Here is a 57,671-nt window from a genome sequence, read left to right as displayed (position 1 = left end):
CCTCGTGCCCAAGGTCGACCCGATGCAGCTCATCGTGAATTACACGCCCACGGCCTCCGCGCACATCACGAAGAGCGAGGTCTGCGCGACGTGCCACACCGTGCTCGTGCCCATCATGAAAGGTGACCAGCGCGTGGGCGATTTCCTGGAGCAGGCACCCTACCTCGAGTGGAAAAACTCCACGTTCGCGGCGGGGGTTCCTTGCGCGACCTGCCATTTGCCCACGCAGGACGGGGCGAAGGTCGACATCTCCTCGCCCATTGCCAAATTCCCCGAGGGACTCGGCGCGCGCACGCCGTACGGCCAGCATCGGTTCAGCGGAGGCAATGCCTACATGCTGCGGATCCTGGCGGACAACGTCGAATGGACGGGCGCGGGCGTGGCGCCGGAGGAGCTCGAGCAATCGGCGGCGCGGGCCGAGGCGCACGTCGCCGAGGGAGCGGTCGTCAAGATTCTCTCGGCGTCGATGCAGGGCAGCGCGCTCGCCGTCGAGGTGCAGGTGGAGAACCACGCGGGGCACAAGTTTCCCACCGGATATCCGAGCCGGCGCGCGTGGATTCATCTGCGCGCCGAGGGCGCGGGCGGCGAGGTGCTCTTCGAATCGGGCGCGTTCGACGCCACAGGCGCGCTCGTGGATCGCAAAGGGGCGCGACTCGATCGCTCGGATTCGGTCCTGCCGCACCACGACGTCGTCACCAAGGAATCCGACGTGCAGGTCTACGAGGCCATCGCCAAGGACGCGACCGGAGCCCCCACGCATCGGCCGCTCGCCTCCGTGGGGTTTGTCAAGGACAATCGACTCCTGCCCCTGGGCTGGTCGAGCGCGGATCCGTGGATCGACTGGATCGGGCCCGTGGGCGTCGCGGGCGACGGCACCTTCCAGCCCGGCTTCGACCGCGTCACGTACGCAATCGAGGGCGGCGCCGCGGTCCGGCGCGTGACGGTGGAGCTCTTGTATCAATCGGTGCGTCCCACCGAGCTCGACACGCTCGCGCGGGTGCCGCACCCCGCGGCCGTGCGCTTCTCCGGCATGGCGAGCGCGCGGCCGTCGATTCCCCTGGTCGCAGCGCAGGCGCTGATCGAACTTTGAAAGGGAGGAACCAGATGGGCAGCCAGTACGATACGCTCGCGGCGGTCACGAACCTGACGGCCGAGATGCCGCTCCGGAAGTTTTACGAGGAGCACACGTTTTTCCAGGCGCTCGGCGACATCACGGGCCGCTCGGTGCTCGACGTCGCCTGTGGCACGGGGCTCTACAGCCGTCGGTTCAAGCAGCGCGGCGCGGCCCGCGTCGTGGGCATCGACAACTCCGAGGGCATGGTCGATTATGCCCGCCACCTCGAAGGATCGCAGCCGCTCGGCATCGAATACCACGTGCAGGGCGCGGAAAACGCCCGCGGCCTCGGCACCTTCGACGTCGTCGCCGCGACCTACCTCCTGCATTACGCGCCGTCGCAGGACGTCTTGCGCGACATGTGCACGAGCCTCCACGCGTCGCTCGCGCCGGGCGGCCGCCTCGTGTCCATCTGCATGAGCCCCGACATCGAGCTGCGGGACACGTCGTATTATCGGAAATATGGCTTCGAAGCGGCGTCGCGCGGCGAGGAGGGCGACGTCGCGACGGTGAAGAGCCTGGTGCCGGAGGCTCCGTTCACGCTCTCGGCCTATCACTGGAAACGCGCCACCTACGAGGCCGTCCTGCGCGAGGCCGGCTTCCGCAATATCGTCTGGCACCCGCCCGAGGTCGCCCCGGAGGGCGTCGCCGCGCTCGGGGCCGATTACTGGAGCGAATACCTCCGCCGCCCCCACGCCGAAATTTTCTCCTGCACGAAGTGAGTCAACGCGCGCGACCGGCGCCGCGGTGCGGCTGGCGCCGATTCTTGTCGACGATGCCCGCGATGAGGAGCGCGAACGCCAGCAGCCGGACGAGAAAGATCCAGTGACGGCTCTCGTAGCTGGCCGGGACGAACGCGAGGACGCTGCGCTCGACCGAGAGGAGGGCGAAGACCAGCGCGAGCAGCGCGAACAGCCGCTCGCGGCTCTTCCGCCAGAATCGAAAGAAAAACAGGGAGATGGCCAGGGCCATTCCCACGAACACGCCCGAGAGCAGCTGGATCACGTGACCTCCGTGATCATTCCGTAAAGAAGGAGCCCTGCAGCAATGACCGCGGTCACCACGCGCGGAATGGAGAGATCGGCGAGCGGACCGATCAAGAGGTCCGTGAGGAGCAGCAGGTTGTTCAGGGCCATCGCGGAAAAACTGAGGCCCGTCCACAGGATGAGGCGCAGGCGCGTGTACCTGTAATTCTTGAGGAGAAGCGCCGCGCAGACCAGGCTGGCCAGCAGGCACAGCGAATAAACGGTCTCAGCCATCCCGATCCTTTCTGAACCGAAATCCCTCGGCATATACCTGCAGATTGGAGATCGGGTTCGAAAAGATGCTCTCGAGCACCTTGTACCGAAGCTCCGCGTAAGCCGAGGCCAGACGAGCGACGTCGTCGTCGAGCGACGGCGAAGCCGGGGCATACCGGTACACGCGTTGCTTGGAGGCGAGGCGCGAGGTGAGGAGGCCGCTCGCCTCGAGATCGGCCAGGCGGCGGCTCGCCGATTGCTCGCTCGTGCGCAGGGCTTCGCATACCGCGCGGGGGCTCCACTCATCGTCCGGGGCGCCGCGCAGGAGAAACAGGATCTCCAGTTGCTCCACGGAAGTGATGTGGTCGGCGATGAACCGCGCGACCTCGTCGGGTAATCGGCGCTCCTCGGCCAATGTCTCTCCCCGTGCGGCGTACCACCGGCGCGAACACGGCGCAACCGGGCGACGACAGCATTGCGAGGCGGGCGGGGCCGTGCATTCTCGAATTTCAAGGGACGTGCCGGCCTCATGCAGGATGATGCAAGCGTGCCGCCCCGAACAAAGCTAAGTCTGCTCCTCGACCACGCTGGGTGAGGACCGCTCATCCAGGAAGTGGCCGTTCAGCGGACCGCGGACGTCCCTGGGGAACGAGGAATGAGCGCAAAAGAAGTGGTCGTCTCCAAGCAGAGCCGGACCGTGCGTGCGAATGGCACGCACAAGACCCCGAACGGAATCGATGGCCATCTCCATGGGAAGAGCACGGCGAAGAACGGCGCGAGGAACCTCGGCAGGAGCGCCCGGAGCCGCGGAGCCGCCTCGGCCATTGCGGAGTGGGAGCGCCTCTCGGACGACAACCGCGCCGAGGTCGAGCACCTCCAGGAGGTGCTGAAGGCCGTCAAGCAAGGCGATTTCACCGTCCGCTTCGAATACCAGAAGGACGGGATTCTGAGCCGCACGGGCGAGCTCCTGAACGACATCATCGGCCTGAACGAGCACATGACGAGCGAGCTCGTTCGCGTGGGCAAGGTCGTCGGTCAGGAAGGCAAGATGCACGAGCGCGCCTCCGTCGGTCCCGCGAAGGGGTCGTGGGCGAGCTGCATGGCGTCCGTCAATCAGCTCATCTCCGACCTCGTGGCCCCGACGAACGAGGTCGCGCGCGTCATCACCGCCGTCGCCCGCGGCGACCTCTCGCAGAAGATGGTCCTCGAAATCGACGGTCGCCCGGTGCGCGGCGAATTCCTTCGTATCGGCACCACCGTCAACTCGATGGTCGATCAGCTGAACTCGTTCGCCGCCGAGGTCACCCGCGTCGCGAAGGAAGTCGGCAACGAAGGCAAGCTCGGCGGCCAGGCGGACGTCAAGGGCGTCTCGGGCACGTGGAAGGACCTGACCGACAACGTCAATGGCCTCGCGGCGAACCTGACCGCGCAGGTCCGTAACATCGCGAAGGTGACGACCGCCGTCGCCAAGGGCGACCTCTCGCAGAAGATCACGGTCGACGCGCGCGGCGAGATCCTGGAGCTGAAGAACACGATCAACGTCATGGTCGATCAGCTCTCGTCGTTCGCGGCGGAAGTCACGCGCGTCGCGAAGGAAGTCGGCACCGAAGGAAAGCTCGGCGGGCAGGCGGACGTCAAAGGCGTCTCCGGCACGTGGAAGGATCTGACCGACAACGTCAATGGCCTCGCCGCCAATTTGACGGCCCAGGTCCGCAGCATCGCGAAGGTGACGACCGCGGTCGCCAATGGCGACCTTTCGCAGAAGATCACGGTCGACGCGCGGGGCGAGATCTACGAGCTCAAGAACACCATCAACACGATGGTCGACACGCTCCGCTCGTTTGCCGCGGAAGTCACGCGCGTCGCGAAGGAGGTCGGCAACGAAGGCAAGCTCGGCGGCCAGGCCGAGGTGCAAGGCGTCTCCGGCACCTGGAAAGACCTGACGGACAACGTCAATGGTCTCGCCGCCAATTTGACGGCCCAGGTGCGTAACATCGCGAAGGTGACGACCGCGGTCGCCAAGGGTGACCTCTCGCAGAAGATCACGGTTGACGCGCGCGGCGAGATCCTCGAGCTGAAGAACACGATCAACGTCATGGTCGACCAGCTCTCGTCGTTCGCGGCGGAAGTCACGCGCGTCGCGAAGGAGGTCGGCAACGAAGGCAAGCTCGGCGGCCAGGCCGAGGTGCGCGGCGTCTCCGGCACGTGGAAAGACCTGACGGACAACGTCAATGGCCTCGCCGCCAATTTGACGGTGCAGCTCCGTGACGTGTCGAAGGTCGCCACGGCCATTGCCAATGGCGATTTGACGCAGAAGATCACCGTCGACGTCAAGGGCGAGATCCTCCAGATCAAGGACGTCATCAACAAGATGGTCGATCAGCTGAACTCCTTCGCCGCGGAGGTGACGCGCGTCGCGAAGGAGGTCGGCACCGAGGGCAAACTCGGCGGTCAGGCCAATGTGAAGGGCGTGTCGGGCACGTGGAAGGACCTCACCGACAACGTCAACGTCCTCGCGGCGAACCTCACCACGCAGGTTCGCAACATCGCGAATGTCACGACCGCGGTCGCCAAGGGCGATCTTTCGCAGAAGATCACGGTCGATGCGCGCGGCGAGATCCTGGAGCTGAAGAACACGATCAACGTCATGGTCGATCAGCTCAATTCGTTCGCCGCGGAAGTGACGCGCGTCGCGAAGGAGGTCGGCACCGAGGGCAAACTCGGCGGCCAGGCCGAAGTGAAGGGCATTTCCGGCACGTGGAAAGACCTCACCGACAACGTCAACGTCCTCGCGGCGAACCTCACCGTGCAGGTGCGCAACATCGCGAACGTGACGACCGCCGTCGCGCGTGGTGATCTCTCGCAGAAGATCACGGTCGACGCGCGCGGCGAGATCCTGGAGCTGAAGAACACGATCAACGTCATGGTCGGTCAGCTCCGCTCGTTTGCCGCGGAAGTGACGCGCGTCGCGAAGGAGGTCGGCACCGAAGGAAAGCTCGGCGGCCAGGCCGACGTCAAAGGCGTCTCCGGCACGTGGAAAGATCTCACCGACAACGTCAACGTCCTCGCGGCGAATCTCACCACGCAGGTCCGTAACATCGCGAAGGTCACGACGGCCGTCGCGAAAGGCGACCTCTCGCAGAAGATCACGGTCGACGCGCGCGGCGAGATCCTGGAGCTCAAGAGCACCATCAATACGATGGTCGACACGCTGAATTCGTTCGCCGCGGAGGTGACTCGCGTCGCGAAGGAGGTCGGCACCGAAGGAAAGCTCGGCGGACAGGCCGACGTCAAAGGTGTTTATGGCACCTGGAAGGACCTGACCGACAACGTCAATGCCATGGCGTCGAACCTCACGGTCCAGCTCCGCGACGTGTCCAAGGTCGCGACGGCCATCGCCAATGGCGATTTGACGCAGAAGATCACGGTCGACGTCAAAGGCGAGATCCTCCAGATCAAGGACGTCATCAACAAGATGGTCGACCAGCTCAATTCGTTCGCCGCGGAGGTGACCCGCGTCGCGAAGGAGGTCGGCACCGAAGGAAAGCTCGGCGGACAGGCCGACGTGAAAGGCGTCTCCGGCGTCTGGAAGGACCTGACCGACAACGTCAACGTCATGGCCGCGAATCTGACGAAGCAGGTGCGCGGAATCGTGAAGGTCGTGACCGCGGTCGCGAACGGCGATCTGAGCCAGAAGTTCGTGCTCGAAGCAAAAGGCGAGGTCGCCGCGCTCGCCGAGACGATCAACAACATGACCGACACGCTGCGCACGTTCGCCGATCAGGTGACCACGGTGGCGCGCGAGGTCGGCATCGAGGGCAAACTCGGCGCGGAGGCCAAGGTCCCCGGCGTTTCCGGCGTCTGGAAGGACCTGACCGACAACGTCAACATCATGGCCTCGAACCTGACGAAGCAGGTGCGCGGAATCGTGAAGGTCGTGACCGCGGTCGCGAACGGCGATTTGAGCCAGAAGTTCGTCCTCGAAGCAAAGGGCGAGGTCGCCGCGCTCGCCGAGACGATCAACAACATGACCGACACGCTGCGCATCTTCGCCGATCAGGTGACCACGGTGGCGCGCGAGGTCGGTATCGAAGGCAAGCTCGGCGGCCAGGCGAAGGTGCCAGGTGCGGCCGGCACGTGGCGCGATCTGACCGATAACGTCAATCAGCTCGCCGGCAATCTGACGGCGCAGGTCCGCGCGATCGGCGAGGTGTCCACCGCCGTCGCGCAGGGCGATCTGACCCGGTACATCACGGTCGAGGCGCAAGGCGAGGTTGCCGCGCTGAAAGACAACATCAATCAGATGATCGGCAACCTCAAGGACACGACGCACAAGAATCAGGAACAGGACTGGCTGAAGACGAACCTCGCCAAGTTCTCCAGCATGATGCAGGGCCAGCGCAGCATCGTCTCGGTCGCCCGGCTCATCATGTCCGAGCTCACCCCGCTCGTGGACGCCCAGCACGGCGCGTTTTACATGATGGAGAGCGACCAGAGCGGCGATTCCGTCCTGCACCTCATCGCGAGCTATGGCTTCGGCGGCCGCAAGAACCTGTCGAATTCGTATCGATTGGGGGAGAGCCTGATCGGGCAATGCGCGTTCGAGAAGAAGCGCATCATGCTCCACGACGTGCCCGACGGGTTCATTTACATTGCGACGGGCATGGGGGAGGCGCCGCCGCGGAGCGTCGTCGTCTTGCCGGTGCTCTTCGAGGGCGAGACGAAGGCGGTCATCGAGCTCGCCTCGTTCAGGCCGTTCATCGCGAACCACCTCGCGTTCCTCGACCAGTTGATGGATAGCATCGGCGTCATCCTCAACATGATCTCCTCCAGCATGCGGACGGAGGAGCTCTTGCAGCAGCTCAAGAAGTCGAACGCGGAGCTCGAAGCGCAGGCGGCGGAGCTCAACGAAAAGGCGAAGCTCCTCGAAATCAAGAACAACGAGGTGGAGCTCGCGAGCCTGAGCCTGGAGGAGAAGGCGGAGCAGCTCCAGCTCATCTCGAAGTACAAGTCCGAGTTCCTCGCGAACATGTCGCACGAGCTCCGGACGCCGCTGAACAGCCTGCTGATCCTGTCGAAGATGTTGGCGGACAACCAGCACGGCAATCTCACGGCCGAACAGGTCCGCTTCGCGCAGACAGTGTACACGTCGGGCAACGATCTCCTGGCGCTGATCAACGAGATCCTCGACCTCTCGAAGGTCGAGGCGGGCAAGATGCCGATCGATCCGAGGACGTTCCACCTCGCGGACGTCCGCGATTACCTGGAGCAGACGTTCCGACATGTCGCCGATCAGAAGTCGCTGTCGTTCGAGGTACGCATGGATGCCCGGCTGCCGGAGACGCTTTACACCGACGTCAATCGGCTCCAGCAGATCTTGAAGAACCTCCTCTCGAACGCGTTCAAGTTCACGAGCGAGGGCGGCGTATCCATGACGATCGCCGTGGCGCCGGGGGATCGGGGCGAGACGATGATCAGCTTCGCCGCGCAGGACACGGGGATCGGCATTCCGCCGGAGAAGCAAAAGCTCATCTTCGAGGCGTTCCAGCAGGCGGACGGGACCACGAGCCGCAAATACGGCGGCACGGGCCTCGGGCTCACGATCAGCCGTGAGATCGCCCGTCTGCTCGGCGGCACGATCGACGTCGTCAGCGCGCCGAACCGGGGCAGCACCTTCACGCTGTACCTGCCGGCGACGTACGTCGGACCGGAGGCGCCGGACCGCGACGAATCGAGCGCCGCGCCGCCGTCCGCGGACAAACACGTCCCCCGGCCCCCGCCGGATGCCGATTTCAGCGGGATGAAGGTGCTGCTCGTCGACGACGACAACCGCAACCTGTTCGCCCTGCGGACGGTGCTCGAGGCGCGGAAGATCGAGGTGCTCCACGCGGAGAACGGGCGCATCGCGCTCGAATTGCTCCAGGTGCACCCCGACGTCGACCTCGTGCTCATGGACACGATGATGCCGGAGATGGACGGGCTCACCGCGACCCGCGCCATCCGCGACATCATCCAGTTCCAATCGCTCCCCATCATCTCGCTCACCGCGAAGGCGATGAAGGGTGATCGGGAGAAGGCGCTTGCGGCCGGAGCCTCCGATTACGTGACCAAGCCGGTCGATCCGGAGCGGCTGCTCGCCGTGATTCACGACTGGCGCTTCAAGAAGCACGTCGGTCCGAGCCAACTCGATTGAAACCGATGTCCCCCCAGGAAGTCATGAACGCGGAACAACGCACGCCGCTGGCGAGTGTCCTGCTCGTCGACGATACACCGGCAAACCTCCTCGCCCTCTCCGCGGTGCTGAAGCCGCTCGGCGCGCGGCTCGTGGAGGCGAGATCGGGGGTCGAGGCACTCGAATGCGTGCGTCGCGAGCCGTTCGCCGTCGTGCTGCTCGACGTCCAGATGCCGGACATGGACGGCTTCGAGGTCGCGCGCCGGATGCGCGCGACCGAGCACGGCCGCGAGGTTCCCATCCTGTTTTTGACGGCCATCCATCGCGATGAGGCCTACGCACGGCGCGGTTATGCGGTCGGCGCGGCGGACTACATCACGAAGCCGTTCAACGTCGAGGTGCTCCGCGCCCGCGTGAAAGCCTTCGTGGATCTCTTCCAGCAAAGAGAAGAGATCCGCAAAGCGCAGGTCGAATTGCGGACGCGGGAGCGCGACGAGGCCGTGCGCAGGCTCGTGGCCTTCGAGCGCATCGCGACGGCGGCGCTCGACACGGACGACCTCGGCGTGCTCCTGCGCGAGCTGCTCGATATTTTCCTCGGCGCCGCCGACGCCGCCGATGCGGCGACCGTGCTGCTTCGGGAGGGCGAGGAGCTCCGCGTGCGCGCCGCGGTGGGCCCGCACGGGGTGGACGAGGGCATGTCGGTGCGGATCGGCGAAGGCCTCTGCGGGGCGATCGCCGCGAGCAAACAGCCGGTCGAGATGGAGGGCACGCAGGCCTTCCCGGATTGCGGTTGCCTCAAATCGGGGAGCACGCGCGCCCTTTATGGCGTGCCGCTCCTCCATTTCGGGGAGGTCGTCGGGGTCGCGCTCATCGGATCGAGCCGCGCGTCGAGCTTCTCGGATGCGGAGAAGCGGCTCTTTGCGGCGATGGCCGAGCGCGCGGCCTGGGCCGTGGCCAGGCATCTCCAGCGCGCGGCGCACGAGGCCGAGCGCGCCGCGCTGCTCGAACGCGAGCGCGCCGCGCGCGCCGAGGCGGAGCTCGCGAGCCAGGCGAAGGACCAGTTTCTCGCCACGGTCTCGCACGAGCTCCGGACGCCGCTCAATGCGATCCTCGGCTGGGCCGTCCTCGCGCGGCAGAAGGCGCCGCCGCAGATCGAGCGGGCCCTCTCGGTCATCGAGCGCAATGCGCGGGCGCAAGCGCGCATCATCGACGACGTGCTCGACATCTCGCGGATCGTGAGCGGCAAGTTCCGGCTCGACGTGGTGCCGACGAACCTCGTGGAGGTCACGCAGGCCGCCGTCGAATCCCTCCGGCCCGTCGCGGAGGCGCGCGGCGTGAAGCTCACGATTGCGCTCAGTCCGCTCGGCTTCACGCTCGGTGATCCCGAGCGGCTCCAGCAGGTCGTCTGGAACCTGCTTTCGAATGCAATCAAATTCACGCCGAAGGACGGGCAGGTCGCGCTCAGCGCATGTCTCTCGGGCTCGAACCTCCTGCTCCGGGTGACGGATACCGGGCAGGGCATCGATGCCTCGTTCATGCCATACATCTTCGAGGCCTTCCGGCAGGCGGACGGGTCCACGGCGCGGCGGCACGGCGGGCTCGGGCTCGGACTCGCGCTCGTCAAGCAAATGGTCCAGGCGCACGGCGGGGCGATCACCGCGGTGAGCGACGGAATCGGAAGAGGTTCGACGTTCACCGTGGAGCTGCCCATCCGGAGCACGCCGGCCACGCGCGCATCGGAGGACGAGACCGCAGCCGGGAACGAGCAGCAGGTGCGTTTGTCGGGGCTCAAGGTGCTCGTGGTGGACGACGAGGAGGACGCGCGCGCTCTCTTGCGGCGCGTGCTCGAGGAGAGGGGCGCGACCGTGTCGCTCGCCGCGTCGAGCGACGAGGCCCTCGACGATCTTTCGCGTTCCCGGCCCGACGTGCTCGTGAGCGACATCGGATTGCCGGGGATGGATGGTTATGCGCTGATCCGCAGCATTCGCACGTTGCCGCCGGAGTTTGGCGGGCGAACCCCGGCCATCGCGCTCACGGCGTATGCGCGCACCGAGGACAGCCAGCGCGCGTTCGCCGCGGGGTTCCAGCGGCACGTGCCGAAACCGGTGGACCTCGGGCGGCTCGTCTCGCTCATCGCGAATCTCTGTGGGATTCCGCTCACGGAGGCCTAGACGCCGCGCGGAAATCGTGGTCCGGTCCATGAATCACCATGACATCTCCGGAGGACGCGCTTTGGCCGGATCGTGACACCGAGCTCGTGGCCCGGATGGCCGCTGCGCCGGACTACCTCCTCCATGAATGGATGTGCGACTGCGCGGAGCACGCTCTTTCCGTGTGTGATCCCCTCTCCGTGGCAGCGAAATACTCCATGCCGGATCCCACGCCGATCGAGGTCAAGCGGAGCTGGCTCGCGGGCGAGGCGGACGACGACGATCTGGAACGGGCCCAGATCTGGGGCGTCCAGGAGTGTTATCACGGCAAGCCGATCGCGCTCGGCGCCGCCGTGCTGGGCACGGCCTGGTATCCGGGCAGCGGCCTCGCCCTCGCCGAGGACGAGCATTACGCCGAGAGCATGACGTATTATCCGAGCGCCTTCGCGGCGGCGTGCGACGTGATGCGGGAATGCGTGAAGGCGGTCGAGGCGATGGCCCTCCGGGCCACGTGGAAGTCGGGGGATCGCTCCTCAGCGGGCGCGTCCTCACGGCAGGCGAGCGAGGCCGAGAGGGCCTGGCAGCGGCGGCGGATCCTGTCTGAGCCGGCGGAGAAGAGGCTCGCGTCGCACGGCTCCACGCGCAAGGGGCGCGACAGAAACGAGCTTCAGGACGCGTTTTTCGCCTCGCCGGAGCTCGGGCTCTTCGTCGTGATCGACGCCATGGGCAGCGCGCGCGCGGCCGCGATTGCGCTCTCCCTCTTCGAGGAGACGGTGGCAGCCGCGCGTCGCGAGGGGACGCTCGACCGAGTCCTCACGAAAGCCGCGATGAAAGCCAATGCGGCGATCATGCAGCTTCCCATCACGGAACCCTCGCTTCGCGGAATCGGCGCGCAGTTCGTCGCGCTCCTCGTCGACGCAGAGGAGGCGCGCATCGCCTGGATCGGGCAATGCCGTTGTTATCGTTCTCGCGAGGGGAAAACCGAGCGCGTGACGAAGGACGACCGGACCCTCGGCGGAGGCGGCCCGTTCGGAGGAGACGATTTCGACGTGCCGCTCGTCCCGCTCATCCACCAGGTCCTCGGCGGGGATCCCGAGGTCCACGTGCACGAAGAGAAGCTTCCGCCGCTCCGAGCCGGAGACACCTATTTGCTCAGCACCGACGGGCTCCACGGCCTTTACGAGGACAACGTGCACCTCGTCCTCGACGGGGCCCGCAACCTGACTCTCCAGCGGCTTTCGGCGCTGCTGATGGCGGACGCCGCCGACGAGCAGGACGACGCCACGGCCCTCTGCGTGCGTATTGGTCCGTCATGACGACGTTGCGCGGCAAAGCCGGCATCGTGTAGCTTTGCCGCGTGCGCCTCGAAGAAAAGCTCGTTTCGCTCCTCGGCAAGGACGATCAAAAGCTCCTGGTCCGCGCCATGTGCGCCTGTGCGCGGCGACAGCTCCCGCACGCGAAGCAGATCGATCCATTCAACGCCACGATCTTGGAGACGGCCGAGGCATGGGCCGCCGGCACCTCGCCTCTCGAAAAGGTCCGCGAGGTCCTGAAGCGAGCGGAGAACACGCGGGGCGGCATGTTCCCGACGACGTGCGTGCGGGTGATCGTGGGGCCCGACGCCGAGCGCGAAGACGACGTGCGGGTCTTCGGAAAGCAGCTTCCGACGGCGCTGTGGATGGCGAGCGAGGCAGGGAAGCGATGGGCCGCGAAGGCGGGGCCGCTCGCGCAGGTCGGGAAAGAGCCCGCGGCGATGGCGCAGATCGCGGCGGTGGAAGAAGAGCTCTGCGCCCTCGTCGATCGAGCAAGAGACGGCTGATTACGGCATCGCCGAGACGCCGATCACCATTCGGTGCCCGTGCAGCATGCCGACGTAAAGCAGAATCGCCACGACGACCCGCACGATACCGATCTCGGCGAACGCCTTGCCCACGCCGCCGCGGGCGAACGGCACGAGCGAGGTCTTCGCGGCGAACGGCTCCCACGCGTTGCCGAGCGCGATCTTGCGGCGGCTGTCGATGTGCAGCATCCCCGCGATCGCCAGGGACGCGATTCCGCCGAAGAGGCAGACCGACGCCACGTCCCCGTTCGGCGGGATATGGCCGAGCCCCCAGAGCGCGAATGACCACAACGCCGGGTGGCGCGTGATCCGCACGATCCCCCGCGGCTCCGCGCCCACCGCCTTTTCCTGCATCATCTGGGTCGGGTTTTTTGTGGAATACCCGCAGACCATGAAGAAAAACGCGATCGGCATGACGACGACCGGGATCCAGCGGGTCCACGCCGGGGCACGCCAGAGCTCCTCGTAGGGCGCCGCGCGATACGCGAAGATCATCCAGACGAACGCCGCGAGGACGAGGATCGAATAGAGACCCTGAAAACCCTTCTCGCTGAGCCTCTGGATGAGCGGGCGGCGGAGGGTCAGGCTCGACAGGCCAATGTGGCCGAGCACGAAAGACAACGTCGCGGCCGCGAGCACGCGGAGGCTCCCGTCCTTTCCGCCCTTCGCAGGCTCCGGCTTCGGGGCGCCGCCGATCTCGACGATCGCGGCGACGAGGTGATCGACGTCCCCTTCGCGCATCGCGAGCCCGGGCATCGCGCCGGGCATGTATCCCTCGACGACGTCGTGGTTCGGCTCGAGGATGCTGCGGCGGATGTAGGCCTCGTCCGCCACGATCTCGCGGGGTTTTTCCTGCGTCGTGACCTTGCGCGTCTTGCCGACGAGGCCGAGATAGGTCGGCCCGGGGCGCGCGGAGCCGTCGAAGGAATGGCAGGCCGCGCATCCGCGCTCGAAAAGGAGCTGCTTGCCGCGCGCGGGATCGCCGTCCGCGAGCGCGCGCGGGGCGAGGAGCAAGCAGAGGCCCGCGAGGGCGAGAGCCGGGAGGGTACGCATGGGGCCGGAGGGTACGATGGGCGGAGGTGATGTGCCAGGGCCGCGTTCCGTGTATACTCCTGCGCCGCGCGATGGAAACCCACGCAAAGGCAGACGGGCTCGGAGAGCTCCTCCGCGCGCTCTCCGCGCTCCGCGCCCCGCAGTGGGCCCATTTCGTGGTGTTGCCCCTCGCCGGCCTGCCACGCGCGGCGCTCGGCTCGAAGCGCGGCCTCGCCCGCGGCGCGCTCGGCCTCGCGGCCGCCTCCTTTTCGCTCGCGTATGCCTACGGCCTCAACGCGGTCCACGATCGCGCGAGTGACGCTTCGGCCGAGAAAAACCCCCTCACGGGCGACGCGCCCTTGCCGCCTCTCATGATCGCCGCGCTCGGCGCTTCATTTGCGCTCGCGCTCGGCGCGAGCGCGCCGCTCGGCGCGCGTGCTTGCCTGCGGACGCTCGTGTCCCTCGCGGCGGGGACGCTCTACAGCGCGCCGCCGCGGCTCAAGGACCTCCCCGTGCTCGGGCTCGTCGCCAACACGGCGATCTTCGCGCCGCTCCTCGGCCTTTGCCTCATCGAAGGCGAGGAGCCGCCCGCATACGGGCTGCTCGCGGCGACGTTCGTGGGGCTGCTCGTCCAGAACCAGCTCTTGCACGAGATCGCCGATGCGGCGGAGGACGCGGCGGGCGGCGCGGTCACGACGGCTCGATGGCTCGGGCCCGAGCGCGCGCGCATCGCGGCCGCGGCCGTGGCCGTGCCCTTCGCCGTGGCCGTGCGCGCCGTCGCGCCGACGCCTCTCCTCGCCCGCGTGGCCGGCCTCGTGCTCGCGGTGGGCGCGGCGGCGGCGCTTTGGCGCGGTGATCCCGCGACGGCACGAAAACGGCATCGGGGCGTGGCCGCCGTGGGCGGCGCGATCCTTTATTGGCTCGGACAAACGACATGATCACGCGCGCCGTCCGAAGAGCCCTCCCGATGATCGAGCGGTCGGCCCGGCTCGGGTTCGCGCTCGCCACGCGGAGGAGGCTCCCCTATTCGGTGACGTTCATCCTGACGCACCGATGCAACTTCCAGTGCGATTATTGCGACATCCCCGCGGCGGCCGGCGCCGAGATGTCGAAGGACGAGTTTTGCGCCGCCATCGACGAGCTCGCCGGGGCGGGCATGGCGCGGGCGAGCTTCTCCGGCGGCGAGGTGCTCCTCCGGCCGGATGCGCTCGCGATCGTCGGGCACGCGAAATCGCGTGGCCTCTTCACGTCGCTCAACACGAATGGTTGGCTCGTCGGCCGGCACATCGACGCCCTCGCGTCCACGCTCGACATGATGGTCGTCTCCATCGACGGGCCGGAGGATCGGCACGACCTCGTCCGCAGGAAGCGTGGCTCCTACAAGCGGGTCCTCGGCGCGATCGATCTCGCGCGGAGCCGTGGCGTCGCGGTCGCCACGATCACCGTGCTCTCGCGGCAAAACCTCTCCGTCGTCGACGACGTGCTCGCGCTCGCCGAGAACCACGGGTTCTGGGCGTATTTCCAGCCGGCGTACGCGGATTGCTTCGAGCATGCGCGGGGCCTCGATTCCGCGCTCTCGCCCGACGTGCTCGCCGCGCTCGCGCGCGACCTCGGGCGGGCCCGGGCGCGAGGCTTGCCCGTCGCGGCCTCGCCGGGGTTCCTCGAGCGCCTCGGCCGCGGGCCCGCCTTTGGCGATTGTGGAGATTGTCACGCGGGCCGTTATTTCGGCACCGTCCTGCCCGACGGCGTCGTCGTGCCGTGCCACCTCGTCTCGAAGGAGGCCGTCTACCCGAACGGACGCGAGATCGGGTTCGTCCGGGCGTTCCTCGAAATGCCGCACCCCACGCGTGGTCCGGGCTGCGCGATCAGCCCCTACCAGGAGTCCGATCTCATCTTCCACCTCGACACGCGCGCCATCGCCGCGGCGATCGAGCGTTTTTCGAGGACGCCCGGCCCCCGCGCTCATTCGCGCGGATAGGCTAGCGACACGAGCCGGTAGCCGGGCGCGCCGGACTCCGTGGGGAACGACCATTGCGCATCGATCCGCGCGCCTTGCTTCTCGGCGGCCGTCCGCAGCGCCGCGGCGATCTCCTCGTTGTCGGCGAACGACCCCTCGTACAGGTTGTTCCCCTCGGTGAGCAGCACCCATCGGGGCCTGTATTGCGAGAGCACGTCGCCGAGCCGCTCGGCCGTGGTCCTGTCCTGAACGATGCGATTCAACATCAAGACCGGCCACGCGTGCACGGGGGCGATCGCGCCGTTCGTCCACGCCTCGATCACGCCCGCCTGGTTGTATGTGGTCGTCACGAGATCGGGGCCCTTCGCGCCGAGCGATTCGAGCTTCGTGACCACCGCGCGCTGGGCGTGACCGCTGAACATCGGATTCGAGACGCGCGTGTCTTGCCAGAGGCCAATCACCATGCTCTGCGCGCGCCACACGAGCGCGAGGGCGACGAGCGGGACGATCCGCCGGAGAGACACGGACGCGATCTGCTCGGCGACGGCGACGGCGAGCAGCGGCTCGAGCGCCATCGCGAGCTGAAATTGCATGGGATCGCCGTACAGCAATGCGCCGAGCACGGCATTCCCCAGGAGCCCCGCGAGCAGCATGCGCTCCCCGTCCCCCGCCGTTCCGCGCCGCAGCCGCACGAGGGCGATGACGAGCGGGGCGAGGCCGAGCAAGACGCCTTTCGTGATCGACAGCGGCAAGGGCGCGCCCGTGCGGAGCGGGCCCAGGATCGACAATGCGTCCCCGAGCCACGCGATTTGTACGAGCAGGCACGCCGGTATCTCGGTGAGATGCGAGAGGATGCGCCCGACGCGAAAATCCGCGAGCGGCTCCGTCCCCGGCCGGAAAGGCGCGAGTTGCGACAGGAGCGCCACGACGAGGAGGGGTACGGCCGCCATGAGCGCGGGGACGAGCGCGGCGCGTCGCCACGCGCCTCGGCGCTCGGGGCGCGCGAAGAGGGCGAGCAAGACGGGCGCGAGCGTGACCGCAATGGTGGCGCGGCAGAGCACGGCGAGCGCGGCGACGAGCCCGATCGCGACGGCGCGGCCGCGGGAGAGCGGCGCGCGCGACGCGGCGAGCGTGATCGCGCCGAGCATCGCCACCCGGCTCGCGCTCTCGAAGGCGTATCCCGTGCGCGCGAAAAAGAGGATCCCGAACGAGAGCGCGACGAGCGCGGGCGCGAGCAGCGTGACGGCCGAGGCGCCTTTCTGGAACGAAGACGATCGGCGCGCGATGACGTACGCGAGGAGGACGAGGGGCAGCGACAGAAGTACGCTCGACCTCTGCATGCCGGCGATTCCGCCGCCGAGCAGCGGACCGAGCAGGATTCCGAAATAGTTTCCGAGCGCGGTCTGGTGTCCCCGGATGAACACGGGCCAGACGCGGCTCTCGCCGTCGTAGGCGACGACGGGCCATTGAAATGTCGAGACCCAGCGAGGCCGGGACGGCGCGCCGGGCTCGAAGGGCGGCAGGGGCCTCGGGCGACGGTCGGGGCCGAGCTCGAGGACGTAATGGTATCGTTCGAGGTAAGGCTGGATTTCCTCGGCGACCACGCCGCGTGATCCGGCGCCCGGCCAGGCGAGCGCGAGGAAGAGGGCGGCGATCGCGGCGAGGGCCGCGAGATGCGAGCGCGGCGGGCGTGACGGAGCGGCGGGGTTCATCGGAGCGGCCGTTCGGCGGGGCGATGTGTACCACGGGTGGAAGCGCGGGTGGGGGGCTCGTTCACGTGGCGGATCGTTGACACGAGCGGCCGGGTCCCATACGGTCGTGCGCCCCGTGACATGGATCGTCGGCATCACTTATCTGTTTTTCATGGTGATGACGTTCGTCGCGCCGGCCTTCACGCGTGATTTCTCCGCCAAGGAGGGGCCGCTGGAGCACGTGCAGCACATGCTGCTCGTCGCGGGGATCGGCGCCTGGGTCGTCGCGGCCTTTCGCGCGGCGAAGGGGCGCGGTTCGGCTGTCGCGATTGCGTGTTTATTGACGTTCGTGCTCGGCGAGGAGCTCAACTGGGGGGAGGTCCTCGGGATCACGGCCGTGTCCGATCCGCTCCGGCGCGCGATCGGGCGGACCAATCTGCACAATTTCGGGCGGGGCCTGTCGTACCACCTCTTTGCGCTTCCGCTGCTGGCGCTGTTCGGGGCGGGGTTTTTCGCGCATTTTGCCCCGAAACGGTCGTCTTCGGGGTGGCTCGGCGCATGGCGAACCGCGTTCGGTGACCTGATACCGACGCGGGATCAGACGCTCGCGGCGGGGCTCGTGGGCGTGTGCACGGTGGTCCTGGGGCTCGCCATGTCCGCGTGGGAGAGCGAGCTCGACGAGGTGAAGGAGACGGTGGTGTATGGGCTCTTGATTGCGGTCGCGATGGAGCGCCGGGAGGAGCGGCGCGCCCTCGTGATCAAGGCTCCGCGGGCTTCTGCCGCTTGACGGAGCGCGCGCCGAGCGGGGGCGCGAGCTCTTCCCAGTCGTCGGGATGAAAGTAATGGGCGACGGCCTGGAGGAGGGCGTGCTCGCGGACGAGCAGGGTGGCCAATCGATTGCGGATGTCCACGGCGGGGGTGGGGGCGGCGGGGGCAGCCTTCGGCGCATTCGTGGGGCGGAGGTGGGTGACCAGGAAGGCGCCGATCTCCGCGGCCTCGTCGATCTGGGCCGGGCTGACGGGGTGTTTGCCGGCGATGGCGGGCGCGTGTTTTCGGAAGAGATCGGCGAGCGAGATACAATCCTCGGCGCGATCGCGCGCGCCGCGGCCGGCGACGATGACGTCGACCTCGGCCTCGGGGATCAGGCCCTGCTCGGCGAGGGCCCTGGCGGACGAGAGGAGCTGCGCGCGTAGCCGCGCGGCAGCGGAGAGCTTTCCCAGGAGGACCGATTCGCTGGGCGCCTCCTGCTCGGCGCGGAGCGCGGCGAACTTGGTGGCGACCGCGAGCTCGGGGAGGGCGAGGAGCGCGGTGAGGTCGATTTTGGGTAGGTGAACGGGGATGTCGTGCTCGTGCGCGGAGACGAACCTCATGCAGGTCGTGAGGTTCGCGAGCGCGAGGTCGAGGTCGAGGCGGAAGGGCAGAATTGCGTCGGCTTGGAGGGCTTGCGCCGCGGGGAGGTGCTTCTCGTAAGCATTCTTCGGGTCGATGGGGTCTGCCATAGGGGGCCTTTCCGTGGGTGATCGAGGGATGGAAGGTGGGGGACTGTACAAGAAGAGGAAAGGGTTTGCACGGGGGCTTCGGGGAGGGAGGGGCGGGAGGGAACGGTTATGCAAAAAGGTTCAGAAAGTGAAGGAGGCGAGGAAAAGGTTGCGTGGTTCGGGGTGTGGGAGGGGGCTTCGGTAGGAAAAGTTTTCCAGGTGGGGCTCGGGGAGGGGAGGGGGACGGGGAAGAGGTTTCCTCGGGAGGGACTTGGGAGGGGCTTCCGGGAGGAAAAGTTTTAGGGCGGGGCCCGGGGGAGTGGGTATCCTGGGGGAGATGTCAAGCAGGTTGCCTCATCGGTCGGAGGATCCTCCGGATGCAGCGGACCCGGCAGGGCGAGGGGCGCGGAGGGGCGCGCGGCTGGTCGGGGCGGCGTTGCTCGGCGGGATGCTGGCGGCCGCAGCGTTCGGCGTGCTGCGCGCGCAGGCGGGGTGTGGGGGGATGACGGTGCGGGGGGGCGGAGACGTCGGCGCGGGGGCGATAGGGGAGGGGGGACCGCCAGAGAACATGGGTGATGCAGGAGAGGATGCATCTGAGGGGGAGGCGGGAAGGGCGGCGTGTACCCCTGTTGTGGTCGAGGCGTATGTTGATGGTTCGTTCAGACACAGGTGGCACGTCGGAGATCCGCCGCTCGCTGTCGAACGGCCATCGCTCGTCGCTCGCCATTCGTTTCCGAGTGGTCTGTCCGATGCCCCTGCTCCTCGCACAGCCATCGCGTTCGGCCTGTCTGAACCTTATTTTGCCGCTGTTTTCTCGACGAGGGACCTCTGCTCCACGGAGGAAGCGTCACCTTCGTATCTGCGCTTCGTCTGCCTTGGCCGCAGAGCCGAGCCGCGTAGGATCGAGTATCGAATCGAGGGGGGACGTGTGCTCGTGATCAAGGAAGACGGCAAAGAGTTGGGGCGCGGCGACGGGAGGGATAGCTGGCACGTCACGCCCATGCCACCGGATGCGTGCGCCACGCTCGAGACCAAAATTCCCAAGCGCGACCTCACGCCGCTCGCGAATGCCTATCTTGACGACCGCCCCTCGGAGCATTGCCGCGCGAGCACGGTGACGCATCGCAAGGTCCCGGCTACCTTCGTTCACGAGGTGCTCCCGAAGGGGCATCGGTACTACGAGTCAGGAACACTCGAGCGCACGCGTACGCCCCCGTACCGCCTTTGCCGAGGCGTCACGCAAGTCCGACTCGTACTGCCGGCTGAGATTGCTCCCTCGCAGGACCTGGGTCTGCTTTTCGCACAGTGCAACGGTCTTTGCCATGCGACTCGCTGGCATAACCCCAACGGCGCCGAGGTCGAGTGCCACGAAGGCGGGCAGCTTGCCGCCTACCAGCTCGGGAATCACCTGTACGTCATCGACGACGAGCACGTGCGGCAGGTGCCGCTCCCGTGTGGGGTGGAGCTGGATTTTCAGATGACCGGCTTCGTTGCACAGCTAGGGCTGACGAAAGACGACATCCGAGAACAGTGACGCCCTGCGACCGGGCCACCCGCAGTTTTACGGGGAAGACCCAGGAGGCCGCAGGAAGTCGAGGTTGCTGACGAGGGCCGCATGCCCGAGCGCGGTATTGGCTATGAACGCGTGCGCTTTTCCGTTGTCGCCATCCGGATACTCGGGGCTTGTTACGGGATGGGTCTTCGGCTTCAAGTAGTCATAAGATAAATAGACCACGGACCAGTGTCCATCTCTCTTCGCGTACTTGCCCTGGTATTCCTCCGCCAGGATACCGCCAGCAGCGTCGAAGACCGTTCTCCCAAACTTACGACGCTCTGCTTCCTTTGCAGGTATGAGTTCCGAAAGAGTTGGATCCAACGTGGGTCGCCACTTACCTGCGGTATACTCGGAGTGGTACATCCTGAGGCGTCGGCCTTCGCCGCCACGCAAAAATGGCAAGAAATTATTTCCTATCCAGTGCTTGAAGCCATCCGGGCCGCCAAGGCTCAGATCCAGATCCCAGAGTTCCTTCCACAATTCACCGAATTTGCTTTTGTCGCGAACGGACACAAGCGGGTCGAGGTTCTCCGGTATCGGCCTGAAGAGACCCAACAACGGTTCCGTTCCTTCGCTATAGCCTGCGACAACGACTCGGCCGATCGCGGGAATGGAATTGTGTTTGCGTGCGATTGGGTACATTCCTTCGAGGCTGCCGTTGAAGTGCTTGTGCGTCAGATGTGCAATTTCAAGCAGCATGCGGTGGACACCCGGCGTGTTCGTGAACGGCCCCCAGTCGCCATAGTTATTGATGGGCAAGACGATGATAGCTTTCCTGTTCGCGGCGATGAGCTGAGGCGTGAGGTTGAGACGCTCAAATAGATATTCCTGCCCCAGAGTTGACAGGAAGGGCTGATGCGCCGTCTTTCTCTTCGTGAACGTGGGATCATTTAGGCCGTATGGGTATGTGTGGTGTGGTTTTAGCGCATAACCATCGTCTGGTCTCGTCTTCCCCTTGGTAGTCGGGCTCTGCATGACGATGAAATCAAATTTGGTGGTCGGCTGTGTAAAGTATGCCTTCGGCACCCAGATCGCAACCAGGTACTTACGTTTTCCGGGGCCGAACTCCAGCCAGCGAAAATGGCCCTCCTTCGACGGGTTCGGGTGCGGATACTCTGGGGATGGCCCAGCATTAAGCCGTTTCCAGGCGTCTTCCGTTGGGTCGCGAAGGATTGGATCGTTCAGCCTTATGAAGTCGGTCCTTTCGCCATCAAACAAGTCCTTGTATCTAAAAGTTTCTCGCGGCCCGTCCATGAGCACGCCATCCGGGGAGGTTTTGAGGTTTGAAAGGTTTGAAAGGTCTGCAGGGGTGATGGCTTTGAGCTGACTGCGCTGCGCCAACTTCATTCGGCCCAGAATGAACTTTACCCAAAGCTCACTTCCGGTGCGCGTGACGTTGCAGGTGGGGTTCGTCCACAAGGCCGGGTTCGAGGGATTGAAATCTGTGGACTCCTCGAAGTAGTCCGGATGGGTAGCCTTGATCGTCCAAGTTTCATTGGGCAGAGGCTCGGGCATGTCAGTCTTTATAAATTCGTTGGGTCTGGAATTCAGGGCGAGCGAACTTAGCTCGCTGTGCCAAACGCCGGCATCGACCTTGCACTTCTCTACCGGCCTATTATCCACATCGAACACCATGACCTTCAGCGTGGTAGCCATGCTTTGACCGTCCCTTTTCTGGTTTCCCGATGTCCCCTGCTCTGCTGCCAGGTATCGAATGTTGCTGTGCCGTCCCGCCACGAGCGGACACATGGAGCTGCACCCAGCACACATCACGAATGAACCCGGGTGACCCCGGCCGACGCAGACATCCACGTCGGCCGGGGCGACCCTCTCATGCCTGCCCGTCAGGGCTCTTCGGGCGGCGTGACCAGTCTCCCCGTGACCGGATCGTACTCGACCTGCACCGCCACGAGCTGATCCGTGGGCAGCACCTCGACCCATTGATCGAATACCCTGAAGTATTCGCCCGACGCCGGCGTCGCCTGGAACCCGCCGGTGAGCGGGTCGAAGCCGTTATCGTAGACCTTATCGAGCGGCATGATCCCGGCGGTCTTGACGTTCGAATCCGCGTGCTTCTTGGCAGTCTCGATGGCCAGATACCGCAGCGCATCTTCGATCGTCACGTCCGCTCCAGTGAAGCTCGCGTCATATCGGGCCTCGTCGGCGGGATCGGGCCAGGTATAGTCTTTCAGCACGGTGGCCATGGCATTCTTTTCCCCAGCTACCTCTTCCTGGTACAGCGCGTCGAGGCCATCCGCTCCCTCCACGGCCGCGTTCTTCAGCCACTTCAGCGCATCGAGCTCCTTGCCGGGCCGGATGGGGATGACCGCCTTCACCCACGGTGCGTTCAGGAAGGCATTGCGCATCGTGTCGCCGTCGAGCTGCAGCAGCCACCCGAGCGAGCTCCCGAGCTTCGCGGGCCGGGAGTCCTCGGTGATGTAATAGTTGGCATCCCGCCCGATCTCGGCGGAGCCGCCCCAGCTCACCGCGTTGTCGGGCGTGATCTTTTCGTACTTCGTGCCATCAGGGCCCTCGACGGCGCCGAGCGATTGCTTCACGGGGTGCGGACGGGGACTCCACCACTCCGGCGCCACGAAATAAAGCATCTTGTCGACATCGAACAGGGCGCTCACGAGCTCGGACATCAGGTGCCGGGTGGTGGGGTTCTTCTTCAGGTCCACACCGACGTCGAGCAGTTTTTCGATGAGCTTGCGGTACACGACGACCCGCTCCTCCTCGCGGAGCTCGACGCTGTTACGCGGCTCGACGCTGCTCGCTAGCCGCACGCGCTCCCGCGCGGCCTTGATGAAGGCCTCTTTGGCCAGTCGCGATTTCTCTTGCTCGTGCTCGGCCAGCTCCGCGTTGAACTGCTCCTCGAGCGCTTTTTGGTCCGGCGGGTTCCAGTTGAGCTTCACCGCCAGGTTGATCGAGGGTTGATTGTTGAAATTGACCTGCTTGAGGCTGATCTTGAACTTGCCCCCCGAATGGATCAGCTCCGGCTCCGCCACGCACACCGCGCTGTGGAGTGGCGTGACCTGGACGCTCTCGAGCCAGTATCCATGCTGCGGGGGTGACACGTCGTACTCCTTCTGCCATACGATCTTGTCGTTGTTGTCGGTGCCGCCCTCCTCGTCGCTGCCCTCGTAGAAGGTGACGTCCATCTCGTTACCTTCGCTGTCGTCCGCTCTCTCGTAGTGGAACGGGACCGTGGTCTCGACGACCTTGGGCTCAAGGTACACCGGCGCCTGCGGCAAGGGGAGGTTCGCCAAGTCGCTCGGCTCCGCGATATGGACGAGCTCTGCGACGCCGAGCGTGAGCCCCGGATCGTCGACGTACGCCTGCCAGCAAAGCTGCGTGCCGAAATCCTGGAGCTGCACGCCGACCTGCCGCATTTTCCGACGCAACTCGTAGTTCACGAGCGCGGACGTATTGTTCGTGAGCACGTAGCGCTTGCTCGACACGTCCGTCGTCTCGGTCACGGTGCGCAGCGAGGTCTTGTGGTTCCTCTTGATTTCGTTCGTGATCTTCGAGCTTTGCGCCCGGGTTTGCTTGTGGAGCTGCTCCCGCGCCTTTTTCTGGGTGTTGTCGAACCCGTAGCCTACGTTCGCTGAGGCGTGCGCGGAGAAGATCTCCATGTCCAGGCCGGCGTCGATGTTCGCGCTGACGCCGAGCTTCGTGTTGTTGGTGTTCTCGTCCTTGATGGCATCGGAGATCTCGTCCGTGTCGGTGACCGATTCCTCGGTCTTCTGGCTCGACTCGGAAGAGATCTCCGTAAAGCGCTCGGTCTGGACCCTCCGCGCGTGGCTCTCGACGAGCTCCACGACGGCGCCCGGCGAGAGCCAGACGTGCTGGATGGAGGGCCCGAGGAAAGAGTCGAACTCGAAGAAGTACTGGCGGAACAGGTGGATGATCCCGACCGGAGACAGCACGGCACGGTTGATCTCCGCATCGACAGCGAACTCCTCCTCCGGCTCCGCCAGGATCGTGAAAACCCCTGAAAGGTCGGCGTAGTCGAGCTCCGTCGTCTTCGGGAAGAAGAGCCCGCTCAGGACGTCCCAGGAGCTCTGTTGATAGAGCTTGGCGAGAACGCCGGCGATCACTGACTCGCGCTCGGCTGCGCGCCTGAATGCCTCGCGGCTGCTCGCGTTGACCCCGGGCGCTGGCGCGAGCTTCCGTCGAATCGTAGCGAGCTCGGTCTCGAGGATCGCGGGGGCGACGAATTCCGCCCAGTTGATGGTCTCCGGGGTGAGGATCGTCTCCTCCGACCGGATCATCTCGAGCACACGACGAGCGATGTGGCTGTCGACCTGGGCTGGCAGCCTGATCCGGTAGGGCGTCGTCACGGTACCCACCGAGAGGTTCTGGAGCTCGAGCTCCCGCCCACCGACGCCCGAGATGGTGTATTGCGGAATGATCTTCGACGCCGTGTATGCGATGACCGCTTCGCTGAAGTTCACGCTGTTTCCGAAGCGTCGCGTCATGTTCTTGGCGCGCCAGCCGAGCAAAGGCTGATAAATCCCAAAGAGCCCGCTTGCATAGGGCAGTGATCCCGTAAATTTTTCGAAATCGACAAGCATCGGTCCTCCTGATCGCCGCCAAAGCGCAGCGAAAAGCTATCCGTCACGGTCTTCCGCGCCGCTCTTGTACCATTTCATCCTTTTTGACCGATCCCGAGAGGTCTCGCATACATGCGGACGAGAGCCCATTCATGCGGGCGCGTCGATGCGCCCACGGCCTCACGGGTCGCCCCCATGTCGTCTTTCAATCAACGACGTCTGGGCGCAATCAATATACATCGGAATTTGGAGAACGACGAGGAGAGTTTCCGTTCGTGACACTTTGCCGGCCGCGAAGTCGATTGCACGCATAGCGAATTCAGTCACGCAACGAGGTGGGGCCTCCTCGACCCCCCATAGCCTCATCGCTCCATATAAGGAGGAGCTGAGGTCGAGCGGCCCACGCGCGGTAACATCCGCTTGCGCATGGACTCGAGATGTGCACAGCGGCGCCCATCTGCTGCGCGCCTCGTCCGAACCGACGACAATCGACGGCAGCATGACGAGCGACCGGGCGACAATGCGCTATCGATCGTGCTCGTCGCTTTGGCAAACCCCAGCGGCGAGCACGTCGGGTGCATCAAGGGCGAGGGGGCTCTGACGGCGTGCCGCCGTCCGCTCGTGCTCCATGGCCGCTGGTCGCCGCGCGTCGGGCGCTCGTTCGCCCTTCCGAGCCCGGACGAACGCCGATAGGATGCGCGCCATGCGAACGCGCCCCCCGACGGGTTGGCTCCCCACGCTCTTCGTGTTCCTCGCGCTCGTGGCCCTCGGCTGCGGCGATGACGGCAGCATTCCGCCGGGCCCCGTCGACGCCGGGCGAGACGTTACCGAGACGCCCGATGCCTCGGAGCCCGATGCCTCGGAGCCCGATGCTTCGGAGCCGGACGCGGGCTGTCCGCCGGGATCGTACCCCGATGGCGGCGTATGCGTGCTCGAGGGGAGCTGTCAAAACAACCCCTGCGGTGAGCACGGGACGTGTGACGATTCGAGCGGATCGGCCGTTTGCACGTGCGCGGAGGGCTGGGCGGGCGCGACGTGCGCGTCGTGTGATGCCGCGGGCGGCTACCACGACGACGGGGCCGGCGGCTGCACGACGGACCCGTGTTTGCCGGACCCGTGCATGTCGCCCGATCGCGTGTGCGACGGGAGCTCGGGCACCGCGAAATGCGTGTGCAAGCCCGGCACGCACGAAGAGCGCGGCGTTTGCGTCGAGGATAAGACGTGCCTGCCGACGACGTGCAGCGGTCACGGGAGCTGCGACGACGAGGGAGGCGAGGCCGTGTGCACGTGCGATGTCGGCTGGAGCGGCAGCGCGTGCGACGCGTGCGATGACGCGGGGGGCTATCACAGCGACGGAAACGGCGGCTGCACGACGGACCCGTGCTTGCCGAATCCCTGCGTCGCCCCGCACGCGAGCGTGTGCACCGTCGAAGCAGGATCGCCGGTCTGCGGATGTGATCCCGGGTATCACGACGAGAACGGCGCCTGCGTGATCGACGAGGTTTGCACGCCGTCGACTTGCTCGGGCCATGGCACGTGCGCGGTCGAAGGCGGTCACGTGGTCTGCACGTGCGACGCAGGGTTTGCCGGGGCCTCGTGTGACTCGTGTGATACGGCGGGCGGTTATCACGACGATGGAAACGGCGGCTGCACGATGGACCCGTGTTTGCCGAATCCGTGCGTCATGCCGAACAAGACGGTCTGCGCGGGCGAGGGCGCTTCGTACGTGTGCTCGTGTGATCCGGGGTATCACGACGACGGGAGCGGTGGGTGCACCGACGACCCGTGCACGCCGAACTTCTGCCTCGTGATGAACCAGGCCTGCGAGGTCGTGGGTGGGATGCCGCAGTGCTACACGCCCATGTGCGACGATCAGAATCCGTGCACGGTCGACACGGTCGTCGGCGGGAGCTGCCAGCATACGCCGCTCGCCAACGGGACGGCGTGCCAGACGTCGCTCTGCATCGTGGACCAGGCCTGTCAGGCGGGGGTCTGCGCCGGCGGCAGCCCGCGGGTGTGCGACGACGGCAATGTGTGCACGGACGACGCGTGTGACCTCTCGGTGGGGTGCGTCGCGACGAACGACGACACGAACGTGCCGGACGACGGAATCGCGTGCACGGTCGACGCGTGCGCGGGCGGCCTCGCGTCGCACACGACGAGCAACGCGGCCTGCGACGACGGGGCGTGGTGCACGGGCGCGGAGGTCTGCGCGCCGCTTCAGGCGGGCGCGGACGCGGAGGGGTGCGTGCACGTGAACGTGCCCCAAAAGCCCGTGAGCATCAGCCCGTGCGTGAGCTACGGCGCTTGTGACGAGGCGACGCAGTCGTTCCCGATGGTGCTCGCGTCGCCGGGGTCCTCCTGCAATGACGGTATCTCGTGCACGAGCGGCGACGTGTGCGACGCGCAGGGCGCCTGCAAGGGCACGCCCTCGGCCGGCTGCGACGGCGGCGCTTGCATGACCACGCACCCGGGCACGGGTGACATCGACATTCCGGTGGGCGTGGTGAGCGGAAAGATCACGCTCGGCGGGGCGCCGCTTCCGGGGACGAACAACGATTACGACGGCGCGGACATCTTCCTCGTGGCGAAAGACACGAAGGCCGCGCATGCGATCGGCGGCTACAGCTATCAGTATCAATCGCCGGGCGTGTACGTGCTCAGCCCGAACACGTACGGCGGCAAGGTGGTCGCGGGCGTGTACGACGTGCTTTATCGGCGCGGCTGGGGGTCGAGCGGGAATACGGTGTCGCGCACGCTGCCTGCGGCGACGCACGTGAACGGCTACCGGATGCTCGCGACGGGCGTCGTCGTGGGCACGGGGGAAAGCAAGCTCGACGTGAACATCCCGGTGGCGAACGTGAGCGGGACGATCACGCTCGGGGGCGCGGCGCTTCCGGCGACGAACAACGATTACGATGGCGCAGACATCTTCCTCGTGGCGAAGGACACGGGGGCCGCGCATGCGATCGGCGGCTACAGCTACCAGTACCAGTCGGCGGGCGTGTACGTGCTCAGCGCGAATACGTATGGGGGGAAGGTGGTCGCGGGCGTGTACGACGTGCTCTACCGGCGAGGCTGGGGGTCGAGCGGGAATACGGTGTCGCGTACGCTTCCGGCGGCCACGCACGTGAATGGCTACCGGCTCCTGGCGACGAACGTGACGCTCTCGGCGGGGGCGAACACGCTGAACGTGGACATCCCGGTGGCGAGCGTGAGCGGGACGATCACGCTCGGGGGCGCGGCGCTGCCGGGGACGAACAACGATTACGACGGCGCGGACATCTTCCTCGTGGCGAAAGACACGAAGGCCGCGCATGCGATCGGCGGCTACAGCTATCAGTATCAGTCGCCGGGCGTGTACGTGCTTTCCGCGAACACGTATGGCGGCAAGGTGCCTGCGGGTACGTATGACGTGCTCTACCGGCGGGGCTGGGGGTCGAGTGGGAATACGGTGTCGCGTACGCTGCCGGCGGCCACGCACGTGAATGGCTATCGGCTGCTCGCGACGGATGTCACGCTCTCGGCAGGGGCGAACACGCTGAACGTGGACATTCCGGTGGCGAGCGTGAGCGGGACGATCACGCTGGCAGGCGCGGCGCTGCCGGGGACGAACAACGATTACGACGGCGCGGACATCTTCCTCGTGGCGAAGGACACGAAGGCCGCGCATGCGCTCGGCGGCTACAGCTACCAGTATCAGTCGCCGGGCGTGTACGTGCTCAGCGCGAACACGTATGGCGGGAAGGTGCCTGCGGGCGTGTACGACGTGCTCTACCGGCGAGGCTGGGGGTCGAGCGGGAACACGGTGTCGCGCACGCTGCCGGCGGCCACGCACGTGAATGGCTATCGGCTGCTCGCGACGAACGTCACGCTCTCCGAGGGGGCGAACACGCTGAACGTGGATATTCCGGTGGCGAGCGTGAGCGGGACGATCACGCTGGCGGGCGCGGCGCTGCCGGGGACGAACAACGATTACGACGGCGCGGACATCTTCCTCGTGGCGAAGGACACGGGGGCCGCGCATGCGCTCGGCGGCTACAGCTATCAGTATCAGTCGCCGGGCGTGTACGTGCTCAGCGCGAACACGTATGGCGGGAAGGTGCCTGCGGGCGTATACGACGTGCTCTACCGGCGAGGTTGGGGGTCGAGCGGGAACACGGTGTCGCGTACGCTGCCGGCGGCCACGCACGTGAATGGCTATCGGCTCCTGGCAACGAATGTCACGCTCTCGGCGGGCGCGAATACGCTGAACGTCGACATCCCGGTGTCGCTCGTCGGCGGGACGATCACGCTCGGCGGCGCGGCGCTGCCGGGGACGAACAACGATTACGACGGCGCGAACATCTACCTCGTGGCGAAGGACACGGCGGCCGCGCATGCGCTCGGCGGCTACAGCTACCAGTATCAGTCGCCCGGGGTCTACGTGCTGAGCCCGAACACCTACGGCGGGAAGGTGCCTTCGGGCACGTACGACGTGCTCTACCAACGGGGCTGGGGGTCGAGCGGGAATACGGTGTCGCGCACGCTCACGACGGCGACACACGTCAATGGATATCGGCTCCTCGATCGGTGCATGACCACGCCTTGAAGGGGCGACGAGCCGGAGCGTAGGATGCGAGGGGGTGCGCTCGGCACCCCCGATCGAGGGAGTGTTCGGGTGCGGGTTCTCATCACGGGCGGCGCTGGGTTCATCGGGTCGAACCTCGCGCGCGCTCTCGCCTTTGCCGGCCACGAGGTCGTCGTCGCCGACAACCTCTCGATGCACCACTCGACCGCGCTGCTCGGAGACACCCTCGCGCGGCTCGCGTTTTTCCACTGCGACATCCGCATGTCCGAGGACCTCGACGCGCTACCCGAGGGACCGTACGACCGCGTCTACCACCTCGCCGCCTCCTTCGCGAACGCGCGCTCGCTCGCAGAGCCCTTGCTCGACGTGCGCACGAACGCCGAGGGCACGCTGCGCACGCTCGCGTTCGCGCGGCGCGTCGGTTGTGGGCTCTTCGTCTACGCCGCGTCGTCGTCGTCGTACGGGGCCGCGCCGCTGCCGCTGCGCGAGGACGGGCCGCTGCTCCCGAACACGCCGTACGCGATGACCAAGCGGCTCGGCGAGTCGTACGTGGAGGCGAGCGGGCTGCCTTTCGTCAGCCTGCGCCTGTTCAATGTCTACGGCCCCGGCGATCCGCCGGGCCTCTACCGCAACGCGATCCCCAACATGATGCGCGCGCTCGACGAGCGCGGCGCCCTCGACCTGCTCGGCGAGGACGCGACGCGGGATTTTACGTACGTGGATGATGTCGTCGACGTGATGGTCGAGGCGCATCGCGCGGAAGGGAGAATCCTCAACGTGGGCACGGGGCGCGAGACGCAGGTCGGCGGCCTCGCGCGGCAGATCCTCGCGCTCTTCGGCGCGGGCGAGGAGCGCCTGCGGATCCTGCCGCCGCGCGCGTGGGACACGGTCGTCCGCCGCGTCGCCGACGTGACCGCGCTGCGCTCGCTCTTCCCCAAAGCCTGCGAGACCCCGATCGATGTCGGTCTCCGCAAGACCGCGGCCTGGCTCCACGAGGCCGGATATCTCTCGCGGGGACCTGCTTGAAGCTCCCGGCCTCCGCGCTGTTCGTCGGCGCGCATTGCGACGACATCGAGCTCCTCGCGGGCGGGCTGCTCGCGCGCGCCTGTCGCACGGGCGTGCGCGTGGGCGTGCTCGTCTTCAGTGATCATCGCGGCGTGGTCTCCGTGGAAGCCGCGGCGCAGGCGCGCGCCGAGATGCAGGCGAACCTGCGCTGGCTCGCGGCGCGGACGGGCGCGGAGATCACGGATCACACGGACGTCCTGCTCCCGGCCTGCGAAGGCGCCTTCGAGGCGGAGCGCGGCCGCATCTACGCCGCGCTCGAAGTGCTGCGGGATCGGTACGAGGTCGTCGTCACACATCCGATCCACGACACGAACCAGGATCACCAGCAGGTCGCGCGCGAAGCCGCGCGGGTGTTCAAGGCGCACGCGACGCTGCTCGCAGGCGAGTTCCCGAACAACGATCTCGGCGATGGGCGCCTCGAGGTCTACGTCCCGCTCGACGAGCGCGACGTGGAGGCGAAGGTCCACATGGTCACGGCCTACACGTCGCAGCGCTTCGGCGGACGGCCGTACCTCGACGAAGGCGTCGTGCGCGCGCTCGCGACGCTGCGCGGGTCGCAGGTGCGCGAGCGCGCGGCCGAGGCTTTTTTCGTGCTCGGGCGGCTCATCGCGCGCTGAGCCATGCTTCGATCGCGCGCGCCACGCGCGGCCCTGCTTGCCCGTCCCAGCCCTCGATGACGGCCGGCTTTCGGCGCCGCCCGAGGGCCTCGCGAAACGCGGCGAGGATCCGGTCGGGCGAGGTGCCCGCGAGCTGGTTCGTGCCGTGCGTGATCGTCACCGGCCGCTCGGTGTGATCGCGGAGCGTCACGCACGGGACGCCGAGCACGCTCGTCTCCTCCTGCACGCCGCCGCTGTCCGTGAGCACGACGCGCGCGTTCGCGAGGGCGCACAAAAAGTCATGGTAGCCGAGCGGGCCCGTCATCCGCACGCCGGGCATCGACGCGAGACGCGCGGCGAGCCCCGCCTGTTCGAGGCTCGCGCGCGTGCGCGGATGCACGGGGAAGAGCACCGGCGTGCGCCGCTGCATCTCGTCGATCACGTCGACGACCCGCGTGATCCCCTGGCCACCGTCGACGTTGTGGGGCCGGTGGACCGTGAGGAGCGTGTACGCCTCGGGCTCGAGCTCGACGCGCCGGAGCACGGCGCTCTCGAGGGCGCGCGGGAGCGCCGCTTGGAGCGCGTCGATCATCACGTTGCCGACGAAGCGGATCTTCTCGCGCGGCGCGCCCTCGCGCAGGAGGTTCGCCTCGGCGTCGGCCGAAGGGGTCAAGAGGAGCTCGGCGATGCCGTCGGTGACGACGCGGTTGATCTCCTCGGGCATCGTCCGATCGAACGAGCGGAGCCCCGCCTCGACGTGCACGACGGGCACGAGGAGCTTGGCCGCGACGAGCGCCGCGGCCATCGTCGAGTTGACGTCGCCGTACACGACGACGGCGTCGGGGCGCTCTGCCCGCAAGGCGTCCTCGAACGCGACCATCACCGCGGCCGTTTGCCGCGCGTGCGAGCCCGATCCCACGCCGAGGTACCGATCGGGCAGACGGAGCGCGAGGTCCTGGTAAAACGCATCGCGCAGAGCGGTGTCGTAGTGCTGGCCGGTGTCGACGAGCAGGTTCCGCACCCCGGGGAGCGCCTCCGCGGCGCGCAGGACGGCGCTGGCCTTGACGTAGTTCGGCCGCACGCCGACGACGTGCACGACGACGCGGCCCTTTGCGCGCGGAGCCATCAGCCTTCGAGGCGCTTGCGAAGGATCCGGAGGAGGATCCGGGTCCCGTCGCGGAACGAGTGCAGGCTCGACGCGCCGTGATCACGCCGCGTCCGGGAGACCGGCACCTCCACGACACGCGCCCCCGAGCGCAGCACCGAGAGCAGGAGATCGACCTCGATGTCGTACCGGTTCGCGGAGAGGCGCGCACGCTCGGCCGCCGTCCTGCGCACCGCACGAAAGCCGGCCTGCGTGTCGGTCAGGTGCGCGCGGAAGAGCGCGTTCACGATGCCCGTGAGGAGCTGATTTCCCGCGCGGTTCAGCGGCGTGATCGCGCCCTCGCCGAACCGGCCGAGGAAACGCGAGCCGACGACCATGTCGACGCCGGGCTCGAACGCGCCGAGCAGCGCGGGGATCTCGCGCGGATCGTCCTGCCCGTCGGCGTCGAGGAAGAGCAGGAGGTCGCCGCGCGAAAGCTCGATCCCGCGTCGCACGGCCGCGCCCTTGCCGCGGTTTTTCGCGAACCGTTCGACCTTCGCGCCGGCCGCCTCGGCGAGCTTGCCGGTGCCGTCGTGGGATCCGTCGTCGATGACGATCACCTCGCAGAGGCCCGGCGTGTGCTCCATGCAGCCGCGCACGACGCGCTCGATGGTGCCCGCCTCGTTGTACGCGGCGAGGATGACCGAGACGTTCATCTCCCGAGACGTACCACAGGCGCCCTGGGGTGACAGGGGCCGGTGGGAAAGCCCGAGGGGTCGAGTGTCAGCCCACCCGATCCCGGAGCGGAACCGAGGCCACACGTTTCGGTTCCGCGGCCCGGTCGAACGGCGCGCCCGCGGCTTCCAGCGCCGTGATCGCCTCCGCCGCGAGCCGCATCGCCCGCACGCCGTCCTCCGCCGTGATCTTTGGCCGATCGCCCCGGACGACGCTCTCGCGGAACGCGACGAGCAGGCGCGCGAGGTCGCCCCCGCGCGGCGGCGTGCGGGTCCGTTTGCCGCCGGCGTCGCTCACCTCCACGAGGTCACGCCCCTCCGAGCGTATCCACGACAAACGCCTGCCATCGCCGAGGCGCGCCCGCACTTCGAGGGCATCCGCGGCCTCGGCGAGCAAGAGCTCGATCGTCACGTCGGGCTGCGAAGGACCACTGCCGCGCGCGCGCAAGGTCACGCGCTCGGGCCTTCCGCCGCCCTTGGCCGTGGCCTTTCGGATGCGGAGCTCCTCGCCTGCGACGGCCTGCGCGACGTCGCCGAGGTGGATCAAGAGCTCGTAGAGCGCCGTGCGGGACCACGCGTGCAAGCTCGCGGGCGAGGTCGGCGTGGCCCGGTGCACGACCTCGATTTCGACGGGACGATCGGCCCCTTTTCGATCGCCGAGCGCCGTGAGGATCTCTTCGAGCCCGCCGGCCGTGCGGAGCTGCTGCGCCACCGTGATGCGTTCTGCCGCCTCGGAAGCGAGCGCCTCGGCCTCGGCGAGCGTCGCGCCGAGCGGTTTTTCCACGAGGCACGGCAGCCCCCGCGCCATCGCGTCGCGCGTGATCTCCGCGTGTTGCCTCGTGCTCGTGGCGACGATCACCGCGTCGACCGAGGTCCGTTCACAAAGCTCGGCGAGCGTGCGTGTGCGGGGCACGTCGGCCGCGATCTCCGGCAGATCCTTGTCCGGCGCGTGCGGGGACGTGATGCCTGAAAGGACGAACCCGCCCGCTTGCTCGAGCGCCGCCGCGAAGGCGAGGCCCCGGCGGCCCGTGCCGACGATCGCGACGCGGAGGGCGCGCGGCGTGGAGGCGGGCGCCACGGGCAGGTGGACGCGCTCGCGCGGCGTTTCGGGGAGCGGGATCTCGTCGCTGCGTGGGATGCGGCCGTCGCCGAAGCGGAGCTCGTCGAGGCGGTCGATCCCGGGGCGGAAACGCGCGATGCGGGGCTCGGCGAGGCAACGCTCGGGCGTGAGTTTTTCGCCCGGGATGGCCCGGAGCTCGGCCGTGCCGAAGACCGCCGCATAAGGTTTCCACACGCCGGTGCAGACGAGGTCGAAGCGGCAATCGGCGCAGGCCGGGCCTTTTTGCTTTTGCGGGGCGTCCTCCGTCAGCGCGCCGCTCAGCGAGACGAGCACGTCGCTCCACGGCATCATTTCTTCGAGCTGGCACGGCGGCACGCCCTGGCGCGAGCCCACCACGACCTCGACGCCGAGCTCGTTCGCCCGCGCGATCGCGCGCTTCAGGTACGGCATGACGTCCGAGAAACGCGGCACGTGGTCGGCGAGCCGTTCGAGGGCCTTGTATTGCGGCGTGACGTACGCGAACGAGATGCCGATGCGCGCGCCGAACTCGGCGTGCATCCACTCGACGAACCGCACGAGATGTCGATAATTTTGCGCCGATACGACGTGGTTCACGTCGAGCCGGAGCGCCTCGTGGCGCGCGAAGAGGTGCAAGGCCCGCACGGTGCGCGCGTGGTCGCCCATTTTGCGGGTTTGCAGCCGCGCGAGCGCCTCGTCGTGCGCGTGCAGCGAGACGAAGACGTTCGTGAGGCCCGCCCGGACGAGGGCGTCGACCTTCTCCGGTTTGTCGAGGAGAACGGCATTCGTGACGAGCTCGATGCTGCGCACGCCGGTCCGCTTGGCCACGGAGACGTAATCGACGAGGTGGCGCGAGAGCGTGGGTTCGCCGCCGCTGAAGGAGATCTGCTCGACCCCCGTGCGGCCGAGGCGCGCGATCCGGCGCATCATCCGGCCCGGATCCTCCTCGACGTTGTGGGAGGTCTCGTTCGCGCTGCAGAACCAGCAATCCTGATTGCAATGGACCGTCGGGCGGAGGACCGTGAAAAACGCCGCGCGTGCTGCATTCTTCCGGGTCTCGTCCCAGCGCTCGCGCGGGCGTTGCAAGGGGGCGCGGGGCAAGGGGGACAAACCCGCGGCGCCGTGTGTGCCGAGGTAAAGCGTGGTCGTGCCCGGGCAGGCGCGGGAGGCGCCGCAAGCGTCGCAGCCAGGGGCGAGCGAGGAGGTCGCGTGGCGCGGGATCGGGCGGCCGCCGCGATCGGCGAGCAAGCGCTCGGGGACGTCGACGCCGCCATCCGTGGTCTTCGTGGCGACGGCGCAGAGCGGGATCCCGTCCCGCTCGGTCAGGGTGATTTCGAGCCCTTTTTCCCGGGCAAACCCGATCGCCGCGAGGAGCCCGTCCCGCGCCCGATCCCACCGCGGCGGCGAAAGCTCGCGCGGCGCGCGCCCATCCGCGGGCCGGAGCGCGGAGGGCGTGTAAAGGCGGACGCGACGCGCGCTCGGCGCCATGCTCGCGAGGAGCGCGATCGCCCCGCGGAGGTCCTGGATCGAAGGATCGAGCACCGGGATCTCGAAGACGAGGTCGAGCCCCGTCGCCGCGATCGCGCGGAGGCCCGCGAGCCCCGCGGAAAACGCGCCTCGCACGCGGGCGATCGCGTCGTGTACGGCCGCCCGGTCGCTCGCGAGGAAAAACACGACCCCCGCGAGGCCCGCCGCGCGGAGCTCCTCGGCGCGGCCCTCCGCGGCGTAGGCCACGCCGTTCGTCCGCGCGTACACCGCGCCCCAGCCCGCGTCGCGCGCGTCCTGCACGATCGCGCGGAGATCCTTCAGACGTGAAGCTTCACCGCGCAGCTCGAGCACGCCGCCGCCGCGACGGAGCTCGCGCTGCCGCGTCCCTTCGTCCGCCGGCTTGGCGCGGCAATCGCAGACGGGGCAGGCGAGGTTGCAGCCCTCGGCGAGCAGGAGGCTCGTGTCGGTCGTGCCGGCGCGGGGGCTCATGGGAGAAGCGCATTGTTCGCCGCGGGCGACGGCGCGCGCAAGAGGCACTGGCTTGGGGTACCATGAACGCGATGCGCGTCGCGCGGGTGCTCACCAACGAGACCTGCAACCAGGGTTGCGGCTTCTGCTCGGCGCGAAGGCCCGCGGAGCGGGCCGAGTTCGTGCGCCCCGCGGCCGTGCTCGCCCGCATCGACGAGGCGCTCGGGAAGGGCGCGCGCGAGGTCGTGCTGACGGGCGGCGAGCCCACGATGCGAAGGGATCTCGTGGCGCTCGTGCGTCACGCCCGCGCGCGCGGCGCCGAGCGTGTCGTGCTGGAGACGAACGCGACGCTCGTCACGGAGAGCCTCGCGCGCTCGCTCGTCGCAGAAGGCCTCTCGGTCGCGCGCGTGCACGTGCCGGCGTTCGGCGCCGAGGCGGATGGCATCACGCGTGACGAGGGCGGTTTTTCCGCCGCGCTCGCGGGCGCGCGTGCCCTCGCCGCCGCGGGGATTCCGATCGAGATCGCGACGCCGATCGTCCGGAAAAACCTCGATCTCGTCGCGGCGATCCCGGGTCGCTTGCGGGCCGCGGAGCTTCCGGTCCTGCGCCTCGTCGCGTCGATCCCCGTGGACGCGCCCGATCCCGCGTCCCTCGCGCCTCTCGACGGCGCCGCGCGCGCGCTCGAACGGCTCGATCAAGCCGCGCGAGAGGCCGGGATCCCGCTCTCGCTCGACCCCGGCGCGGCCATCCCTCCGTGCTCGTTCGAGCGTCCCGCGCGCCTCGCGCACCTCTACGCGCTGAACCCCGGCGGCGCGAATCGTCCGGGCCACGAGCGCGTGCCCGCATGCAGCGCGTGTGTCGTCGCGGATCGTTGTCCCGGCGTGCCGCGCGCGCTGCTCTCGCCGCGCGCGGCCGCGTCTTCGTTCCGGCCCCTCACGGAGGACCGGATCCGCCGCAAGCTCACGGTGATCTCGTCGGTGCGCGAGCAGATCGATCGCGAGCTCGTGACCCGCGACGTCCACCGCGCGCCCGACGGCCGGCTCGTGCCTTCGCACATCGTGCGCATCCAGTTCCAGTGCAACCAGGCCTGCGATTTCTGCTTCGTTTCGACGCACCTGCCCGCGCCCGACGACGAGGCCGTGCGCCGCGCGATCCTCGAGATCGCGCATGCCGGCGGTGTGCTCCAAGTCTCGGGCGGCGAGCCGACCTTGAACGGTCGCCTCCGCGAGTACGTCGCGCTCGCGAAGCACGAGGGCGCGATCGCGGTGGAGCTGCAGACGAACGCGGTGCGCCTCGCCGAGCAGGGGCGCGCGCGCGAGCTCGAAGAGGCCGGGCTCGACGTGGCGTTCGTGTCGCTGCACGGATCATGCGCCGAGGTCTCGGACGCGATCACGCGCGCGCCGGGCACGTTCGAGAAGACGGCGCGTGGCCTCGACGCGCTCGCGCAGACGAAGATCCGGCTTCGCTTGAATTTCGTCTTCTGCGCGCCGAATCAGGCCGATTTCCCGGACTTCGTGCGCCTCGTCGCGGCGCGCTGGCCAGCCGCGGAGATCAACGTCTCGGTCGTCGGGGCGTTCACCGATCTCGTGCCTCGCACGGAGAGCTTGATCCCGCGGTACACGGATCTGTTGCCCGCGATGCGAGAAGGTCTCGCGATCGCGCGCGCGGCCGGGATCCCGGTGCTCGGCTTCGAGTCGATGTGCGGGATTCCGCTGTGCCTCGCGCCCATCGATCCACGCGTGTTCTTCGAGCTCGCGGAGATCCCGATCGGTCACGACGGCGGCGAGTTCGTCCGGGCAGAAGCGTGCGGGCGGTGTGAGCTTTCGGCGCGCTGCTTCGGCCTCAGGCGCAGCTACGCCGAGCTCCATGGGACCAGCGAGGCGCGCGCCGTCGTACGAGGGGCGTAAACGAGCGTCCGTTACGCCTTCGGTTCGTGCTTCCCCCCTTCGCCGTAGGGCGGTATGGAGCGTGCCGTGTCGGGGGTACGGAGCAAAAGGGTGCCGGGCGAGCGAGACAAGGCGACGACCGTCCTATCCATGGTCGGCCTCCCCGCGCGGGGAAAAACGTACATCGGGCGCCGCGTGGCGCGTTACCTGAGCTGGCTCGGTCATCCGACCCGCGTGTTCAACGTGGGCAGCTACCGCCGCCGGCAGATCGGCGCGAGCCAGCCAGCCGACTTCTTCGCGCCGACGAACAAAGAAGGCCGGCAGGTGCTGCACGACCTCGCCATGACGGCGCTCGACGACATGCTCGCGTGGCTGCGCGAGGGCGGCGAGGTCGGCATCTTCGACGCGACGAACAGCACGAAGGAGCGCAGGCGTTTCGTCGAGGAGCGGTGCCGCAAGGAGGGCCTGCCCGTCGTCTTCATCGAGTCGTTCTGCAACGACCCGGGTGTGATCGAGGCGAACGTCCGCGACACGAAGCTCAAGTCGCCGGACTACGTCGACATGGACCCGGACGCGGCGGCGCAGGATTTCCTGCGCCGCATCGCCCACTACGAGAGCATGTACGAGACGCTCGATGATCCGAACCAGAGCTACATCAAGATCATCGACGTCGGCCGCCAGGTGATCCTGAACCGGATCCACGGCTACCTGCCCGCGCGCCTCGCGCCGCTGCTCATCGATCTGCACGTCTCGCCGCGTCCGATCTGGCTCACGCGGCACGGGCAGAGCGACTACAACCGGCACGGCCGGATCGGCGGCGATCCCGAGCTGTCCCCCGCGGGCGAGGAATACGCGAAGCACCTGGCGGAGTTCGTCCGGAAAAACGCGCCGCGGGATCAGGAGGTCGCCGTGTGGACGAGCACGCTGCGGCGGACGATCTCGACGGCAACGAAGATCACGCGATCGCCGCGGACCTGGCGCGCGCTCGACGAGATCGACGCGGGCGTGTGCGACGGGATGACGTACGACCAGGTGCGGCTCGAGATGCCGGACGTGTGGGCCGCGCGGAGCGCCGACAAATTCCGATATCGATATCCGCGCGGCGAGTCGTACGAGGACGTGATCCAGAGGCTCGATCCGGTGATCATCCAGCTCGAACGGCAGCGGTCGCCGACGCTGGTGATCGCGCACCAGGCGGTGCTCCGGGCGATTTACGCGTACCTGATGGACCGGCCGCCGAGCGAGTGTCCGTCGATCAGCGTGCCGCTGCACACGGTGATCCAGTTGACGCCGACGGCGTATGGTTGCGAGGAGAAACGATTCGCGCTGCCGCCGAACGTGGAGGATCAGGGGGCGGGGGGATAGGTTTTACCAAGGAAACCATTCCCCCGGCATCGTCTGCCACGCCGTCGGCCGGTTCGGGTCTCCCGGCGGGAGGACCAGCGAGCCGACGAAGTCGGCGTGCGCGTAGGCGCTCCCGATGTTGCGCGCGATCGCGTCGAGGTCCGCGTCGGTCACCACGCCGTCGCTCGTCGCCTTGTAGAATTGCACGGTGATGCGGATCGGGAAGCGTTCGTCGCGGACGAGGGGGCCGCCGTGGCCTTCGAGGAACGGGCCGAGCCGCGGGCCGTGGCCGAGGACCGCGCGTTCGAGGTCGCTGCGCACGGGACCCGGGCGGACGCGGATCGTCGCGTCGTTCGGGCCGAATCCGCCCGCCGCGAGGGGGTCGTCCGAGAATTCGTAGCCATATCCTTCGTCCGAGGAGGACAAACCCCCGAGGGCGCCCCGGTGCTCGTGCACGAGCGGGACCTGGATCAAGGCGAGGAGGTCGGCGCCGCGGCCGAGGGCGCTCTGCTCGGATTCGGTGCGCGGTCCGCCCCGAGACTCGATCCGCGCCGCGACGTCGCTCCGGCGCTCGGCCGTGAAGGCGGCGCGGCTGCCATTTTCATTGAAGTAGAGCTCCTGCCCGTACCCTTGCACGGAGCGGTCTTCGCTGCGGTTTTCGATGACCTTCACGCTCGTGCCCTCGCGTGTCGCCAGGAGGACGAGCACGGCGGGGGAGCCGGGCGCCGATTGGTAATTGAAGACGACGGGGTGAAACGTGGCCTGGCCGAGGCGCGGGATCGGGAGGAAGACGGCCTGCGCGCTGACGAGGAAATGGGAGTCGCGCGGGGCCGAGAGGTCGAGCGGCGTGCGCGTGTCGTCGACGCCGGTGAGGCTCTCGGGGCTCGAGACGATCTTGCGGAGGTCGTGCAGGGCATCGAGCAGGGAGATCGTGTGGAGCGGCGCGCCGCGTTCGTTGCCGACACGTAGGAAAAACCGATCGGAGGGGACGTCGGCCGTGCGGTCGGAGAAATTCGGATATCGAACGACGGGCATGAGCGCGTCCGCCCATTCGCCGGTCGTGCGTCTTCGGCGGATCTCCAGCGTGAGGTCCGAGATGTTCGGGCCGAGCGAGGAGCCGACGGCGCGGCCCGTGTCTTCCCAGGCCACGTCGACGAGCCGCAGGCCACGCGCGGCGACGCGCTCCTGCAGCGCGAGATCGCCGGTCATGTTGACGACGCGCTCGATCGTGTCCTCGTGCTCGCGGAGGACGACGTACTCCTCGACGGTGAGGGGCGCAGAGGGAGGGACCTCGGGCGGATTCCAGTACGTGACGCCGTCACACCCCGCGACGAACGCGAGGAGCGGCGACACGACGAGCAGGCGGTGCATCGTCACCTCGGGCCGGCGAGGGCTCTCGTGCGCCGGCGGTGGCGATGGAACCCAGCCGTGCGGTCCGGCTTGGGCCGATCAGGGCGGGCCCGCGGGAAAGCCCGAGGTCTCCTGCGGTGGAGGTCCCAGGTGGAACTTCATGACGATTCCAGCGTAGGAGCCGTCTTCCGGCTCGGGGAACGTGAGCTGGCGCGTGGCGTGACCCACGCATCCGGTGAAGGGCGCGACGCGAGGGCTGTCGAGCGCGGAGGTCGCGTTGACGCTCACGTTGCCGACGAATCCGTCGGCCCCCACGAGGAACCGAACGATCGGTTCGAGCCTCTCCGGGCCGTGGGTCTCGACATGGTCCCGGTAGCAGTCTTCGACCGAGGCGCGGAGGACGGCGAGCCGCGCGTCGGCGTCCTCGCGCCCGAGTTTGCCGAAGAACGAGAGCACCTCGGGCTGCTCCGACGTCTCCGTCTCCGTCTCCGTCTCCCGCTCCGGATCCTCGGGGGCGGCAGGGGGCGGGAGCTGCATCTGCGGGCGCGGCGCGAGGGGCTCGGCGACCGTCACTTCGAAGAGCGGGATCGAGCGCTCTTCGCCGTGGGACGTCTTGATCGTGCGTTCGAGCGAGAGCACCGCGGCGATGACGGCGTGCGCCTTTGCGAGCGACGAGCGCGGCGACAAACGGATCATCACGCGGTCTCGCTTCCGGTCCTGCGGGTCGCGGTGCGCGCCGTGGGCCGTCCACATCTCGTGTACCGCCGCGGTGAGCGTCGGATACCGCTGGCCGTCCGCGTCCTCGCGAGGCACGCGGCGCTGCACCTTGGCGATGTCGGCGATACGCCACTGGAGGACGAAGGTGTCGGGCGCCGTCGCGTCGACGTCGAGGTACCCGGTCGGAGGCAGGATGGCCGCCTCGGGATCGACATGGGTGGGCTCGGCCGGCCCGAGGTGAGGCGGCGCGAGCGGGATGGCGGGCATGGTGATCCGGGCGCCGATGCGCGGATCGGGCAGCGAGACGCGCAGGGGCGCGCTGAGGTAGGGGCCGTCGAGGAGGAGGTCGTACGTGCTCTCTTCGAGGCCGTCGAGGCGCACGGGCACGCCGTCCTCCCAGCGCGCCGGGGCAAACTGCCAGCCGAGCACGACATACGCGGGGGTCGTGGGCGGGAGCTCGGTCGGGAAGGGGCTCGCGAGATCCACGACGAGCGCGCCCGCGGGCAAGGACGGGTCCGCGATCGTGACGCCGGGGTTCGCGGCGAGGCGGGTCTGGTCGACGATGAGCGATTCGATGTGGCGGAGCGCGGCATTCGTGGGGAGCACGAAGAGGGCCGGCGCGAGCGCGAGGAGGAATGTGACGAGCAAGGCGGGCCGCGCGCGGGAGAGGGCGCCCGAGAGGCCACGCGGCGGCATCGCGACGAGCGTCGTGAGGACGATCGGGACGGCGAAGAGCGCGCCCGCGGCCGCGAGCTCGACGGTCGTGCGGCGGAGGCCACGCGCGGCGCGGTCGAGCTCGGAGAGGGTGGTGCCGGGCGTCGAAATGGCGATGACCTCGCCCATCGCAGGCGCGAGCGCTGCGAGGAGGACGCCGCCGATGCCGGCGCACGCGGCGGCGAGCAGGCGCGTGGCGGCATACCCGTCGCCGCGGTTCGTCCGCGAGGCGCCGAGCACCACGGCGACGAGGCCCATGCCCGCGGGCAGCGCCGCGACCCAGCTGCCGACCGCGTCGCGGCCGAGGTCATCCTTGCCGAGGAAGCGCGCAAAGAGCGCCGCCGCCAGGAGGGAGAGCGTGGCGACGACGAGCGCGGCGAGGGGGCGTTTGTCCTTGTTGATCGACGCCGTCGCGCGCTGGGGCCGGAGCGCGAGCGCGGCGATGCCGAGCGAGATCGACGCGACGAGAAGGCCCGCGTCGAAGAGGGAGGCGCGGAGCATCAGCGCGGAGGCCGCGGCACGCGCGCGGTCGCCGAACGCGAGATCGGGCATCTTGGCCAGCGGATCCGGCATCCACGCGATCGCGGTGGCGAGGGTCGTGGCCGCGAGGAAGGCGGGCGGGAGGCAGAAGAGCGACGCGGAGGCGCGCCGATCCGCGACGAAGCGGCTGAGGGCGACGGTCGCGGCGAGCGCGAATCCAAGGCCGAAGCCCACGGCGAGCGCGCCGCGCGGCTCGGCGAGGTGCAGGTTGAAGAAGGCGACCCGCACGAGCCCCGCCTCGGATTCGGCGAGCAGGACGAGCGCGACGGCGATCGGCACGACGAGCGCAATCGTCGCGACGGCGAGGTTTTGCCGCGTGCGTCGGGACGCGCGGCGGGCTCGCTCTTCGGGGCTCCCCGAGGCGTCCTTGTCAGCCACGTCGCGCAGGGTATCCGGACAGGGCCCCGCGCCGCGAGGGAAAAACCGTGACAACGCGACGCGGCCGTCGATACCCTGCACGGCATGCGCGCGGCGGGCGTCTTCGCGTGGGCCTTGTTGACGGCGGCGGCTTCGTCGGCCGAAGCATCCCCGGGCTACTTCCTGGGTAAGAGGGACGCGAAGATCACGAACGGCGCGACGACCGTGGTGATCGCGCGGCGCGGGACGCGCACCGTCATGTCGATGCAGATGCAAATCGACCACACCGACTCGGCCGAGCCCTCCGCTGTCGACGAGATGTACGGGGGGCCTAGGACCTTCGATGTCGAGATGATCGTGCCCGTGCCGGCCACGCTCGACCGCGACGCGGTGAAGAGGCTCCCGAGCGACATCTTCGAGCGGCTCGATGTGATCAGCGCGCCGCGGCTCGTCGAATCCTGGCAGCAGGATCCCTGCACCTACGCGGACATCGCCTCGATCGCGGCCCGCGACAAGGAGGGCGGCCCGAGCGCGCTGCCGGACGAGGGCGTTACGCGTCCCCGCGCCCAGGAAACGTCCCGCGTCCAGATCGACGCGCCATTCGGGGCCTCCGCCACGGTCGTTGAGGCATCCGACCTGGAGCCTTGGCTCGAGTATCGCAATCGCATCCCGGAGAACGTCGTGGCCGTGCTGCGCTCGTACAAGGAGGTCGGGTGGAAATTCCTCGTGGCGGACATCCAACTCTCGAAGGACGATATGCGGAACGGCCGCGCCATGCCACCGCCCATTCAATTCGAATTCGACGCAGAGGCGGTCCGGCTGCCTTTGCGTCTCGGGCTCTCGAGCTCGGCGGGCACGCAGGACCTCGTGGTGCACGTGCTCGCGGAGGACAGGTACGAGGCCGCGAATTACCCGAACCTCACGATCCCCACGAACGTCGAGGTCGACGGGGCGGCCCGCGCGCGATTCGGCGAGTTCTACGCGTCGCTCTTCGACGCGACGCTCGACAAGAATCCCGGCGCGTTCGTGACCGAATACGCGTGGGACGCGGGGTCGTGTGATCCGTGCCCGGGGCCCTTGCTTTCGCCCGAGGAAAAGCGATTGCTGGGCGCGCCGTCGGGGATGATCGTGCATTCGCGGCTTCACGCGCGTTATCGCAAGGAAGCGCTTGGCGAGGACCTCGTTTTGCGGGTCGCGCCGCCGATCCAGGGCGGGCGCGGCGGCGAGGGGCAGGCCGCGGTGCCCGCGGAGGTGAGCACATTTCAGGGGCGTTACGTCCTTCGTCATCGCTGGCAGGGCCCGGTGACGTGCCCGAGCCCCGATTTCGACATCTGGGGCGGACCGCCGAGCGCGGACCTTTCGAGCGTGCGGCCGGCCGCGCCGTCGTCCGAGGTGCCGCGGGGGAAGGTCTATCTTTCAGCGATGTTGCGCGATTCCGTGCCTGCTGCCGGGGTCGTCGCGAAGCCGCGTCCGGACGGGGCCGGCGGGGGAAAGCGATTCTTGCTCGGCTTCGGGCTCGGCGCGGGCGCGGGGCTCTGCGGCACGATCGGCGTGGTATTGGCGGTGACCCGAAGTCGGCGCGGTTCGCGCAGGAATTCGCCATAACACGGGCGTCCGACTCCTCGCTTGACATCCAGTGCGTGGATCGCATCATGTGCGACCGTCCGTGAATGCGGTGCGAAGGTGTATTCGCGGGTCCGGGACGGCTTCGACAGAGACGGGAGATCACGATGAGACGATTTCTTGGTTATTCGGTCCTCGGTTCGTTCGCTTGCCTCCTCGCGATTGCTGCGGGGTGCGAGGGCGAGGATCTCAACACCGGCGGGACGGGCGGATCGGGGCTCACCACGAATACGGGCGGCGCGGGCGGCGGTATGGGCGGCGCGGGCGGGAGCACGCAAGAGAGCTTCGTGCGGATCCACTATCGGCTGCAGGACGGCGGTGATCCGAAGTCGTGGGGCGTGCATTTCTGGGGCGCGGGCTCGACGTCGCCGGCGTGGGGATCGCCGCAGGTGTTCGACGGGACCGACGAGTTCGGCGTGTACACCGACGTGCGGGTGACCGTGACCGGCGAGGCGGACGACGCGTGGCTCGGGCTCATCCCGGTGCAATGCTCGAACGGCAATTGCAAGAAGGACGTCGAGACGGGGGTTCGTTTCACCGACCTCACGAAGAACGCGCAGGATCCGAACATCGCCGAGTGCTGGATCACGCAGGGCCAGGCTGTCTCCACGAAGCCGCCGGCGGCGGGGGGGCCGGCGTACGAGATCTCGCGGCCGAAGGATTTCATCGACCTCGGCAATGGCAGCGTGCGGATGATGTTCCGCGTGGCGAAGGGCTCGACAGGGACGGTCGAGTATGGCGCGGCGCCGGATGCGCTCGACAAGAAGGCGACGTGGACGGCCGCGGACGACATCAACAAAAATGGCCTCGTGATCACGGGGCTCACGCCCGGTCAGGCCGTCCATTACAAGATCACGACGGCGCTCGACGTGAATGGGCAGAAGCTCGAGGACACGTCGGACGTGCTCGACCTGACGCCGATCTCGTATTCGACGATCACGGACGCGGCCGACTGGGCGTCGTGGGGCGGCAAGGGGATCATGTACCAGCTCATCGTGCGCACGTTCGCGGACGGCGGCGCGACGAAGGCGGTCGGTGATTCGAAGACGGAGAGCGGCATCGACGAGACGAAGACGGACGGCATCGGGGATCTCGTCGGTCTGCGCAAGGCGCTGCCGTACCTGAAGGATCTCGGCGCGGACGCGATCTGGATGACGCCGGTGTTCAAGGCGAAGAGCTACCACGGCTACGATACGACGGATTTCTACGATATCGATCCGTCGGTCGGCACGATGAAGGATTTCACCGACCTCACGGAGGCGGCGCACGCCGCGGGGATCAAGATCATCCTCGATCTCGTGCAGAATCACGTGGCCGACGTGAACCCCTGGTTCATCGCGGGCTCGGATCCGAAGCACGCCGAGTACGACAAGTACCACGACTGGTTCGTCTGGTCCGATCAGTATTCGAATATGCTGGCCGACGGGCACCCGTGGGACGCCTCGGCCGTGATGTGGGCGTGCAAGAATTACCAGTGCTACCACCAGATCTTCGGCGGCCCGATGCCGGAGCTCAATTACCGCAACCCGGAGGTGCGCGCCGAGATGAAGAAGATCTCGGAGCACTGGATCCACCTCGGGGCGGACGGATATCGGCTCGACGCGTCGAAGCACATCGACCAGTTCGACGACAACGCGAAGATCTCGCTCGACAAGCACGGCACGCACGTGTGGTGGAAGGAGTTCAACTATTTCGTCAAGAAGGACGTCGTGCGGCCCGCGGGTTCGGCCACGGTGCTCCTGACGGGCGAGAATCGCTGGGACGATCCGGCGCAGTACGGCGAGATGCTGCCGTACGGCAGCGACATGGATTCGCAGTTCGACTTCCCGTTCCGCAGCATCGTTGGCAATTTCGTGAACGGGCAGACGGGCGACGCGGTCGATTTCGTGGGGTACGTGAACAAGGTGCAGGCGGATCTCGCGGCCGGCGGCAATGGCGGCAGCCCGCACCATTACCTCGAGCGGTTCCTGTCGAACCACGACCTCGAGCGGCCGGCGACGCAGTTCGAGGGCGCGGGCGCGGCGCTCGAGGCGAAGCTGAAGCAGGCCGCGACGATCGTGCTCACGGTGCCTGGCATGCCGGTCATTTATTACGGCGAGGAGTTCGGCAAGAAGGGCAAGCGCGACAAGTACGTCGGCAACGAGTCCTGGGACCGCGACGAGCTCATCCGCGAGCCGATGAGCTGGTTCGAGAAGAACGTGTTCGTCGGCGACAAGATGACGGGCTGGAACATCGACGCCGCGGCCACGAACGAGGCGAACAAGGACGTGCTGCCGTTCACGGGCGTGGGCATCACGGTCGCGCCGAACCCGGATTATCCGTTCGTGAAGTTCATGTCGGAGCAGGAGCCGGCGTCGTGGGGCGCGCAAGAGGCCGATACGTCGAGCCTCTTGCACCACTACCGCAAGCTCGTCGCGATCCGGAAGGCGCACGCGGCGTTCACGGATCTCGCCGCGACGATCACGCTCGTGAAGAACACGGCCGACGTCTACGAATACAGGCTCGAGAGCGGCGCGGAGACGATCTCGGTCGTCCTCGGCCGCAAGTCGACGCCGCAGACGATCACCTGGGGCGCCGCCGCGACGGAGCTCATCTCCGGCGCGACGGGCACGTCGTTCGAGCTGCCCGCGTACGGGGCGATCATCGTGCAGAACAACTAGAAATGTGTCGATAGGAAAAACGCGGGGCCGCGGCTTTCGAATCTCGAAGGCCGCGGCCCACGGCGTTTCCCGCCCGGGCGCGCGGGGCTCGACGTCGAGCCGCGCGTCGTGGTAGCGTCTCCTGGCTGGTTTGAAACCGTTCACCCTCATGGTTCTGGTGGTGTTCGGGCTCGTCGCGGCGGCGGTCGCGGCGAGGCTGCTCGGGCTCGCGGCGCGCACGCGCAAGGCTCCCGAGCTTTTGCTCGGTCTGTCGATGTTGCTTCCACTCGTGGGGTATTCGATCCAGGTGACGAGCGCGGTGACCCGAGGCGGCGCGCCCGCGCCGATGGCCGTGGAGATCGGCGGGCTCGTGGTCGATACGGGATTTTTGGTCGTCGCGGGCTTCGTGTGGCTCGTCTTCCGCCGGGAAGAAGCCTGGGCCCAGGGGTTCGCGCTCCTGCTCGGGGCCGTGGGGCTCGCGATGCCCGTCGTGAACCACGTCGTGCCCTGGTCCAATGGATTGCCTTCGGCGCTCTGGCCACGCGCGGTCCTGCGGACGCTTTGTTATGGCTGGGCCGCCGTGGAGGCGCTCCGGTATGCGGTGCTCATGCGAAAACGTGTGCGTTTCGGGCTCGCGGAGCCGATCGTGGCCGATCGGTTCGTCCTCTGGGGCTTCGGGTATCTTTGCGCGGCGCTGATGCTCGACGGCCTGACCGCGGGCGGCGCGCTGCACGTGCAACAATCACGCTTCGCCGACGTTTTCCTCGTGGGCGGCGCGGCATTCGGGGTACCGGCCATGCTGGCGTTCGGATTGAGCTTTTTCCCGCCGGTCGCGTACGTGCGATACGTCGAGCGCCGCCTCGGCGCGGGGGCTGCGTCATGAGCGAGGGGTCGCGGGTCTTCGAGCGGGTCGCGGAGGAGCTCGAGCGGCTCACGAAGCTGAGCCGGCTGGAGGCGCGAGGGACGTTGCGGATCGGGCTCCGAGAGGCGGGATTTTTGCCCAAAAACGTGACGCCTCGCTCGATGATCGTGGCGCTCGAAAAGACGCTGCCCCCCTTGCTCGTGAAGCGCGGCGTGCGGGACGCTGGGACGATTTGTTACCAAATCGGGATCCTCGTTCGCGAGACGATGGGTATGGAATCGTCCGACGGGGAGACACCGGAGCGGGTGTTTGCCCGGATCGGGCGCGCCACGATCCCGCCGTCCTCGCCGGGGCGGTCGTCGATGGTGCCGGACGTCACACGAACGCCGACGGGGCGCCGCTCCACCGTGCCGCCGCCCGAGAAAAAGCCGGGGGCGTGATCGCCAAGGCGCCGTCGCAATCGGCGCCGCGCGAGAAATCTTCCCCCCGCCGCACGGACGGCGCGAACATGGACCACGCGGCAGGGGGATCATCGAGCGGGGTGTCAGCTCCGAGCCCCCGGGCCGTTCGGCCTTCGTCGGCTCCGGAGGACCATGACCCGCTCGCTGGATCGAATCAGGGCGCTCGCGAAGAATCACCCCCTGCCGCTGCGCGCGGCGATCGGCCTGCTCGTGCTCGTCGCGAGCCTCGTCGTGTTCATCAAGTCGCAGCGCGTGCCGCCGGTGCGCGCGGGCGTCGTCGACGCGCGGCTCGAGCTCGCGGCGGGCGAGGTGCGGCTCGTGGAGGCCGGCAAGGGGAGCACGGTGATCTCGGGCGCGCCGCTGCCCGCGGGCGCGGAGCTCGCGACCGGGACCGGGGCGCGGGCGCTCGTGCGGCTGTCGGACGGATCGTCCTTGTTTTTGCGAGGCGACTCGACGGTGCGCCTCCAGTCGGACGGAGCCGAGATCGTGGCCGGCGAGGTGTGGCTCGACGCGCCGCCGTCGGAGCGCGGCGGCCTCAAGCACAAGGCCGGGGACGCGACGATCGCCGCGGCGGACGCGGGGCTCTCGATCCGGCGCGCGGGCGCCGAGGTCGTGGTCGTGGTGACGCGTGGGCTCGCGGTGCTGACGGCGCCGGGCGGGCGCGTGGAGGTGAACGCCGGGGAGCAGGCGCAGGCGTCCGGCAGCGACAAACCCAAGGTGAGCCCGGTGCTCTTCTGGGACGACTGGACCGGCGGCATGGGCGACGGTCGGCCGCTCGCAGGCGCGGGCAGCGGCGCGGGCCGGGTTTACGGCGTGAGCCCGGGTCTCCCTGGAGAGAAGGCGAAGGTGCTCGAGGTGAGCCGCCAGTCGGTGCGGGCGGTGATCCGCGAGGGGCTCGCCGAGACGGAGGTCGATCAGACGTTCGGCAATCCGGGCGGCGGCGTGCTCGAAGGCTGGTACTGGTTCAGCGTGCCGGAGCGGGCGATCGTGACGTCGTTCGCGGTCGAGACGAACGGCGCGCTCGTCGAGGGCGAGGTGACCGAGCGCAAGGAGGCCGCCGCGAAGTACGCGACGGCCGTGGCGACGGGGAACTCGCCCGCGCTGCTCGAATGGGTCGACGGGCGGACGTATCGCTCGCGGATCTACCCGATCCCCGCGTCGGGCTCGCGTCGCGTGGTGCTCAGGTACCTCGAGGTGCTGCCTTCGCAGGGCGGGAAGCTCGAGTACCTCTATCCGATGCGCGGCGAGGATCCGGCGCGGATCGGGGAGTTTTCCCTCGAGGTGGATCTCGGCGTGGCGGGGTCGAAGATGCGGATCGCGAGCCTCGCGGACGCGGTGGTCGAGGACGGCGGGCGGCGCGTGACGATGCGCCGGAGCGGCTATCTTCCGCGCGCGGACTTTCAGCTCGAAGCGATGCCGATCGAGCCTTCGATCCGGGCCGCGCTGACGGTCGGGCGGTTCGCCGCGGGCGCGGATCGGGCCGATTACGTGATGGCGCGCTACGTGCCGGACATCGACTGGGCCGCGGTGCCCGAGCCGCCGGGGGACGTGGCGGTCGTGGTCGACACGTCGGCGTCCGGGGACGAGGCGGTGCGGCAGCAGAAGGCGGCCGCGGCGGAGGCGATCCTGCGTGCGCTGTCGCAGAAGGATCGGTTCGTGCTCATCGCGATCGACTCGACGCCGACGGTGCTCTGGCCGAAGGAGGGTCTCGCCGAGGCGACGGACAAGGAGATCGCTGCGGCCCTGGCGCGGCTCGCGGAGCACGCGTCGGGCGGCGCGACGGATCTCGGCGCGCTGTTCGACGCAGCGCTCGGGCGGCTGCACGGGACCGAGCAGCCGGCGGTGGTGTACATCGGCGATGGTTTGCCCACGTCGGGCGAGGTGAGCGGCGATCGGCTGTCGGAGCGGCTGCGGCGCAGTTTGTCGACGTCGCGGGCGCGGCTGTTCACGGTGGCCGTTGGTACACAAAGCAACGTGGGGCTCCTGCGCGAGCTCGCGCGGCAGGGCGGCGGGCAGAGCTTCCGCATCGATCGGATGGAGACGGCGACGAGCGAGGTACTCAGGCTCGCGAGCGCGATCAAGACGCCGACGATCACGGAGCTCGCGATCGATCTCGGCGCGGGGCTCGACGAGGCGATGCTGACGGCGAGCGGGAAGGTGTCGCGCGGGGAGGAGGTGCTCCTGTTCGCGCGGACGCACCACGCGCTGCCGGCCGAGGCGACGGTGAAGGGCCGTGTGGGCGGGAAGGATTTCGCGAAGCGGTATCCGATCACGCTCGCGCAGGGGACGAGCACGTCGCTCGTGCCGCGGCTGTGGGCGGCGGAGAAGGTGCGGCGGCTGCTCGGCGAGGTGACGGATCCGGAGGAGCAGCGCGGCAAGATCGTGGAGATCGGGCTCGAATACGGGCTGATGACGCCGTTCACGAGCATCCTCGCGCTGGAGAGCGAGGCGGCGTATGCGCGGCAAGGGATCCGGCGGAGGTATTCGCCGCTGCGAGGCGTGCGGCTGACGTCGCTCGATGCGCGCACGGAGCGGGCGCTGATGGATGCGGCGCTGAATCCGGCGCCCGCGGTCGCGATGGGGTGCAGCCTTCGCAGCAAGGAGGAGGCGCCGGCGACGGAGAGCGTGGCGGCCGTGCCCGCGCCGCTGGTGGTCGAAGACAAACCGGCGGACCAGCAGAACGAGACGTCCCTGGCGACGGCGATGGCGACCGCGGAGCCCGCGGAGCCCGAGCCCGCGGTCGCCGGCAACGCGCTCTCGCCTGCGAAGCCTGCGCCGGGCGGAGGGGGCGGGGCGTTCCGCGGGGCCGCGGACCGGGAGGGGATCGACGGGCAGCAGGAGAAAACGGTCTCGCGGTCGGCGGTCATCGGACCGGCGAAGGGGGATCTGCCGGCGCTCAAGGAGAAGGTTCACGCGCCCGAGGCGCCACCGCCGCCCCCGACGTCCACGGCGACGTCCACGTTCGACGCGGCGAAAAAACTGCCGGCGACGCCGAGCCCGCGCGCGAGTCACATCCTGCCGCCGACGCCGTGCAGCGACGTCGCGCGGAGGCCGCTCGCGGATCGCGTCGTGATGTGGTCGAAGCGGCTGCGCGGCGAGCTCGACGGCAAGACGCTCGTGTCGCGGTACCAGGCCGCGCGCGGCGCGTGCGAGATCCCGGACTGGCGCGCCGAGCAAGCGCTGCTCGACCTGCTCCAGCGCAAGGCCCGCACCGAGGATGCCGTGACCACGCTGCTCGCGCACTTCGAGTCGGCGCCCGACACGCGCGCGTACGTGGCGCAGGCGATCCTGCGTCGTTCGGTCGATCCGCGGATCGCCGCGTCCGTGCGGCGCACGTTGTTCGGCGAGAGGATCGCCTGGGAGCAGGTGGACGCGGAGCTCGCCGCGATCGACGGCGTGGAGGCGAAGCTCGCGAAGCTGCGCGAGCGGATGCTGGTCGCGCCGGGGGATCCCGAGGGCGATTTGCGGGTCGTGCGGCTGCTCGCGGAGGCGGGCAAGAAGGACGACGCGCTCGCGCAAGGAAGGCGGCTGCGCGACCGCGGCTTCATGAGCCCCGATCTCGCGCTTTCGCTCGGCGACGTGCTCGCGGCGCAGGGTTTTCAGGACGAGGCGCTCCGGACGTACTCGGAGATCGTGGAGTTCGACTCGCAGAGCGCCGAGTCGCGGCGGCTGCTCGGCGATGTGTTTCTGCGGCACGGGTGGTACGGCGCGGCGTATCGGCAATACAAGACGCTCACGGATCTGCCGGCCGCGGACGCGCCGAGCTTCTTGCGCCTGGCGCTGGCCGCCTCGGGCAGCGGGCGCGTGGACGAGGCGCTGCGTCTGGAGCGGCAGGTCGCGTCGGCCGAGGGGACGCCGGGGCCGCGGGATCCGCGGCTCTGGGCGCGGCTCTGGGCCGCGGCGCACCTCGCGCGGCTGCTCGAAGGCGAGGGCAAACCCGTGGAGCCGGGTCTCGCAGAGGGTTTGTCGCGGAAGCTCAAGGAGCTGTCGCTCTTCAGCGGCCCGAGCGCGCTCGCGATCCTCACGTGGGAGGATCTCGATACGGAGCTCGGTCTCGTCGGGAAAGACGGACAGGTCGAGGCGACGTTGACCGAGGTCTCGGACGCGGCGTCGATCGGGGTCTCGGCGGTGGAGCTGCCGCTCGGCGACGAGGCGCGCCTCGTGTTCCTGGCGCGCTTCCGCAAGGCGAATCCGGGGCGCGAGGTGCCCGTCACGCTGCACGCGATCGCCTGGGACGGGAAGGCATTTCGTGTGACGATCCGGAAGGCGAAGCTCGGCGCGAAGGACACGGAGGTCACGCTCTGAGGAGAGGCGCATGATCGAGATCACCTTTCTCGGGCAGCTCGTCGCGACGCTCGCAGGCGTGGCGGCGTTCGTCTCGCTGCTCTTCGTGCTCGCGGCGGGCGCGTACGTGCTCGCGGCGGCCGCGCAGGGGCTCGAAGGGCTCGCCGCGCCGCGCGGGGTGCTGCCCGAGGTCGTGGCGGGCCGCGCGCGTATTCTGCGCGCGATCGCCTCGATCCTCGGCGTGATCACGTTCGCGTTCGTGATCGCGACGTCGATCGTCGGAGGCACGCTCGGGACGATCACGTTCGCCGCGGCGCTCGGCGCGCTCTCGCGAGGCGGGACGCTCGCGCTGTCGATGCTCGCGATGCGGACGGCCGCGAAGCGCGAAGGCGCGCGCGTCACGCAAGCGAAGGCGCTCGCGGCGGCGCGGGCCCGGGAGACGGCGAAGCTCGAAGCGACGGCGAAGAAGCGGCTCGCAGGGGAGGATCTGCGCGCGGAGCTTTCGGCCGCGGACGACGCGCTCACGAGGCTGCGCGAGGCGCTCGGGACGCTCGTGGATACACGCGCGGCGCTCGGGCAGAAGCTCCAGACGGTGAACGGCACGGGCGAGAGGCGGCTCGCGCCGGAGGTCGCGCGTCTCCGGGACGAGCTCACGTTGCGGATCGAGCTCGGGGAACGTGTGCTCGCGGCGGCGGAGGCCGCGGCGTTCCGGCTGGCATGCGCGATGCCGATCAAGAAGCTCGTGCGGAAGCGGCCCGCGGAGATCGCGGGGCTCGATCCGGCCGCGCCGGGGGATCCGGGGGCGCGGCTCGCGGCGGCGACGGCGGCGATCGACGGCTACCTCGTGACGATCGCCGAAGCGCGCGCCGAGCTCGAAGAGGTCGCGGCGCGGCGGCCCACGGTCCCGCCGGCGGCCCCGGACGCGGACAAGGAGGACGAGGACGACGACGGGCGCCCGAAGGATCCGCTGGCCCACGCGCGGGCGGATCTCGACGTGATCGAGTCGGCGTATCGATCGCTGCGGGAGCGCGCGGAGCTGACGCGCCTCGGGCTCGACGCGCAGAAGGGCCTCGCCGCGGTGGCGAGCGCGGCGGGCGCGGTGTCGAAGCAGGCGCGGGCATTCGGCCTCGACGAGCGGGAGTTCGGCCTCTTGCTGGACGATGTCGCGCGGGCCGAGCGGGTATCGTCGATCGATCCGCCGGTGCGCGACGGGGATCTGCGGGTGCTGGTGGAGGCGCTGTCGCGCGGGACGAGCGCGCTCGACCGGGATGACCGGGCGTCGCTGGGAGGGGTCGTCGCGGCGCTGCGGTCGATTGGGTAATTTTTCATTCCAACCCATGGGCATTCGCCGCCCCGGCAAAAAAACGCTCGCATCGTGCACGAATTCGGCATTGCTGGCGTGCGCTTTTTTCTGATATCTCCACCTCTTCGAAAGCCTGGACGGTCCGCCTTTTTCGGTCGGACATGAAATGGCCGGACGGGGCGGGGCGTCATGGCGTGGGGCGAGCAGGACGAAGGGGCACTCGAGAGGGAAGTCGAGGCTTTGCGCGCTCGGCTCGCGGAGGTCGAGGCCGAGCTCGCGTCCGCGCGCGCTTCGGAGGCGGAGCTCCGGGACATGTTCACGGCCATGATGGACGTGGTGCTCGTGCTCGACGCCGAGGGGCGTTACCGGAAGATCGTGCCCACGAGGCCCGATCTCCTCTACAGGCCGAGCGACGAGCTCCTCGGCAAACGCCTGGTGGACGTGCTGCCGATGGCCCTGGCGAGTGAATTCATGGCCGGCATTCGTACGTCGCTCGCCGAAAAGAAGCTCGTGACGACGGAGTACAGCATGCAGCTCGAGGGCCGAGACGTGTTCTTCAGCGCCCACATCTCGCCCATGTCGGACGGTGAAGTGATGTTCGTCGCGCGGGATGTCTCGGATCGGAAGCGGGCCGAAGAGGCGGTCGCCGAGGCGATCCGAAAGCAAGCGGTGATCGAGGCGCAGGCGGCGGCCCTCGCCGCGCTGTCGACGCCGCTCATCCCGATCACCGACGAGATCATGGTGCTTCCGCTCATCGGCATCCTCGACGCGCAGCGCATGCAGCAGGTGATGGACGCGCTGCTTTCCGGCGTGACGGAGCGAGGCGCGCGGACGGTCATCCTCGACATCACGGGCATCGCGGTGGTGGACGCGCAGGTGGCGGACGCGCTCGTGCAGGTGGCGCGCGCGGTGCAGCTCGTGGGCGCGGACGTGGTGTTCACCGGCATTCGCCGCGACGTGGCGCAGGCGCTCGTGGACATCCAGGCCAACCTGGGCGGCGTGGTCACGCGCAGCACGGTCCAGAGCGGGATCGCGTTCGCCATGGCCCGAAGGCGCTGATCGCCGGTTTTCGCCTCCTGCTCCCCCGTGCTATCCCCGCCCCGCGATGCGTCGCAGGACCCCTCATGCCATCCAGGTCGAGCTCGCGCAGAAGCGGCTCCTCGCTCGGCTCGCCGGCCTCGACCACGCCGCGATCGTGCGCGTGCTCGGCCCCTTCCTCACGCCCGAGCGTCAGGCCCGCTTCGACGCGGTGTTCTCCTCTCGCCTCGGCTCCGTCACCGTCCTCATGGACGCGCCGTACGATCCGCACAACGGCGCCGCCGTCCTCCGGTCCTGTGACGCGTTCGGCGTCCAGCGTCTCCACGTCGTCGAGCGCGGCGGCATCTCGTTCCTCGCGGCTCGCCAGGTCGCGCGCGGCTCCGAGCAGTGGGTCCACGTCCGCACCTACCCCACGAGCCGAGCGGCCCTCGACGTCCTCGCCGCCTCCGGCCACGAGCTCGTCGCGACGCACCCGCAAGGCGAGCTCGCGCCCGAGGATCTCCGATCGATCCCCAAGGTCTGCCTCGTCCTCGGCAACGAGCGCGACGGCATCCACGAGGAGCTCGTCGCCGCCTGCAAGCGCAGCGTCCGCGTCCCCATGCGCGGCTTCGTCGAGAGCCTCAACGTGAGCGTCACCGGCGCGATCCTCCTCCAGCACGCGACCTCCGGCCGGCCCGGCGATCTGTCCGAGGACGAGCAACGCGCGCTCCAGGCACGCGCGATGATCCTCACGATCGACCACGCCGCCGAGATCCTCCTCGCGAACGGGATTTCACTCGGAGAGGACGCGCTCGGGTTCGAAGAAGCCGCGGGCTGACCCCCGGGAATTTTCCGCCTCGCTTGCCCCTTGCGGCGAAAGTCGATAGCCTCTCCCGAACGACGATTGTCGGCTGCTTCGATCGTCCGGGAGTCCTCGTGCCTGCTCCGCCTGCGCCGCCGAAACCGCCTGCGCCGCCTCGCGCGGCTCCCCCTGCGCCCGGCGCGATCGCGCGCCCTTCCGCGCCGCCTCCCAGGCCGTCCGCCGGAACGGTGCCGATGCCCGTACACCCCGGCCCGGCCGCGAACCCCGCGCCGCCGCCGCCCGTGTTCGCGGACGCGCCCATGCCCTCCGCCGTCGCCACGGTGCCGTTCCCGAGCCCCGTCGACGCGCCCGCGCCTGCGCAACCGCGTCCCGCTGCAGGCGCGCCCGCACCGCGCCCGGCCGCAGGCGCGCCGGCCGTGCCCGAAGGCACGTTCGAGGCCGTGAACCCGCAACAAGGTGATCTCCAGCCCGGCCTCGTGATCCAGAGCCGCTACCGCATCGAGAAGCTCATCGGCCGCGGCGGCATGGGCGCGGTGTACGCGGTTCGTCACGTCAACACGGGCGAGATCTGCGCGCTCAAGCTCCTTCACCCGTCGGTCGCGAACAACCCCGGCGCCGTCGAGCGCTTCCGCACCGAGGCGCGCGCGCCCGTCAGCATCGGCAGCGAGCACGTCGTGCGCGTCATCGACGCCGACGTCGCGCCCGAGATCGGCGGCGTCCCCTTCATCGTGATGGAGCTCCTCAAGGGCCGCGATCTCGGCTCGGAGCTCAAGCAACGCGGCGCGCTGCCCGCGGGCGAGGTCGTCGTGTACCTGAAGCAGGTCGGGCGTGTCCTCGACAAGGCGCACGCGCTCGGCATCGTGCACCGCGATCTCAAGCCGGCGAACCTCATCGTCACGCAACGCGAGGACGGCACGCCGCTCGTGAAGATCCTCGACTTCGGCATCGCCAAGCTCGTCGATCAGAGCGACGCGAAGGAGCTCACCCAGGACGGCGCGATCTTCGGCACGCCCTGGTACATGTCGCCCGAGCAGGCCCGCGGGCACGCCTCGAAGGTCGGCCCCGCCGCGGATCTCTGGGCGCTCGGGCTCATCGCGTATCGCCTGCTCACCGGGAAAAACTACTGGTCGGCCGAGGGCATGGCCGGGCTCATCGGGCAGATCCTCTACGAGCCGATGGTCCCGCCGAGCACGATGTCGCCGCACCTCGGGCCGCGCTTCGACGCGTGGTTTTCCCGGGCCTGCGCGCGTGAAGCCGAGCAGCGGTACACGAACGCGACCGAGCAGATCCAGGCGCTCGCCCAGGCGCTGCAGGTGAACTACGCGGCGCAGCCGACGAACCTCGACATGCCGAACCCGGCGGACCTCTCCGCCTCGGCGCAGGTGCGTCAAGCGCTGCAAGGCGTGCCGATGTACGGCATGAGCGTGGCGGGCGGCTCGATCCCGCCGGGCATGCCCATCCCAGGCACGAGCATCCCCGCCGCCGGTCTCTCGCAGGCGGGCATGCCGCTGCCGCCCGGCGTGAATCCCGCGGCAATCTCGCACGCGGGCGCCACGGCCGCGCAGCTCGCGGCGATGGGCATGTCGCAGTCGGGCGCGCCCATCCCACGCGTGACGATCCCGCCGGGGACCACGGGCGCGCCGCTCTACTCGACGCAGGCCCCCGCGACGCCGGTCGCGAAGCCGAAGCTCGGCGCCATCGTCGCGGGCGGCTTCCTCGTGCTCGGCGTCGCGGCCGCGGTCGGGCTCTTCTTCATGCTGGACGGCAAGAGCACGCAGAACCCGGCGCCCGCCGTGCAGGCGACCGCGGCGCAGACCGCCGCGCCGACGGCCGAACCCGCGCCGCCGCCGGTCGCGCCGCCTCCCGCGCCCACGACCGAGCCGGC

At 68.5% G+C, this 57,671-nt stretch carries 37 protein-coding genes (1 of these 37 running past the window's edge); 24 read left to right on the top strand and 13 right to left on the bottom strand.

Annotated features, from left to right (window positions below; all coding sequences use genetic code 11):
- Positions 1-1,090, top strand: partial view of a hypothetical protein gene (locus QHF83_RS37515; protein ID WP_282422861.1) — the 3' portion only. The gene continues 617 nt to the left of window position 1, outside the view; the window shows 1,090 of its 1,707 coding nt (coding positions 618-1,707); its start codon lies beyond the left edge, outside the window; it ends in the stop codon at positions 1,088-1,090.
- 14 nt (positions 1,091-1,104) lie between these two features.
- The gene (locus QHF83_RS37510) at positions 1,105-1,836 is read left to right on the top strand and encodes a class I SAM-dependent methyltransferase (RefSeq protein ID WP_282422860.1); all 732 of its coding nucleotides are present in this window, start codon (positions 1,105-1,107) and stop codon (positions 1,834-1,836) included.
- A gap of 1 nt (position 1,837) precedes the next feature.
- Here the strand turns inward: QHF83_RS37510 and QHF83_RS37505 are convergent, their stop codons facing one another.
- From QHF83_RS37505 to QHF83_RS37495, 3 genes are read right to left on the bottom strand one after another with little or no spacing between them, the layout of a single operon-like run.
- Positions 1,838-2,119 (bottom strand): DUF5985 family protein, encoded by a 282-nt coding sequence (locus QHF83_RS37505; RefSeq protein WP_282422859.1) that lies wholly within the window; start codon positions 2,117-2,119, stop codon positions 1,838-1,840.
- Positions 2,116-2,373: a DUF5985 family protein gene (locus QHF83_RS37500; RefSeq protein WP_282422858.1), complete on the bottom strand. Its 258-nt coding sequence runs from the start codon at positions 2,371-2,373 to the stop codon at positions 2,116-2,118. The genes QHF83_RS37505 and QHF83_RS37500 overlap by 4 nt, the downstream gene beginning before the upstream one ends.
- A complete protein-coding gene (locus tag QHF83_RS37495) occupies positions 2,366-2,767 on the bottom strand; it encodes a winged helix-turn-helix domain-containing protein (RefSeq protein WP_282422857.1) in 402 nt (133 codons plus the stop codon). Before QHF83_RS37495 ends, QHF83_RS37500 begins: the two co-directional genes overlap by 8 nt.
- A gap of 240 nt (positions 2,768-3,007) precedes the next feature.
- Between QHF83_RS37495 and QHF83_RS37490 the strand changes: the two genes are divergently transcribed.
- The 4 genes from QHF83_RS37490 to QHF83_RS37475 are packed head-to-tail and all read left to right on the top strand — an operon-like array spanning position 3,008 to position 12,493.
- Entirely contained in the window at positions 3,008-8,545 is a 5,538-nt protein-coding gene (locus tag QHF83_RS37490; protein WP_282422856.1) for a HAMP domain-containing protein, read from the top strand.
- Positions 8,546-8,568: 23 nt separating this feature from the next.
- Entirely contained in the window at positions 8,569-10,695 is a 2,127-nt protein-coding gene (locus tag QHF83_RS37485; protein ID WP_282422855.1) for a response regulator, read from the top strand.
- A gap of 38 nt (positions 10,696-10,733) precedes the next feature.
- Positions 10,734-11,990 carry a hypothetical protein gene (locus tag QHF83_RS37480; RefSeq protein ID WP_282422854.1) on the top strand — a complete coding sequence of 419 codons (1,257 nt, stop codon included), beginning with the start codon at positions 10,734-10,736 and terminating at the stop codon, positions 11,988-11,990.
- A 41-nt stretch (positions 11,991-12,031) separates the two neighbouring features.
- Positions 12,032-12,493, top strand: a complete 462-nt coding sequence (locus QHF83_RS37475) for a hypothetical protein (protein WP_282422853.1) — start codon at positions 12,032-12,034, stop codon at positions 12,491-12,493.
- Here the strand turns inward: QHF83_RS37475 and QHF83_RS37470 are convergent, their stop codons facing one another.
- On the bottom strand, positions 12,494-13,567 hold the full coding sequence (locus QHF83_RS37470) for an NnrU family protein (RefSeq protein WP_282422852.1): 1,074 nt from the start codon (positions 13,565-13,567) through the stop codon (positions 12,494-12,496).
- A gap of 71 nt (positions 13,568-13,638) precedes the next feature.
- Here QHF83_RS37470 and QHF83_RS37465 point away from each other — a divergent pair, with 71 nt between their 5' ends.
- Entirely contained in the window at positions 13,639-14,484 is an 846-nt protein-coding gene (locus tag QHF83_RS37465) for a UbiA family prenyltransferase (RefSeq protein WP_282422851.1), read from the top strand.
- A gap of 29 nt (positions 14,485-14,513) precedes the next feature.
- Positions 14,514-15,524 (top strand): radical SAM protein, encoded by a 1,011-nt coding sequence (locus QHF83_RS37460; RefSeq protein WP_282422850.1) that lies wholly within the window; start codon positions 14,514-14,516, stop codon positions 15,522-15,524.
- Here the strand turns inward: QHF83_RS37460 and QHF83_RS37455 are convergent.
- A complete protein-coding gene (locus tag QHF83_RS37455; RefSeq protein WP_282422849.1) occupies positions 15,509-17,215 on the bottom strand; it encodes a hypothetical protein in 1,707 nt (568 codons plus the stop codon). The two genes, QHF83_RS37460 and QHF83_RS37455, sit on opposite strands and share 16 nt — an antisense overlap.
- A 115-nt stretch (positions 17,216-17,330) precedes the next feature.
- Between QHF83_RS37455 and QHF83_RS37450 the strand changes: the two genes are divergently transcribed.
- Positions 17,331-17,981 carry a hypothetical protein gene (locus QHF83_RS37450; protein WP_282422848.1) on the top strand — a complete coding sequence of 217 codons (651 nt, stop codon included), beginning with the start codon at positions 17,331-17,333 and terminating at the stop codon, positions 17,979-17,981.
- On the opposite strand, the gene QHF83_RS37445 is transcribed toward QHF83_RS37450, so the two are convergent.
- Positions 17,953-18,693 (bottom strand): hypothetical protein, encoded by a 741-nt coding sequence (locus QHF83_RS37445; protein ID WP_282422847.1) that lies wholly within the window; start codon positions 18,691-18,693, stop codon positions 17,953-17,955. The two genes, QHF83_RS37450 and QHF83_RS37445, sit on opposite strands and share 29 nt — an antisense overlap.
- 913 nt (positions 18,694-19,606) lie before the next feature.
- Between QHF83_RS37445 and QHF83_RS37440 the strand changes: the two genes are divergently transcribed.
- The gene (locus QHF83_RS37440) at positions 19,607-20,206 is read left to right on the top strand and encodes a hypothetical protein (protein ID WP_282422846.1); all 600 of its coding nucleotides are present in this window, start codon (positions 19,607-19,609) and stop codon (positions 20,204-20,206) included.
- Between the two features lie 27 nt (positions 20,207-20,233).
- On the opposite strand, the gene QHF83_RS37435 is transcribed toward QHF83_RS37440, so the two are convergent.
- The gene (locus QHF83_RS37435; protein ID WP_282422845.1) at positions 20,234-21,883 is read right to left on the bottom strand and encodes a hypothetical protein; all 1,650 of its coding nucleotides are present in this window, start codon (positions 21,881-21,883) and stop codon (positions 20,234-20,236) included.
- Positions 21,884-22,071: 188 nt separating this feature from the next.
- On the bottom strand, positions 22,072-24,708 hold the full coding sequence (locus QHF83_RS37430) for a hypothetical protein (RefSeq protein WP_282422844.1): 2,637 nt from the start codon (positions 24,706-24,708) through the stop codon (positions 22,072-22,074).
- Between the two features lie 778 nt (positions 24,709-25,486).
- On the opposite strand from QHF83_RS37430, the gene QHF83_RS37425 reads away from it, so the two are divergent.
- From QHF83_RS37425 to QHF83_RS37415, 3 genes are all read left to right on the top strand, one after another.
- Positions 25,487-29,374 (top strand): calcium-binding EGF-like domain-containing protein, encoded by a 3,888-nt coding sequence (locus QHF83_RS37425; protein WP_282422843.1) that lies wholly within the window; start codon positions 25,487-25,489, stop codon positions 29,372-29,374.
- A 69-nt stretch (positions 29,375-29,443) separates the two neighbouring features.
- Positions 29,444-30,379, top strand: coding sequence for an NAD-dependent epimerase/dehydratase family protein (locus QHF83_RS37420; RefSeq protein ID WP_282422842.1), 936 nt, complete (start codon positions 29,444-29,446; stop codon positions 30,377-30,379).
- On the top strand, positions 30,376-31,035 hold the full coding sequence (locus QHF83_RS37415) for a PIG-L family deacetylase (protein WP_282422841.1): 660 nt from the start codon (positions 30,376-30,378) through the stop codon (positions 31,033-31,035). Before QHF83_RS37420 ends, QHF83_RS37415 begins: the two co-directional genes overlap by 4 nt.
- On the opposite strand, the gene wecB is transcribed toward QHF83_RS37415, so the two are convergent.
- The 3 genes from wecB to QHF83_RS37400 form a co-directional block, all read right to left on the bottom strand.
- Positions 31,022-32,140 (bottom strand): UDP-N-acetylglucosamine 2-epimerase (non-hydrolyzing), encoded by a 1,119-nt coding sequence (gene wecB / locus QHF83_RS37410; protein WP_282422840.1) that lies wholly within the window; start codon positions 32,138-32,140, stop codon positions 31,022-31,024. The two genes, QHF83_RS37415 and wecB, sit on opposite strands and share 14 nt — an antisense overlap.
- Positions 32,140-32,814, bottom strand: coding sequence for a glycosyltransferase family 2 protein (locus tag QHF83_RS37405; protein WP_282422839.1), 675 nt, complete (start codon positions 32,812-32,814; stop codon positions 32,140-32,142). The genes wecB and QHF83_RS37405 overlap by 1 nt, the downstream gene beginning before the upstream one ends.
- A 67-nt stretch (positions 32,815-32,881) precedes the next feature.
- Positions 32,882-35,887, bottom strand: a complete 3,006-nt coding sequence (locus QHF83_RS37400) for a radical SAM protein (protein ID WP_282422838.1) — start codon at positions 35,885-35,887, stop codon at positions 32,882-32,884.
- 62 nt (positions 35,888-35,949) lie between these two features.
- On the opposite strand from QHF83_RS37400, the gene QHF83_RS37395 reads away from it, so the two are divergent.
- The gene (locus QHF83_RS37395; protein WP_282422837.1) at positions 35,950-37,773 is read left to right on the top strand and encodes a radical SAM protein; all 1,824 of its coding nucleotides are present in this window, start codon (positions 35,950-35,952) and stop codon (positions 37,771-37,773) included.
- Positions 37,774-37,863: 90 nt separating this feature from the next.
- Entirely contained in the window at positions 37,864-39,117 is a 1,254-nt protein-coding gene (locus QHF83_RS37390; protein WP_282422836.1) for a 6-phosphofructo-2-kinase/fructose-2,6-bisphosphatase, read from the top strand.
- 3 nt (positions 39,118-39,120) lie between these two features.
- Here QHF83_RS37390 and QHF83_RS37385 read toward each other — a convergent pair whose 3' ends face one another.
- Both QHF83_RS37385 and QHF83_RS37380 read right to left on the bottom strand, forming a co-directional pair.
- Positions 39,121-40,467, bottom strand: coding sequence for a hypothetical protein (locus tag QHF83_RS37385; protein WP_282422835.1), 1,347 nt, complete (start codon positions 40,465-40,467; stop codon positions 39,121-39,123).
- 78 nt (positions 40,468-40,545) lie between these two features.
- Positions 40,546-42,795, bottom strand: coding sequence for a hypothetical protein (locus QHF83_RS37380; protein ID WP_282422834.1), 2,250 nt, complete (start codon positions 42,793-42,795; stop codon positions 40,546-40,548).
- Positions 42,796-42,879: 84 nt separating this feature from the next.
- Here QHF83_RS37380 and QHF83_RS37375 point away from each other — a divergent pair, with 84 nt between their 5' ends.
- The 9 genes from QHF83_RS37375 to QHF83_RS37335 all read left to right on the top strand — a co-directional run.
- Positions 42,880-44,379: a DUF2330 domain-containing protein gene (locus QHF83_RS37375; RefSeq protein WP_282422833.1), complete on the top strand. Its 1,500-nt coding sequence runs from the start codon at positions 42,880-42,882 to the stop codon at positions 44,377-44,379.
- A gap of 125 nt (positions 44,380-44,504) precedes the next feature.
- Positions 44,505-47,057, top strand: coding sequence for an alpha-amylase family glycosyl hydrolase (locus QHF83_RS37370; protein WP_282422832.1), 2,553 nt, complete (start codon positions 44,505-44,507; stop codon positions 47,055-47,057).
- Positions 47,058-47,187: 130 nt separating this feature from the next.
- Entirely contained in the window at positions 47,188-47,919 is a 732-nt protein-coding gene (locus tag QHF83_RS37365; protein WP_282422831.1) for a hypothetical protein, read from the top strand.
- Complete coding sequence (locus QHF83_RS37360) at positions 47,916-48,338, top strand: hypothetical protein (RefSeq protein ID WP_282422830.1); 423 nt, start codon at positions 47,916-47,918, stop codon at positions 48,336-48,338. The genes QHF83_RS37365 and QHF83_RS37360 overlap by 4 nt, the downstream gene beginning before the upstream one ends.
- A 153-nt stretch (positions 48,339-48,491) precedes the next feature.
- On the top strand, positions 48,492-52,664 hold the full coding sequence (locus tag QHF83_RS37355) for a VIT domain-containing protein (RefSeq protein WP_282422829.1): 4,173 nt from the start codon (positions 48,492-48,494) through the stop codon (positions 52,662-52,664).
- A gap of 10 nt (positions 52,665-52,674) precedes the next feature.
- The gene (locus QHF83_RS37350) at positions 52,675-53,964 is read left to right on the top strand and encodes a hypothetical protein (RefSeq protein WP_282422828.1); all 1,290 of its coding nucleotides are present in this window, start codon (positions 52,675-52,677) and stop codon (positions 53,962-53,964) included.
- A 171-nt stretch (positions 53,965-54,135) separates the two neighbouring features.
- Positions 54,136-55,005 (top strand): PAS domain-containing protein, encoded by an 870-nt coding sequence (locus QHF83_RS37345; RefSeq protein WP_282422827.1) that lies wholly within the window; start codon positions 54,136-54,138, stop codon positions 55,003-55,005.
- A 46-nt stretch (positions 55,006-55,051) separates the two neighbouring features.
- A complete protein-coding gene (locus QHF83_RS37340) occupies positions 55,052-55,801 on the top strand; it encodes an RNA methyltransferase (protein ID WP_282422826.1) in 750 nt (249 codons plus the stop codon).
- Between the two features lie 218 nt (positions 55,802-56,019).
- On the top strand, positions 56,020-57,671 hold a 1,652-nt coding region (locus tag QHF83_RS37335; protein WP_282422825.1), incomplete at its 3' end, for a serine/threonine-protein kinase.

It is taken from the genome of Polyangium sp. 15x6, from assembly GCF_029960785.1.
Classification (GTDB): domain Bacteria; phylum Myxococcota_A; class Polyangia; order Polyangiales; family Polyangiaceae; genus Polyangium.
The sequence above is the reverse complement of the archived record's forward strand: the minus strand, read 5'-3'. Positions and strand labels throughout refer to the sequence as shown.

Excerpts from the sequence above, each read along its gene's own strand:
- QHF83_RS37510 (WP_282422860.1), top strand. The coding sequence starts at position 1,105 with ATGGGCAGCCAGTACGATACGCTCGCGGCGGTCACGAACCTGACGGCC.
- QHF83_RS37500 (WP_282422858.1), bottom strand. The coding sequence starts at position 2,373 with ATGGCTGAGACCGTTTATTCGCTGTGCCTGCTGGCCAGCCTGGTCTGC.
- QHF83_RS37490 (WP_282422856.1), top strand. The coding sequence starts at position 3,008 with ATGAGCGCAAAAGAAGTGGTCGTCTCCAAGCAGAGCCGGACCGTGCGT.
- QHF83_RS37485 (WP_282422855.1), top strand. The coding sequence starts at position 8,569 with ATGAACGCGGAACAACGCACGCCGCTGGCGAGTGTCCTGCTCGTCGAC.
- QHF83_RS37480 (WP_282422854.1), top strand. The coding sequence starts at position 10,734 with ATGACATCTCCGGAGGACGCGCTTTGGCCGGATCGTGACACCGAGCTC.
- QHF83_RS37470 (WP_282422852.1), bottom strand. The coding sequence starts at position 13,567 with ATGCGTACCCTCCCGGCTCTCGCCCTCGCGGGCCTCTGCTTGCTCCTC.
- QHF83_RS37465 (WP_282422851.1), top strand. The coding sequence starts at position 13,639 with ATGGAAACCCACGCAAAGGCAGACGGGCTCGGAGAGCTCCTCCGCGCG.
- QHF83_RS37460 (WP_282422850.1), top strand. The coding sequence starts at position 14,514 with ATGATCGAGCGGTCGGCCCGGCTCGGGTTCGCGCTCGCCACGCGGAGG.
- QHF83_RS37455 (WP_282422849.1), bottom strand. The coding sequence starts at position 17,215 with ATGAACCCCGCCGCTCCGTCACGCCCGCCGCGCTCGCATCTCGCGGCC.
- QHF83_RS37445 (WP_282422847.1), bottom strand. The coding sequence starts at position 18,693 with ATGGCAGACCCCATCGACCCGAAGAATGCTTACGAGAAGCACCTCCCC.
- QHF83_RS37435 (WP_282422845.1), bottom strand. The coding sequence starts at position 21,883 with ATGGCTACCACGCTGAAGGTCATGGTGTTCGATGTGGATAATAGGCCG.
- QHF83_RS37430 (WP_282422844.1), bottom strand. The coding sequence starts at position 24,708 with ATGACGCGACGCTTCGGAAACAGCGTGAACTTCAGCGAAGCGGTCATC.
- QHF83_RS37425 (WP_282422843.1), top strand. The coding sequence starts at position 25,487 with ATGCGAACGCGCCCCCCGACGGGTTGGCTCCCCACGCTCTTCGTGTTC.
- wecB (WP_282422840.1), bottom strand. The coding sequence starts at position 32,140 with ATGGCTCCGCGCGCAAAGGGCCGCGTCGTCGTGCACGTCGTCGGCGTG.
- QHF83_RS37405 (WP_282422839.1), bottom strand. The coding sequence starts at position 32,814 with ATGAACGTCTCGGTCATCCTCGCCGCGTACAACGAGGCGGGCACCATC.
- QHF83_RS37400 (WP_282422838.1), bottom strand. The coding sequence starts at position 35,887 with ATGAGCCCCCGCGCCGGCACGACCGACACGAGCCTCCTGCTCGCCGAG.
- QHF83_RS37395 (WP_282422837.1), top strand. The coding sequence starts at position 35,950 with ATGAACGCGATGCGCGTCGCGCGGGTGCTCACCAACGAGACCTGCAAC.
- QHF83_RS37385 (WP_282422835.1), bottom strand. The coding sequence starts at position 40,467 with ATGCACCGCCTGCTCGTCGTGTCGCCGCTCCTCGCGTTCGTCGCGGGG.
- QHF83_RS37375 (WP_282422833.1), top strand. The coding sequence starts at position 42,880 with ATGCGCGCGGCGGGCGTCTTCGCGTGGGCCTTGTTGACGGCGGCGGCT.
- QHF83_RS37370 (WP_282422832.1), top strand. The coding sequence starts at position 44,505 with ATGAGACGATTTCTTGGTTATTCGGTCCTCGGTTCGTTCGCTTGCCTC.
- QHF83_RS37360 (WP_282422830.1), top strand. The coding sequence starts at position 47,916 with ATGAGCGAGGGGTCGCGGGTCTTCGAGCGGGTCGCGGAGGAGCTCGAG.
- QHF83_RS37355 (WP_282422829.1), top strand. The coding sequence starts at position 48,492 with ATGACCCGCTCGCTGGATCGAATCAGGGCGCTCGCGAAGAATCACCCC.
- QHF83_RS37350 (WP_282422828.1), top strand. The coding sequence starts at position 52,675 with ATGATCGAGATCACCTTTCTCGGGCAGCTCGTCGCGACGCTCGCAGGC.
- QHF83_RS37345 (WP_282422827.1), top strand. The coding sequence starts at position 54,136 with ATGGCGTGGGGCGAGCAGGACGAAGGGGCACTCGAGAGGGAAGTCGAG.
- QHF83_RS37340 (WP_282422826.1), top strand. The coding sequence starts at position 55,052 with ATGCGTCGCAGGACCCCTCATGCCATCCAGGTCGAGCTCGCGCAGAAG.